Origin of the sequence: Limnospira fusiformis SAG 85.79, from assembly GCF_012516315.1 — a bacterium.
Classification (GTDB): Bacteria; Cyanobacteriota; Cyanobacteriia; order Cyanobacteriales; family Microcoleaceae; genus Limnospira; species Limnospira fusiformis.
Map to the genome: position 1 here is coordinate 5,474,201 of NZ_CP051185.1, position 57,671 is coordinate 5,531,871.

Annotated in this window: 27 protein-coding genes and 4 pseudogenes (3 of these 31 only partly in view); 7 read left to right on the top strand and 24 right to left on the bottom strand. The window is 45.9% G+C overall.

Annotated elements, in window-relative coordinates; all coding sequences use genetic code 11:
- On the top strand, positions 1-1,239 hold the 3' portion of the coding sequence (gene glmS, locus HFV01_RS25555; RefSeq protein WP_006622064.1) for a glutamine--fructose-6-phosphate transaminase (isomerizing). The gene continues 693 nt to the left of window position 1, outside the view; only the last 1,239 of its 1,932 coding nucleotides appear in the window; its start codon lies off the left edge, out of view; the stop codon is at positions 1,237-1,239.
- A 22-nt stretch (positions 1,240-1,261) separates the two neighbouring features.
- Here glmS and HFV01_RS25560 read toward each other — a convergent pair whose 3' ends face one another.
- The 11 genes and pseudogenes from HFV01_RS25560 to HFV01_RS31320 all read right to left on the bottom strand — a co-directional run bounded on the left by HFV01_RS25560 (position 1,262) and on the right by HFV01_RS31320 (position 36,845).
- Positions 1,262-1,984: a DUF433 domain-containing protein gene (locus HFV01_RS25560; protein WP_006622065.1), complete on the bottom strand. Its 723-nt coding sequence runs from the start codon at positions 1,982-1,984 to the stop codon at positions 1,262-1,264.
- 107 nt (positions 1,985-2,091) lie between these two features.
- On the bottom strand, positions 2,092-5,367 hold the full coding sequence (locus HFV01_RS25565; RefSeq protein ID WP_193520501.1) for an EAL domain-containing protein: 3,276 nt from the start codon (positions 5,365-5,367) through the stop codon (positions 2,092-2,094).
- A gap of 593 nt (positions 5,368-5,960) precedes the next feature.
- The gene (locus HFV01_RS25570; RefSeq protein WP_318285954.1) at positions 5,961-9,809 is read right to left on the bottom strand and encodes a pre-peptidase C-terminal domain-containing protein; all 3,849 of its coding nucleotides are present in this window, start codon (positions 9,807-9,809) and stop codon (positions 5,961-5,963) included.
- A 209-nt stretch (positions 9,810-10,018) separates the two neighbouring features.
- Positions 10,019-12,580 (bottom strand): PPC domain-containing protein, encoded by a 2,562-nt coding sequence (locus HFV01_RS25575; protein ID WP_193520502.1) that lies wholly within the window; start codon positions 12,578-12,580, stop codon positions 10,019-10,021.
- Positions 12,581-13,269: 689 nt separating this feature from the next.
- Positions 13,270-16,422, bottom strand: coding sequence for a Calx-beta domain-containing protein (locus HFV01_RS25580; protein WP_193520503.1), 3,153 nt, complete (start codon positions 16,420-16,422; stop codon positions 13,270-13,272).
- Positions 16,423-16,891: 469 nt separating this feature from the next.
- Positions 16,892-20,005 (bottom strand): pre-peptidase C-terminal domain-containing protein, encoded by a 3,114-nt coding sequence (locus HFV01_RS25585; protein WP_193520504.1) that lies wholly within the window; start codon positions 20,003-20,005, stop codon positions 16,892-16,894.
- Positions 20,006-20,320: 315 nt separating this feature from the next.
- On the bottom strand, positions 20,321-23,524 hold the full coding sequence (locus HFV01_RS25590) for a Calx-beta domain-containing protein (protein WP_193520505.1): 3,204 nt from the start codon (positions 23,522-23,524) through the stop codon (positions 20,321-20,323).
- A gap of 477 nt (positions 23,525-24,001) precedes the next feature.
- Positions 24,002-26,653 carry a Calx-beta domain-containing protein gene (locus HFV01_RS25595; protein ID WP_193520506.1) on the bottom strand — a complete coding sequence of 884 codons (2,652 nt, stop codon included), beginning with the start codon at positions 26,651-26,653 and terminating at the stop codon, positions 24,002-24,004.
- 454 nt (positions 26,654-27,107) lie between these two features.
- A complete protein-coding gene (locus HFV01_RS25600) occupies positions 27,108-30,677 on the bottom strand; it encodes a Calx-beta domain-containing protein (RefSeq protein ID WP_193520507.1) in 3,570 nt (1,189 codons plus the stop codon).
- A gap of 519 nt (positions 30,678-31,196) precedes the next feature.
- Positions 31,197-33,209: pseudogene (locus HFV01_RS25605) on the bottom strand (PPC domain-containing protein); the annotation flags it as partial.
- Positions 33,210-33,473: 264 nt separating this feature from the next.
- Positions 33,474-36,845, bottom strand: a complete 3,372-nt coding sequence (locus HFV01_RS31320) for a Calx-beta domain-containing protein (protein ID WP_318285956.1) — start codon at positions 36,843-36,845, stop codon at positions 33,474-33,476.
- 71 nt (positions 36,846-36,916) lie between these two features.
- Here HFV01_RS31320 and HFV01_RS31325 point away from each other — a divergent pair, with 71 nt between their 5' ends.
- Positions 36,917-37,042 (top strand): hypothetical protein, encoded by a 126-nt coding sequence (locus HFV01_RS31325; protein WP_318285957.1) that lies wholly within the window; start codon positions 36,917-36,919, stop codon positions 37,040-37,042.
- A 130-nt stretch (positions 37,043-37,172) separates the two neighbouring features.
- Here HFV01_RS31325 and HFV01_RS32225 read toward each other — a convergent pair whose 3' ends face one another.
- From HFV01_RS32225 to HFV01_RS25665, 10 genes and pseudogenes are all read right to left on the bottom strand, one after another.
- Positions 37,173-37,322, bottom strand: a complete 150-nt coding sequence (locus HFV01_RS32225) for a hypothetical protein (RefSeq protein WP_368663582.1) — start codon at positions 37,320-37,322, stop codon at positions 37,173-37,175.
- Positions 37,323-37,355: 33 nt separating this feature from the next.
- Positions 37,356-38,288, bottom strand: a pseudogene (locus HFV01_RS25625) (Calx-beta domain-containing protein); the annotation flags it as partial.
- Positions 38,275-40,797, bottom strand: a pseudogene (locus HFV01_RS31330) (Calx-beta domain-containing protein). The pseudogenes HFV01_RS31330 and HFV01_RS25625, both read right to left, overlap by 14 nt.
- A gap of 318 nt (positions 40,798-41,115) precedes the next feature.
- On the bottom strand, positions 41,116-41,322 hold the full coding sequence (locus HFV01_RS31335; protein ID WP_318285958.1) for a PPC domain-containing protein: 207 nt from the start codon (positions 41,320-41,322) through the stop codon (positions 41,116-41,118).
- 113 nt (positions 41,323-41,435) lie between these two features.
- Positions 41,436-42,593 carry a Calx-beta domain-containing protein gene (locus HFV01_RS25645; protein ID WP_318285959.1) on the bottom strand — a complete coding sequence of 386 codons (1,158 nt, stop codon included), beginning with the start codon at positions 42,591-42,593 and terminating at the stop codon, positions 41,436-41,438.
- Complete coding sequence (locus tag HFV01_RS25650) at positions 42,565-44,178, bottom strand: FG-GAP repeat domain-containing protein (RefSeq protein WP_193520508.1); 1,614 nt, start codon at positions 44,176-44,178, stop codon at positions 42,565-42,567. Before HFV01_RS25650 ends, HFV01_RS25645 begins: the two co-directional genes overlap by 29 nt.
- A 283-nt stretch (positions 44,179-44,461) precedes the next feature.
- Positions 44,462-44,863, bottom strand: a complete 402-nt coding sequence (locus tag HFV01_RS31340) for a bluetail domain-containing putative surface protein (protein WP_318285960.1) — start codon at positions 44,861-44,863, stop codon at positions 44,462-44,464.
- Positions 44,837-45,064: pseudogene (locus HFV01_RS31345) on the bottom strand (calcium-binding protein); the annotation flags it as partial. The gene HFV01_RS31340 and the pseudogene HFV01_RS31345, both read right to left, overlap by 27 nt.
- Positions 45,065-45,089: 25 nt before the next feature.
- Entirely contained in the window at positions 45,090-46,670 is a 1,581-nt protein-coding gene (locus HFV01_RS31350) for a calcium-binding protein (RefSeq protein ID WP_318285961.1), read from the bottom strand.
- Positions 46,658-47,161 (bottom strand): hypothetical protein, encoded by a 504-nt coding sequence (locus HFV01_RS25665; RefSeq protein WP_193520509.1) that lies wholly within the window; start codon positions 47,159-47,161, stop codon positions 46,658-46,660. Before HFV01_RS25665 ends, HFV01_RS31350 begins: the two co-directional genes overlap by 13 nt.
- Positions 47,162-47,388: 227 nt before the next feature.
- Between HFV01_RS25665 and HFV01_RS25670 the strand changes: the two genes are divergently transcribed.
- The gene (locus tag HFV01_RS25670) at positions 47,389-50,097 is read left to right on the top strand and encodes an O-linked N-acetylglucosamine transferase family protein (RefSeq protein WP_006622070.1); all 2,709 of its coding nucleotides are present in this window, start codon (positions 47,389-47,391) and stop codon (positions 50,095-50,097) included.
- Between the two features lie 53 nt (positions 50,098-50,150).
- Here the strand turns inward: HFV01_RS25670 and HFV01_RS25675 are convergent, their stop codons facing one another.
- Positions 50,151-50,369 (bottom strand): hypothetical protein, encoded by a 219-nt coding sequence (locus tag HFV01_RS25675; RefSeq protein ID WP_035758852.1) that lies wholly within the window; start codon positions 50,367-50,369, stop codon positions 50,151-50,153.
- 39 nt (positions 50,370-50,408) lie between these two features.
- Between HFV01_RS25675 and HFV01_RS25680 the strand changes: the two genes are divergently transcribed.
- Positions 50,409-51,734: an FAD-binding oxidoreductase gene (locus HFV01_RS25680; protein ID WP_193520510.1), complete on the top strand. Its 1,326-nt coding sequence runs from the start codon at positions 50,409-50,411 to the stop codon at positions 51,732-51,734.
- Between the two features lie 57 nt (positions 51,735-51,791).
- Entirely contained in the window at positions 51,792-53,198 is a 1,407-nt protein-coding gene (locus HFV01_RS25685; protein ID WP_006622073.1) for a (Fe-S)-binding protein, read from the top strand.
- Positions 53,199-53,632: 434 nt separating this feature from the next.
- Here the strand turns inward: HFV01_RS25685 and HFV01_RS25690 are convergent, their stop codons facing one another.
- Positions 53,633-56,533, bottom strand: coding sequence for a response regulator (locus tag HFV01_RS25690; protein ID WP_006668662.1), 2,901 nt, complete (start codon positions 56,531-56,533; stop codon positions 53,633-53,635).
- Between the two features lie 453 nt (positions 56,534-56,986).
- Between HFV01_RS25690 and HFV01_RS25695 the strand changes: the two genes are divergently transcribed.
- Entirely contained in the window at positions 56,987-57,403 is a 417-nt protein-coding gene (locus HFV01_RS25695; RefSeq protein WP_006622075.1) for a secondary thiamine-phosphate synthase enzyme YjbQ, read from the top strand.
- Between the two features lie 52 nt (positions 57,404-57,455).
- Positions 57,456-57,671, top strand: the 5' portion of a protein-coding gene (locus HFV01_RS25700) for a 2Fe-2S iron-sulfur cluster-binding protein (RefSeq protein ID WP_006622076.1). Its footprint extends 18 nt past the window's final position; 216 of the gene's 234 nt are visible here — the first part of the coding sequence; its start codon is at positions 57,456-57,458; its stop codon lies off the right edge, out of view.
- A protein-coding gene (locus HFV01_RS25705; protein WP_006622077.1) for a CPBP family intramembrane glutamic endopeptidase crosses the window boundary here: on the bottom strand, positions 57,661-57,671 show its 3' portion. It continues 853 nt past the right edge of the window; only the last 11 of its 864 coding nucleotides appear in the window; its start codon lies beyond the right edge, outside the window — the gene reads right to left on this strand; the stop codon is at positions 57,661-57,663. The genes HFV01_RS25700 and HFV01_RS25705 overlap by 29 nt on opposite strands.

The window sequence follows — 57,671 nt, forward strand, 5'->3', positions numbered from 1 at the left end:
TACAGTTTTGACGGGGAACGTCTTAATAAAAAGCCCCGTATTCTCAACTGGAGTCCGACTCTGGTAGAAAAGCAAGTCTTTAAGCATTTTATGCTCAAAGAAATTCACGAACAACCAGGGGTCGTGCGAGACTGTCTCAATGCCTATATTCATGATGATTGGCAGGTTCCAGAAACTAGCAAAACTTCCAAATCTGCGACTGTTAATAAGAGTTTATCTCCGATTAATTTGAACCTCCCTAATGCTTTATGTGAGGGTGTGGAACAGGTGCAAATATTGGCTTGTGGTACCAGTTGGCACGCCAGTTTGGTGGGGAAATATCTATTAGAACAGTTGGCGGATTTACCAACAACAGTTCAATATGCTTCGGAGGCTCGTTATTCCCCGATTCCACTGCGACCTAATACGATGACTATTGGGGTTACTCAGTCGGGAGAAACTGCTGATACTTTGGCGGCGTTGGCTATGGAACAGCAACGCAGAATTAATGCTGGGGCGGCGTTTGCTCCCCGTTTATTAGGGATTACTAATCGCCCGGAAAGTTCTTTGGGGCAAATGGTTCCACATTTGATTGATACTAGGGCGGGTATTGAAATTGGGGTGGCGGCTACTAAGACTTTTTTGGCTCAATTGATAGCCTTTTATTTGTTGGCTTTGGATTTGGCTTGGCGACGGCAGACTATATCGGTATCTCGCCTTGAGGAAATTATTAAGGGTTTGCGACAAATTCCTTCTCAAATTGAGTTGATTCTGAGCAGTCATGAACAGGATATTGGGGAACTTTCCCATGATTTTAGTGATACTCAGGATTTTATTTTCTTGGGTCGGGGAATTAATTTTCCCATCGCTTTGGAGGGTGCTTTAAAACTCAAGGAAATTAGCTACATTCACGCGGAAGGATATCCGGCGGGAGAGATGAAACACGGTCCGATCGCCCTGTTGGATGATAAGGTTCCGGTAGTGGCGATCGCAATGCCTGGTATGGTTTATGAAAAGGTGATTTCTAATGCTCAGGAAGCTAAAGCGAGGGATGCTAGATTAATTGGAGTGACACCCAAAACCAGCGGCGAGTCAGCCGAGATTTTTGATGATTTATTATCAGTCCCGGAAGTGGATGAGTTATTATCACCCATTCTCACAGTTATTCCCCTGCAATTGTTAGCTTACCACATAGCGGCACGACGGGGCTTAGATGTAGACCAACCTCGCAACCTCGCTAAGTCGGTGACAGTGGAATAATAGATAACGATTTATGGTAAAATTAACCGATAGCAGCCTGTGAGTTAGATTCAAATAAAATGGCTTGTTGAATTTGCCAGGGTTGGCAGTTATAATCATCAGCAATATCCTCGATAGAGTCCCCGGCATCAAACAGTTGAGTGACAATTTTGGTGGGAATGCCTGTTCCGGTGATGGTAGGTTTACCAAAGGAAATATTAGGATCTATGATTAAGACTTTATCCCGGAAGTTGTGGCTATGATCGTTGATGATAGGGAAGAGTCTGGAGGCGATGTCTTGTTCATCCCATTCTATGCGAGTTAACAGATTATTTAAGACCTGTTTCATGGCTAATTGTCCTGAACGGGAGGCATTAATTAGCCGTTCAAATTGTTCGATAAAAATGTCAACCCCATCGGTGCTAAATTGTTTTTGAACAAGGGGATGTTCTGTTTTAAATTGTTCGCTTATGTAGTCGAGGGCGAGTCTAACTTGACGAAGGGGGACGTTATGAACGGTGCGAATGACTCTGAGGACGTGAGCTTCAACTAGGTTGGTAAAGGAGAGTTGGGGAATATTCGGTTGAGGGCGTTGGATGAGGGGTAAGAAGTCTTGATCTCCTTTTTGGGTGGGGTAGCTGCGTCCATTTACCCATGTTTTGAGGGTAGGTAGGGGGATATGAAGATAGCGGGCAGTATCGGCTATCGTGTAAATAGGAACATGATAGAGATTTTGTTGAGTTAGCAGGGATGATGTTTTAACCATCGGTTGTGGGTATATTGCGGATTAGCAAAAATAGTAGGCTTGGTTAGAATCACGATATTTTGAGATTATAGCGAATAGGTGAGGTAGGGGAGTGTAACCGGTTGGGGTTAACTTTTCTGTTGCAGATAAGCCCTAAATTGGGCGGGTGGTAGAGGTTTACTAAATAGATATCCCTGACCGTAATCACATCCTTGATTACAGAGAAAGTCGAGTTGGGCGGTGGTTTCAATGCCTTCTGCTACCACGACTAAGCCTAACCCATGAGCCATAGTAATCATGGTTTTGACTAGAGCGATCGCATCTTGATCATCGGGAAGATCCGAAATAAATGATTTATCAATTTTCAAGACACTAAAAGGAAATCGCTTTAGATAACTAAGGGAGGAATAACCTGTGCCAAAATCATCGATCGCCAAACGGATTTTGAGGTGATTCAGTTGTTTAATTAAACTTTGCACTCCCGGAACTTCTTCCACCAGGGAACGTTCGGTTATTTCTAACTCTAAGCAATCACTACTCAGACCATTATTAGCGATCGCCTCTATAATCACATTAACCAGGTTAGGGGTCCGTAACTGACGGGGAGACATATTCACCGCCACCCATAACCCATTGTTTCCCTGTTGATGCCAATTAGCCACCTCTTGACAGGCTTGTGATAAAATCCACTCTCCCAAATCTACAATTAACCGACTTTCTTCAGCAATAGCAATAAACTGGTCAGGTCTAATATTTCCTAGTTCGGGATTATACCAACGCATCAAAGCCTCAGCCCCAACAATTTGAGAGGTATTCAGATGAATAAAAGGCTGATACACCACAGATAGTTCATTTCTGCTTATGGCATGACGAAGCTGATTTTCAATGATAATCCGACTTTGAGCCTCATCATTCATATTTTGAGTAAAAAATGCGAAAACATTACGGCCTTCCTGCTTCGCTGCATACATAGCCGTATCTGCATTTCTCACCAATGTACTGACATTCTTGCCATCTTGGGGATAACTAGCAATACCAATACTGGCTGATATAAATGCTTCTTCACCGCACAGATTAAAGGGTTCACCCAATACATCTAAGACCTGATTAGCAATATATTCAGCCTGTACTAAGTCATCTAACTTGGGGATAATCAATAAAAACTCATCACCACCAAGTCGCCCTACTGTATCAGTTTTGCGGATACATCCTCTTAATCTCATCCCGGCTTCTTTTAACAAAAAATCTCCTAATTCATGACCTAGGGTATCGTTAATATTTTTAAAGTGGTCTAGGTCAATAAACATCACCGCGACGTTACTATGATGAACTTGAGCCTCGGTAATTGCTTGTCGTAGTCTATCAAAAATTAAAGTTCGGTTCGGTAGGTCGGTCAGAGCGTCATAGTTGGCTTGATGGGCTAAAATTTCCTCGTTATGTTTCTGTTGAGTAATATCTTCTTTAACTGCGATAAAGTGGGTAATATAACCTTCTTCATCTCGCATCGGACATATAGAAGCGTGTTCCCAGAAGAGTTCTCCGTTTTTTTTCTTATTGTGAAACTCCCCAGACCACTGTTTCCCTGATGTAATCTGTCTCCATAACACATCATATTCCGGTTCTGTGGTGTAGCCAGATTTCAGGATGCGAGGATTTTGACCGATTACCTCTCCTGCTTTATATCCGGTGATTTCTTCAAATTTCGGGTTCACATACTGAATATCTCCCTCGGAGTCGGTAATCACAATAGAGACCGGACTTTGATCGCAAGCGCGGGAAAACATTTTCAGCTGATCTTCGGTTTTTTTGAAGTCGGTAATATCTGTTAAGGATGCTAGATAGGCTGTTTCCTGTTCCCAAGAAATTTCTACTACTCGCATACGGACGATTTTTAGCTGTCCATCCTGTCTCAAAATTTCTAATTCGGTTGATTCTTTGGTGACTAGGGGAATACCTATCAGTTCCCCTTCCAGTTGGCTGGCTGGGCGACCGAATAAAGCCTCGGCGGCGGGGTTAATGAATAGGGCGCGTCCTTCACGGTTGACTACTACTAAACCGTTGGTACTGGTGCTGATAATGGTTCTCAGACGTGCTTCGCTTTCCCTTAACGCGGCTTCGGCTGTGATGGAAGAGTTAATGATTTCCTGATTCTCGATCGCTTTTATGGTGCTGATTATATGGGTGACTTGACCATGGCGATCGCTTACTGGGGTCGATTCTTGGCTGACCCAGTGAACAGAACTATCCGGTTGTATAATTCGATAGTTCAGGCTGTAATTTTGTTTCATAAATAACGATGTCGTATAGTTTTGCACCCAACCATATAGATCCTCGACATGGATCTGATTCAACAATTGCTCAAAATTTATGGATGTCGGCTGGGGAGTTAATCCTAAAATATGATATAATTGCTCTGATACAATCATTTCTCCGGTGTTCATATTTAAACACCAACTCCCCGTTTTGGTCAGGGCTTGCACTTGGGCTAGGTGCTGCTGTAGCTGCTGGTGTTGCGATTTCAGCTTGGAATCGGTGATATCTTCACAGATGGCGATCGCTCTGAAATCCGACCCATCTTGACTATCAATTGGGTAGAGTCTCAGGCAAAACCATTCGGTTATATTATCTTTTGTAATCGGAATTTCTGCGACTATTTCTGAGATATTAGTGTCGGCAATTTGGGGCGATCGCTCTCTTAGCCAGGTTTCAAGTTCCGGGGGAATTTGAGAATTGACCACTAAGGTTTCATGGGCTTTCCTATTCGCGAAAATAATTTTATGTTCTTGATTAACTATGAATATGGGGAGATTAATGGCATTTAAAATCATCTCCATTGGGCTGGCTTTAATATGATTAATACTATCATCGATATGCTCATCAAGATATTGGTCAATAATCGTCTGATATTGACGCTGTTTTTCTTCCGCAAAAAATTGCCTCTCAATAGCCGTAAAGAAATCCCCGACTACTTGGGAGAATAGGTGTTCCTGTTCACTGCTAAATTCTCCTAACTTAATCAGATTTAAATAGCATTGTCTATATTGTTGGAGAGTTTCCACCATTTCCGCAGCGGAGATATCGGTCTGGGTTTCCGCCGAAATAGCGATCGCACTTATTCCCCCCAGCGTCTGTAAATGTTCCTCCATGTCAGAAACTAGATATCCTGGGGTGAGATCTGCAGTCATCTCAATTAATAGCAGGGAAATGCGGGAAGTTAAACCCTGCACTGACCGTAAGTGAGTTATAATGGAAGGTTGGGTAGTCTGACCGAAACACTGTAGTAACTGCATTACCATCCATTCTTGATGGTTAACAATCAGTTGGTGTAGGGGTTCTACTAAACTCACCCCCAATGGTAGTGAAGCGATCGCATAACGTCTAGGCTGCGGAATTGATATTTTCATAACTTCATAATTATAGCTAATTTTATGTCATCTTCAATCCTGCATAAAATCGACAATTTATCATTATGATATACCTCCCGATATCTACTTATTAACCCCTAGCAGTAATACTGATTTCCCTAAGTTTGGCTTGAATAATCGGTGATCCCTATCTACTCACAGAAAATACCTATCTGGTCGGATGGCCAGATATTGCCCCAAAATCAGTAGACCTGACATAGTATTCAGATCCATCTTATCCTATTTTGATAACAGTTATAATTTCCTGGAAATCGACTGTCTAAAGGCTAATTGATGCTTTGGCTACCGCAAAAATTTAATAAAAATTTAACGATGCTTAATATTTATTCATATATCCGGTAAAGGCGATCGCTCCCCCGTCGGTAGAGTCCGTAGAGTTGGTAGGGTCCGTGATAGCCTGGTCCTAGTCATGGTAAACCCGCGCCCAGCCAGCAGTGGGGGCGCAAAATTTTGCGCCCCCAGTATGATGAATTATTCATGGTTTGGTGAGGTTAGGGCGGGTTCCTGTTAATTACAGGGGAGAACATGAGTCAACCCGCCCCTTGATGAGAGGGCGAAGTAATCGTCCTATTCTACATCATAGAAACACTCAGGTTGTAAGGAGTTTGATTACCCTGACTAAATACCCGGGCTACATAAGTACCAGGTTCTAAGAATTCTCGAATCTCCTCATCTTGGCTGCCAGGATTTCTCGAACTACCAAGGAGCCTTGTACGGTCATTATTGAGTAACTCGAATAATTCCAGGTTAGCATTAGCCCGGAGACCGTCGAGACCCACAGTGACAAAACCAGGTGACTCTAAAGTGAAATTGTAATAGTCGTCAGTGTCAACCCTGCCACCTTCGGTATAGCCAATCAGACCGCGTTGGCTGATCGAACCGCCTTCGGTGAGTGGGTCCAGAGGTTGTCCCGGTGGCGTGTCGTCAAGTGAACCTGTAATCGGACTCGCAGCCATATTGATTTCGTAGGGAGTTCTTGCTGCCCCCCTGGGGAAGACCCGCACAAAATAGTTGCCCGGATCTAAGATTGTTTTGATGTTTTCATCGTTATTTCCCGGTCTGGCAGAACGTTGAAGGAGATCACGACCGTCGCTACCTATTAACTCCAGGTCGGCGTTAGCCCTCAAGCCCGTCAGGTTAATATCAACGCTACTGCGTTCATTAAGGGTGAACTGGCGATAGTCGTTAACATCCCGATAACCGTTTTCTGGGAAACCGATCCGGTCTGTGTCCCTGTAGTCCGTCAGCAAACCGATATTGTTAACGTTTCCGGGGGCTTGGCCATCAGGATCTACGGCTACCCCCAAATCGGCAATCTTCAGGGTGTAGGGACTACGGGCGCTACCTTGGGGCCGAACGGCTACATAATAAGTGCCGGGGTCTAACTCTTGTTCAATTTTTTCGTCCGCTGTTCCTGGGTTGCGAGATTCAAATATCAGGCTACCAGAATTATCTAGTAATTCCAGATTGATATTAGCGCTCAGGCCTTCTAGAGCGATCGCCAGGGATTTGGCTTCGTTGAGCCGGAAGCCATAGTAGTCTACCTGGTCGCGACTGCTACCTGTGCCGAAACCTACCCTATCACTATTACTGTAATCTCCTGTTAGCACTCCCAAATCATTGAAGAAAGAAGAACCTGGTACAGGACCACCATCTGGGTCTACCGAGTCGGTCATCGCCGTAATATCCAGGGTATAGTTGGTTCTGGCATTACCCACGGGAACCACATCCAGATAATAGGTTCCGGCTTTGAGTTCTTGGCTAATCTGTTCTGCTTCGTTGCCGGGACGGGTTGAGTCAAACAACAAACTACCGTTGGTCTCTTTTAGCTGAATGTCGGCATTTCCTCGCAGTCCGGTTAGGGAAATATCAACTTCAGCTTCACTCGCAAGAGTGAACTCATAGCGATCGGTGGTGTTACGAATACCGCTTTCAGCAAAACCAATGCGATCGCTGTTGGTGTAACCCCCTTCTAGGGAAAGCAGGTTCCCCACATCGAACTCCTGAAGCGCGTCGCTGCTACCAGTATTGATACTTAGTCGGTATTCGCTGCGAGCATTGCCATTGGGGAATACTTCCACATAGTAAACACCAGCATCTAAGAAATCGGTAATATTTTCGTTAGCACGACCCCTTTCCTCTGCTGTTTGCAGAATCGTTTTACCATCACCGTCGTACAAACGCATATTGATATCCTGACGCAAGTTAGTCAAGTTGATATCAACAGAACCATCTTTAGTTAGTTCAAAGCGTACCCAGTCTCGTTCGTCCCGACCAGAACGGCCCTGAGTGAAACCTACACTGTTCCGAATGGAAGGGATGTTATCGACCCCTGGTTCAACCTTACCGAAATTGAGAGCCTTTTCGGGAGTGGCATGGTCAGGAATGAAAACAGTAGCTGCCGTGATACCCAACCGGTAGTTACTCCGGACGTTGCCCACGGGGGTAACTTTTACATAGTAGGTTCCCGCTTCGAGTCCTTCCAGTTCAATTTTTTCAGCTTGGCGACCTGGGTTTGTACCCCGCGCTACTCGCTCGCCGCCTTCATCTAGAATCTCTACATCAAGGTTCGCTCTCAGTCGGTCTAGGGTCAAGTTAACATCGCTGTTTACTGGCAAGGTGAAATTGTACCAGTCCTGAGTGTCCCGTCGCCGACCTGTAACGAAACCAACATCTCCAGTCTGACTAACAGGGTTAGCTTCAGTAACTGGCCCCAAAGTGATACCAGGTTTGCTGTCGTCGTCTTCGATGGTGATAGGGTTAGCACTCATACCCAGGCGATAGTCCGTCCTGGCGTTACCTACCGGGAACACCCGCACATAATAATCACCAGGTTCTAAATCCGTGCTAATTTGTTCAGCTTGGCGACCTGGGTTAGTGGACTGATCGATAATAGTTTCGCCATCTGCGCCTAGGAGTTGGACGTTAGCATTAGCCCGAAGTCCGTCCAGAGTCAGCGATAATTCGCTATTTTCGGTGATACTAAACTTGAAGAAGTCTTGTGTGTCTCGGCTTATGCCCCGACCAAAGCCAATTCGGTCAACTGCGCTGACTTCTTCTGGTCCGATATTACCTAGGTTTTCCGCTGTGGCGATCCTGTCTTTGCCTTCTCCGATTATGTCTAAGGCTTCTGCACTTACCCACAAGCGATAGGAAGTGCGATCGCTCCTGCTATTGGGAAAAACTCGGATATAGTATTCCCCTGCACCTAAGTTTTCGGTAATCTCTTCCGGGCGACGACCGGGTTCAGTAGAGCGGAATATTACCGTGCTACCATCCCCGTCCAAAATCTCAACGTCAGCATTGGCTTGGAGTTGGTCAAGAGTCAGGTTAACCTCGCTATCGTTGCTGATGCTGAACTTATAAAAATCTTGCGAGTTCCACACACCATCTTCACGATCGCCGATTCTGTCGTTGTTGCTGTATGGCCTAGGTCGTCCGTTGAGGTCGCCAATATTAATTACATCAGGTCCTATTACGGAACCTAGGGTGACATTAACTGTGGTCTCGCCTAAACCCAACACTTCCAACGAAAGTGTATCGTCTTTGGCGTGGGGATTTTCAGTACCGAGTTCTACTGTGAAGGTGCGACTTTCCCCGTCTTTAACACCCTTATGTTGCACCGGGTTGATGCTTTGAACATAGCCATACTCATCACTCCTGGCTACCATTGTCAAGTCGCTTAATATGGTCTCTAAGCCACTGGTAACTACGTTGACTAGGTTGGAGCTATCGGACCTTAAAGTTTCTACCGTACCAAATCCCAATTGATCAACCAGTTCTCTATATACCGGTACAACATCCCTGGTGACCGCGAAAATAGGAATCACTCCCGTCTCTTCCAAAGCATTCCTGACTTGAGCAACGCTGGGATAGTCTTCTCCCGTACCTGCTGGTCTACCATCAAGAACTGTATCGCCATTATTGGCAGTGGTTATGCCTGCCGCTCCTCCCGCTCCTGCCTCATGATAGCGAGCATCTGTAGAAAGAACCACAATCCGCCGAGAATTATTGCGGTAGCCAACCTCTTCTTCCCGGAGAGCCACATGCATCAACCCCTCAAGTTGAGCTTCTGGAGCGTCCCCGCCAAAGCCAATTTCCAGGCGACCTAGTGCGTCCTGGAAATCAGGCAAAGAGTCCGTTAGCGGCAGGTGGGTTTCGTATACATAATCAGTGCTACCACCAAAAGGCCAAATGGGTTTGTCGATGAAGGAAGCCAAACCAAATTTAGTGTCTGGTTGGATGTCTTGCACCTCTTTAACTATTCGGGGAGCTAAACGCTGCATAACCGGCAGGTCATCCCAAAATGAACCCGAAAGATCCGTTAGGAAAACTAAATCTATTGCTGTGGTTTCGGCACTGTCACTGGGTACTGTTGCCGTAATGTCAAAACTGATGTTATCTCCAGGTACAATATTCACATCTACTACGCCTGGATTTAACGCTCCCTCGCCACGTACTGTATTGGTGATTGTGCTTTTCCCGCTCATGGTTTTCTGTCCTTAGCTAATAAGTTGTGAGCATACAAGGTTTTTCGCTGTTATCTGCCATCCTACCTCCTATAAAACCCACGGGAAAAACTGCGGTTTTTGGGGTTTTATGGAGGTTTGTATATGTCTGATTCACCGTCTCATCTGAACATAAATTCCAGATTATAAGGGGTTTGAGCCATGCCTACCGGATAAACCCGCAAGTAATAATCTCCCGCATCTAAATTTTGGGTGATTATGTCTGTGTTATTGCCACGTTGATTAGAACTATCAATCATCCCGCCACTACTATTCAATAGCTCTAAATCGGCATTTTGCCTCATGCCGTCCAGCATAATAGTAAGACTTTGGGGCTCGTTGAGGGTAAATCTGTAGTAGTCGTTAACGTCGCGAACTCCGTCTTCCATAAAGCCAATTCGGTCTCTGGGAGTTCGGAAATCACTATTCAAGCTACCCAAGTCTGTGGCAGTTTCCAGAGTGCCGTCGGGGTCTTCTCCGGTAATTGGATCGACGGTCGGTCTTTCTTCCGGTTTCGGCTCTGTAGGTACGGCATTCATTTTCAGGAAATAGTTGGTTTGCGCTGCACCTGCTGGGAAGACTTGCACTTTGTAGTCCCCAGCTTCCAATTCCCCGCTGAGAAATTCCGACTCACGGTCTGGGTTGAAACCAGTCATAACCGGCCTACCGCTGCTGTCAAACACAATAACATTAGCATTCATCCTCAGTTCGTCTAGGGTGAGGGTAAACCGACTATCAACATCTAAGCTAAAGTTGTATTCGTCGCTGTTGTTACGAACACCCCCGTCAGTAAAGCCGATGCTATCTGAGATTTTGAACTCCCCATTTCTCAGGCTATTTAAAGAACCGACTTCTGTGATTTCTACACCACCACCTACAACTTCAGAATTTATTGCCAGTCGATACCGAGTCTCGGCATTACCTACCGGTACCACTCGCAGGTGGTAATCACCAGACTCTAGGACTTCGGCGATGTTTTCTGGTGTACGTCCGCGCTCCTCAGAAACTGCAATGGGTCGGCCTCTTCTGGAGTCAGGGTCGAAAAAGCCTTGATATAGTTCTAGGTTGATGTTTTGATTGAATTGGTCTAGGGTGACGTTAATATCCCTGGACTCATTCAGGGTAAAGTTATAAACATCTAACTCGTTGCGAACTCCGCTCCCTGTCTGACCCACATTGTCAAAATTGCTGTAGGGCGCACCCAAAGCATTTATGTCTATGATATCCACCGGGGAAATAGTTTCCCCCGCGCTGAGACTCAGCCGATAGTCAGTATTACCACTACCAGTGGCAAATACTCTGACATAATAATCTCCCGGGTCGAAGATGTCGTTAATTTTTCTGGCGTTCCTACCATCCCTTTCTGACTGATGAATACGTTCACCGTTGCTGTCGTAAATCTCGACATTTGCCACATTAACTCGCAGTTCGTCAACGACCAAATCCACGTTTTTCTCAGCACTGAGGCTGAATTTGAACCAGTCCTCTTGGTCTCGGAAGCGATCGCCTATTAATAAGCCTACATTGTTTTTCTCATTAATCGGTCTGACTCCCAACTCCCCTAAGTCTTTGGCAGTTGCTAAAGTAGGATAGTCGCTTTGATTTGTCTGAGCATCTAGTTCCAATCGGTAGTCGGTTCTGTTAGTACCTTGAGCCCCTACCACTAAGGCATAATCTCCTACCTCTAGGAAATTGCTGATGGTTCTGGGTCGATTAGCCGGAGCTGTAACCCTTTCCAACAGAGAGCCTAGTTGTTTTGGTCTACTGGGATCATACTCGTGTAAAAGCAGATTGGCTCCCCGGTTGAGCTGATCCATTTGAGCATAAAATGAAGCATCCTCGCTCAGGTTAAAGGTGTAGAAGTCCCTTTGGTTGCGCTGACTTCCTGTGCCAAAACCGATACGATCAGCAGTGACAAACGGTTGAACTTTGCCGACTAAATCCCCAACTCGAGTACCTGGTAATTCTTCCGGTGGCAGCACTTCGTTGGCAGTCAACTCTAGCCGATACGGAGTTCTGGCAGCTCCACGAGGAAATACCCGCACCACATAATCGCCGGCTTTAAAAATACCATTAATGCTGTCTTCCTGTCGCCCAGGATTCATCGATTGAAAGAGAATCGTTTCCCTATCTTCATCTAAGATTTGAATGTCGGCATTCTGTCTCAGTTGGTCTAGGTTGATGCTGACATCGCTATCCTTATCTAAGCTAAAGCTGAAAAAATCTTCAACGTTCCGTACACGACCTTCAGTAAAACCAATGCGATCGTTTATTACTACTGGTTCTGACAGACTGTTAAGAACTCCCAGGTTTTGACCTGGATCTACTACGGTTCTCGGTTCTGCACTTAGGCTTAACGAATATTCCGTTTGGGCTGGCCCTACCGCCATAACTCGGACATAATAATCACCGGGCTCTAAGTTGGCGTTAATGTTTTCTGCTCGCCTACCCGGGTTGTTAGACTGGAACATCACCGAACCGTCGCTATCTAACAGTTGGACGTTAGCATTAGCATTTAAATCATCCAGGGTGAGGTTAAACTCGCTTTCCTCACGGATGGTAAATTTGTAGAAGTCGTTGAGTTCTCGCTGGCCATCCTGTCTAAAGCCAATGCGATCGCGAATCTCAATTTGTTCAGTTATGACACCTTTATTTAGGGCATCTTCTATCGTGTCGTAAGCCATAATATTTTCTGAATTCTCCCTAATGTTGACAATAAACCCCCCGTGGCTCCACTGCGCTTGGGGGCCAGACTGGGCGGCACAATATTGAATTTTGGGAACCACTAAAACCCACAGTCATGACCCCATAAGGCGGGGGAGCAACTGCGTCTTTATTTTCGTAGAGAATAGGGCTAATACTTCTATGTATTACAAAGGGAGTGCTAGGACATTCTCTCTCGATATCCTTATCGTAACACCACCATCAGAAATGTCAACTCTTTTTTATAAAGATTTTGTAAAGATTTTCTCACAAGCTAATTTTTAGCCCGCCATCATCACTAGCTTCACCATCTCTAAATGTGTAACCGGCTTTTTTAGAACTAATATTTCAATTTGTCTGATGGAAAATTTAGTGATATCACTACTCCCAATACCCCCAAACTACCACCGGTCAAGGGATGAGAGGGAATCATACATTAGTCGCTACTTGGTTGTTTACAAAAAGTTACAATAAATTAGCAGTACCAGATATTTCCCCACCGGGTTTGGGTATCTGTAGCATCACCACCAAAAATCTGATATTTCCCCTTGACAAATCTGCTGACTTGACTTACCATTAGAGAATGGGAATCCGTGCCGCCCTATATATAGGGGTTTTCACCCCCCACCCCATTTCTAGGGTGGTGGTGAGTAGGTGGGTGGAAAAGCAACTAAATTAAGTTAATACTTAATCTGTATTCAGTGCGAGCCGCGAGGTGGGGAAATACACGGACATAGTAGGTTCCCGGTTCAAGGTTTCGTTGGGTGATAATTTCCCGCTGAGTACCAGGATTTCTGGATTGATCAATCCTCTCCCCTGTACTACCCAAAAATTCCAGGTTAGCATTTTCAAATAGTTCATCTAAGATAATTCGGACAGTCCCTTCACGATTGAGGTTAAAGCGGTAATAGTCCTCGGTATTGCGATCGCCTGCTTCGGTAAAACCAATTTCGTCATTGATCACAATGGGTTCTCCGGTGAGTCTACCCAGGTTGACCGCAGGAGACGAGCCATCGTCATTGATAATAGTTCCGGTAGCTTGTCGCCGTCCTAATTGGGCATTTTGAGGTCTACTCAGGTTGACGGTAAAGGTTTCATCGGGTTCTATTTCGGTATCTCCAAACACGGGAACATCAATAAATTGGCGGGTTTGACCGGGGCGAAATATCAGCCTTCCTGTAGTGCGTCGATAGTCTTCCCCAGCGGTAGCCGTCCCGTCAGCCGTAGCATAATTAACCACTACCCTTTCAGGGCTAGGGCTATCTAAGGTTACCAAAAAACGAGCATTAGTCTGACCGCGATCGCCTTCTGTGATTTCCGTATCTCTGATAGAGATTTGGGGGAAATCATCATTGATAATAGTTCCGATAGCACGTCGCCTTCCTAATTCCGCATTTTGAGGGTTACTGAGGTTGACGGTAAAGGTTTCATCAGGTTCGACTTTAGTATCCCCAAACACGGGAACATCAATAAATTGGCGGGTTTGACCGGGGCGAAATACCAGCCTTCCGCTGGTGCGTCGATAGTCTCGGTCTCTGACAGTGGCTGTACCGTCAGCGGTAGCATAATTAACCACTACCCTCTCCGGGCTAGGATTATCTAATGTGACCACAAAACGAGCATTCGTCTGACCGCGATCGCCTTCTTTTACCTGAGTGTCTGCGATCGTAATTTGGGGGAAATCATCATTGATAATAGTTCCGGTAGCACGTCGCCTTGCTAATTCCGCATTTTGAGGTCTACTCAGGTTGACGGTAAAGGTTTCATCAGGTTCGACTTTAGTATCCCCAAACACGGGAACATTAATGACTTGGCGGGTTTGACCGGGTTGAAATACCAGCCTTCCGGTGGTGCGTTGATAGTCTCGGTCTCTGAGCGTAGCTGTACCGTCAGCGGTAGCATAGTTAACCACTACCCTCTGACTGCTAGGATTATCTAATGTGACGACAAAACGAGCATTAGTCTGACCGCGATCGCCTTCTTTTACCTGGGTGTCTGCGATCGTAATTTGGGGTAAATCCTCATCCTCATCAACAATTAACTTGCTGATAAAGGCATCCCATTCGCCGCCACTATTGGTTTGTCCGCCTAGGTTGCCCGAAGTCTCCCCCGCCACATAAATAGAGCCATCACTACCCGTCGTCAGGGCATAAGCCACATCATCCTCACTGCTTCCCAGTAGGCGCGTCCAGTCCCTAATGCCATCAGGCTGGTACTTGCTGATAAAGGCATCCCATTCGCCACCACTATTGGTTTGTCTATCTAGGTTGCCTGAAGTCCAGCCCCCCAAATAAATCGACCCATCCCTACCGGTAGTCAAACCAAAAACCCCTTCATTCTCAAGGGTTCCCAACAGGCGCGTCCAATCTTTACTGCCATCAGGCTGGTACTTGGTAATAAAGGCATCGAAGCCACCACTATTGGCGTGTGCATCTAAGTTGCCTTCAGTATAGCCAGCCACATAAATAGAGCCATCGCTACCGGTGGTCAGGGCACGAGCTACATCACTCCCACTGGTTCCCAACAGGCGAGTCCAGGCTTTAGTGCCATTAGGCTCGTACTTAGCGATAAAGGCATCCCTGCTACCACTATTGATTTGTCCATCTAAGTTGCCTTCAGTATAGCCAGCCACATAAATCGACCCATCACTACCGGTGGTCAGGGCATGAGCCTCGTCACTCCCACTGCTTCCCAGCAGGCGCGTCCAGACTTTAGTATCATCAGGGCGGTACTTAGCGATAAAGGCATCCCTGCTACCACTATGGGTTTGTCCATCTAAGTTGCCCTCAGTATAGCCAGCCACATAAATAGAGCCATCACTACCGGTAGTCAGGGCATGAGCTACATCATTCTCACTGCTTCCCAGCAGGCGCGTCCAATTTTTAGTGCCATTGGGCTGGTACTGAGTGACAAAGGCATCCCAGTTACCACCATTAGTTTGTCCATCTACGAACCTCCAAGTCGGGCCCGCCACATAAATCGACCCATCACTACCGGTGGTCAGGGCATGAGCCTCGTCCCAACTACTGGTTCCCAACAGGCGCGTCCAGTCTTTAGTACCATCAGGCTGATACTTGGTGATAAAGGCATCTCGCTGACCATTATTGGTTTGTCCATCTAGCTTGCCCTCAGTTATACCCGCCACATAAATGGACCCATCGCTACCGGTGGTCAGAGCCCACGCCCGGTCAGTCTCACTGGTTCCCAACAGGTCTGTCCAGGCGAACTCTGGCGGCGCGGACATCTGTACTGCTACCGGTTCTCCTTCTACCCAGATGAAACCCCAATCATTCTGATTTCTTAACCCGGTGATATCTGCTTCTGTCAAGGCTTCCCCATTCACCAGGCGCATAAATAACTCACCCTCATCTCCTGGGGAGTCGATTTCGTTTAACTGAGAATCCAGATAATGCCCAAATTCCTCGGTTATCACATCCACCAGTTTCTCACTGTGAATTATGGCATCCGATAAATACACCGTACCCGTCAGGGAATCAAAAGCGCCATCCGCACCATTCATGGCTCTGGCGGAAAGAACTTTCAGATGTGGTGTTTCTCCCTGAGTCAAAGCCTCAATAATAGTTGCCCCTAATTCCACATCCGTAGATGCACCGAAAGCGGTTTGTAAATCCCCCTGAAAATTCGCGGAGGCGACAAACTCTGTTAATTGTTGGTTAACCTGAGTTAATGCCGCCTCGATTTGGGCTGCTGCTGTCAGTGGTTCGACGGACACATCACCGCTGAATCCCAATGGGGGTAGGGGATTCGGATAATCCGATGGTTCGGGCATTATGGCCACTAATATTTCTCTGGTATTTTCCATAATATTTCACCTAGTAGATGGGCTGACATCGCCAACCTATCAAATAGTATCTTCCCTGACATTCCCCCCACCTGTACTATTCTATTCTCCCTCACAGATGATGTCAACCCCTACAGCTTGAAAGCGATCGCACCTCAAAAATCACGGTTTTCTCACAGCAAAAAAACCCACTTTTACCCCTTGACAAATTCCCCGACTTGACTTACCATTAGAAAATGGGAATCTGTGCCGCCCTATATATAAGGTTTTTCACCTCCCACCTCAAAGCGATCGCACCTCAAAAATCACGGTTTTTTCACAGCCAAAAAACCCACTTTTCCCCCTTGACAAATCCCCCGACTTGACTTACCATTAGAGAATGGGAATCTGTGCCGCCCTATATATAGGGGTTTTCACCCCCCACCGCCATTTCTGGGAAGGGGTTGTTGGTGAGGAGGTGAGGTTAAACACCGCACCCCACATCATTTAACTAAACCAAGTCAATACTCAATCTGTATTCAGTGCGTGCAGCCAGGTGGGGAAATACCCGCACATAATAAGTTCCGGGTTCAAGTCTTCTAGCGGTGATAGTTTCGGGGTTTTTACCTGGATTATTAGACTGGGATATCAACTCACCATCACTACCCAACAATTGCAGGTTAGCATCTTTAAATAGATCATCCAGGTCAATTCGGACAGTCCCTTCACGATTGAGGATAAAGCGGTAATAGTCGTCGGTATTGCGATCGCCTCCTACTACATAGCCAATGCGGTCATTCCTGACAATTTCTTCAGTGAGTCTACCCAGGTTTACTGCATTAGGGAAGATATCATTATCGGGTGGTTCAGGTCTGGGGTTATTATTCCCCCCTTGGAAATCATCATTCAGAATAGTTCCGATAGCACGTCGCCTTCCTAATTCGGCATTTTGAGGTCTAGTCAGGTTGACGGTAAAGGTTTCATCAGGTTCGACTTTAGTATCCCCAAACACCGGAACATTAATAAATTGGCGAGTTTGACCGGGTTGAAATACCAGCCTTCCGGTGGTGCGTTGATAGTCTCGGTCTCTGACCGTAGCTGTACCGTCAGCGGTAGCATAATTAACTGTGACCCTCTCCGGGCTAGGATTATCTAATGTGACCACAAAACGAGCATTAGTCTGACCGCGATCGCCTTCTTTTACCTGAGTGTCTGCGATCGTAATTTTGGGTAAATCCTCATTATTCATTGCATTTATTGCCAGTCGATACCGAGTCTCGGCATTACCTACCGGTACCACTCGCAGGTGGTAATTACCAGACTCTAGGACTTCGGCGATGTTTTCTGGTGTATGTCCGCGCTCCTCAGAAACTGCAATGGGTCGGCCTCTTCTGGAGTCAGGGTCGAAAAAGCCTTGATATAGTTCTAGGTTGATGTTTTGATTGAATTGGTCTAGGGTGACGTTAATACCCCTGGACTCATTCAGGGTAAAGTTATAAACATCTAACTCGTTGCGAACTCCGCTCTCTGTCTGACCTACATTGTCAAACTTGCTGTAGGACGCACCCAAAGCACCTATGTTTAGGATATCCACCGGGGAAATAGTTTCCCCCGCGCTGAGACTCAGCCGATAGTCAGTATTACCACTACCAGTGGCAAATACTCTGACATAATAATCTCCCGGGTCGAAGATGTCGCTAATTGTTCTGGCGTTCGTACCATCCCTTTTTGACTGATGAATACGTTGACCCTTGCTGTCGTAAATCTCGACATTAGCCACACTAACTCGCAGGTTGTCAACGACCAAATCCACGTTTTTCTCAGCACTGAGGCTGAATTTGAACCAGTCCTCTTGGTCTCGGAAGCGATCGCCTATTAATAACCCTACATTGTTTGTCTCATTAATCGGTCTGACTCCCAACTGCCCTAAGTCTTTGGCAGTTGCTAAAGTAGGATAGTCGCTTTGATTTGTCTGAGCATCTAGTTCCAATCGGTAGCCGGTTCTGTTAGCACCTTGAGCCCCTACCACTAACGCATAATCTCCTACCTCTAGGAAATTGCTGATGGTTCTGGGTCGATTACCCGGAGCTGTAACCCTTTCCAACAGAGAGCCTAGTTGTTTTGGTCTACTGGGATTATACTCGTGTAAAAACAGATTGGCTCCCCCGTTGAGCTGATCCATTTGAGCATAAAATGAAGCATCCTCGCTCAGGTTAAAGGTGTAGAAGTCCCTTTGGTTGCGCTGACTTCCTATGCCAAAACCGATACTATCAACAATGACAAACGGTTCTTCTTTGCCGATTAAATCCCCAACTCGAGCACCTGGTAATTCTTCCGGTCGGTGCGCTTCGTTGGCAGTCAACTCTAGCCGATAGTCAGTTCTGGCAGCGCCCTGAGGAAATACCCGCACCACATAATCGCCGGCTTTCAAAATACCATTAATGTTGTCTTCGACTCGCCCAGGATTCATCGATTGAAAGAGAATCGTTTCCCTATCTGCATCTAAGAGTTGAATGTTGGCATTCTGTCTCAGTTGGTCTAGGGTGATGCTGACATCGCTATCCTTATCTAAGCTAAAGCTGAAAAAATCTTCAACGTTCCGTACACTACCAGTAGCAAAACCAATGCGATCGTTTATTACTACTGGTTTGGACAGACTGTTAAGAACTCCCAGGTTTTGACCTAGATCTACGGTTCTCGGTTCTGCACTTAGGCTTAACGAATATTCCGTTTGGGCTGGCCCTACCGCCATAACTCGGACATAATAATCACCGGGATCTAAGTTGGCGTTAATGTTTTCTGCTCGCCTACCCGGGTTGTTAGACAGGAAAATCACCGAACCCCAGTTATCTAACAGTTGGACGTTAGCATTAGCATTTAAATCATCCAGGGTGAGGTTAAACTCGCTTTCCTCACGGATGGTAAATTTGTAGAAGTCGTTGAGTTCTCGCTGGCCATCCTGTCTAAAGCCAATGCGATCGCGAATCTCGATTTGTTCAGTTATGACACCTTTATTTAGGGCATCTTCTATCGTGTCGTAAGCCATCTGTACTGCTACCGGTTCTCCTTCTACCCAGATGAAACCCCAATCATTCTGATTTCTTAACCCGGTGATATCAGCTTCTGTCAACGCTTCCCCATTCACTAACCGCATAAATAACTCACCCTCATCTCCTGGGGAGTCGATTTCGTTTAATTGGGAGTCTATATAATGCCCAAATTCCTCCGTTATCACATCCACCAGTTTCTCACTGTGAATTATCGCATCCGATAAATACACCGTACCCGTCACCGAGTCAAAAGCGCCATCCGCACCATTCATCGATGTAGCGGAAAGCACCATCATCTCTGGTGTTTCTCCCTGACTCAAAGCCTCAATAATAGTTGCTCCTAATTCCACATCCGTATATGCACCGAAAGCGGTTTGTAAATCCCCCTGAAAATTCGCGGAGGCGACAAACTCAGTTAATTGTTGGTTAACCTGAGTTAATGCCGCCTCGATTTGGGCTGCTGCTGTCAGTGGTTCGACGGACACATCACCGCTGAATCCCAATGGGGGTAGGGGATTCGGATAATCCGATGGTTCCGGCGCGATCGCCACTAATATTTCCCTGGTATTTTCCATAATATTTCACCTGGTTTATTCTCATACATCGCAGAGCGCTGAGATGCGAGAGGCTGTAGGTAACGTAACATCTTCCCACCATGACCATTCTATTCTCCCTCACAGATGATGTCAACCCCCCACCCCTTCCAAGCGATCGCACCTCAAAAAGCACCGTTTTTTCACAGCAAAAAAACCCACTTTTACCCCTTGACAAATCCCCCGACTTGACTTACCATTAAAGAATGGTAATCCGTGCCGCCCTATATATAGGGGTTTTCACCCCTCACCCCCCTATTGCTAGGGTTGGTGGTGAGTAGGTGGGTGGAAAAGCGACTAAATTAAGTTAAGACTTAACCTGTATTCAGTGCGTGCCGCCAGGTGGGGAAATACCTTGACATAATAAGTTCCCGGTTCTAGTCTTCGTTCGGTGATAATTTCTGGCTCAATATCAGGGTTTCTGGATTGATTAATTATGTCCCCTGTACTACCCAACAATTGCAGGTTAGCATTGTCCATGAGTTCATCTAAGATAATTCGGACAGTCCCTTCACGATTGAGGAGAAAGCGGTAATAGTCCTCGGTATTGCGATCGCCTCCTGGTGCAAAACCAATGTGGTCATTCCTGACAATTTGTCCGGTGAGTCTACCCAGGTTTACTGCATTAGGGAAGATATTATTATCGGGTGGTTTAGGTTGTTGGTTATTATTCTCCACCTCGGAATCATCATTCAGAATAGTTCCGATAGCACGTCGCCTTCCTAATTCGGCATTTTGAGGGTTACTGAGGTTGACGGTAAAGGTTTCATCAGGTTCGACTTTAGTATCCCCAAACACGGGAACATCAATAAATTGGCGAGTTTGACCGGGTTGAAATACCAGCCTTCCCGTCGTGCGTCGATAGTCTCGGTCTCTGACCGTAGCTGTACCGTCAGCGGTAGCATAATTAACTGTTACTCTCTCCGGGCTAGGATTATCTAATGTGACCACAAAACGAGCATTAGTCTGACCGCGATCGCCTTCTGTGATTTCCGTATCTCTGATAGAGATTTGGGGGAAATCATCATTCAGAATAGTTCCGGTAGCACGTCGCCTTCCTAATTCGGCATTTTGAGGGTTACTGAGGTTGACGGTAAAGGTTTCATCAGGTTCGACTTTAGTATCCCCAAACACGGGAACATTAATAAATTGGCGAGTTTGACCGGGTTGAAATACCAGCCTTCCCGTGGTGCGTCGATAGTCTCGGTCTCTGACCGTCGCTGTACCGTCAGCGGTAGCATAATTAACTGTTACTCTCTCCGGGCTAGGATTATCTAATGTGACGACAAAACGAGCATTAGTCTGACCGCGATCGCCTTCTTTTACCTGAGTGTCTGCGATCGTAATTTGGGGCACTATAATATCATCATTCAGAATAGTTCCGGTAGCACGTCGCCTTCCTAATTCGGCATTTTGAGGGTTACTGAGGTTGACGGTAAAGGTTTCATCAGGTTCGACTTTAGTATCCCCAAACACGGGAACATTAATGACTTGGCGAGTTTGACCGGGTTGAAATATCAGCCTTCCCGTGGTGCGTCGATAGTCTCGGTCTCTGACCGTAGCTGTACCGTCAGCGGTAGCATAATTAACTGTTACTCTCTCCGGGCTAGGATTATCTAATGTGACGACAAAACGAGCATTAGTCTGACCGCGATCGCCTTCTTTTAGCTGGGTGTCTGCGATCGTAATTTGGGGGAAATCCTCATCCTCCTCATCAACAATTAACTTGGTGATAAAGGCATCCCTGCCACCACTATTGGTTTGTCCACCTAGGTTGCCCTCAGTCCCACCCGCCACATAAATAGACCCATCCCTACCGGTGGTCAGGGCTTCAGCCCAGTCATACCCACTGGTTCCCAACAGGCGCGTCCAGGTTTTAGTACCATCAGGCTGAAACCTGCTGATAAAGGCATCCTCGTTACCACTATTGGTTTGTCCATCTAGGTCGCCATAAATATAGCCCGCCACATAAATAGACCCATCACTACCGGTGGTCAGGGCACGAGCCTCGCCCCAACCCCTGGTTCCCAATAGGCGCGTCCAGTCTTTAGTGCCATTGGGCTGATACTTGGTAATAAAGGCATCACCGCCACCACTATTGGTTTGTCCATCTAGGTTGCCCTGAGTCCAGCCCGCCACATAAATCGACCCATCACTACCGGTGGTCAGGGTCTGACCCCCGTCCCTCACCGAGGTTCCCAACAGGCGCGTCCAGTCTTTAGTGCCATTGGGCTGAAACCTGGTGATAAAGGCATCACTGCTACCACTATTGGTTTGTCCATCTAGGTCGCCCTGAGTCCTACCCGCCACATAAATCGACCCATCCCTACCGGTGGTCAGGGCATTAGCCTCGTCCCAACCCCTGGTTCCCAAGAGGCGCGTCCAGGCTTTAGTGCCATTGGGCTGAAACCTGGTGATAAAGGCATCACTGCCACCACTATTTCTTTGTCCATCTAGGTTGCCCCAAGTAGAGCCCGCCACATAAATCGACCCATCACTACCGGTAGTCAGGGCATAAGCCTTGTCACTCCTACTGGTTCCCAACAGGCGCGTCCAGTCTTTAGTACCATCAGGGTGATACTTGGTGATAAAGGCATCCACCCAACCGCTATTTCTTTGTCCGTCTAGGTTGCCATTAGTATAGCCCGCCACATAAATCGACCCATCCCTACCGGTGGTCAGGGCATGAGCCTCGTCCCAACTACTGGTTCCCAACAGGCGCGTCCAGGCTTTAGTACCATCAGGCTGATACTTGGTGATAAAGGCATCACCGCTACCATTATTTCTTTGTCCATCTAGGTTGCCTGAAGTATAGCCCGCCACATAAATGGACCCATCCCTACCGGTAGTCAGGGCACGAGCCTCGTCCCTCTCACCACTGCCCAACAGGTCTGTCCAGGCGAACTCTGGCGGCGCGGACATCTGTACTGCTACCGGTTCTCCTTCTACCCAGATGAAACCCCAATCATCTTTATTCCTTAACCCGGTGATATCTGCTTCTGTCAAGGCTTCCCCATTCACCAGGCGCATAAATAACTCACCCTCATCTCCTGGGGAGTCGATTTCGTTTAACTGAGAATCCAGATAATGCCCAAATTCCTCCGTTATCACATCCACCAGTTTCTCACTGTGAATTATGGCATCCGATAAATACACCGTACCCGTCAGAGAGTCAAAAGCGCCATCCGCACCATTCATGGCTCTGGCGGAAAGAACTTTCAGATGTGGTGTTTCTCCCTGAGTCAAAGCCTCAATAATAGTTGCTCCTAATTCCACATCCGTAGATGCACCGAAAGCGGTTTGTAAATCCCCCTGAAAATTCGCCGAGGCGACAAACTCAGTTAATTGTTGGTTAACCTGAGTTAATGCCGCCTCGATTTGTGCTGCTGCTGTCAGTGGATTTACCGACCCATCACCGCTGAATCCCAATGGGGGTAGGGGATTCGGATAATCCGATGGTTCTGGCATTATAGCCGATAAGATTTCTCTGGTATTTTCCATAATATTTCACCTAGTTTATTCTCATACATCGCAGAGCGCTGAGATGCGAGAGGCTGTAGGTAACGTAACATCTTCCCACCATGACCATTCTATGGTCGCTCACAGATGATGTCAACCCCCCACCCCTTCCAAGCGATCGCACCTCAAAAAGCACGGTTTTTTCACAGCCAAAAAACCCACTTTTACCCCTTGACAAATCCCCCAACTTGACTTACCATTAAAGAATGGAAATCCGTGCCGCCCTATATATAGGGTTTTTCACCCCCCACCTCAAAGCGATCGCCAAAAATCACGGTTTTCTGACAGCAAAAAAACCCACTTTTACCCCTTGACAAATCCCCCAACTTGACTTACCATTAGAGAATGGAAATCCGTGCCGCCCTATATATAGGGGTTTTCACCCCTCACCCCCATTTCTGGGAAGGGGTGGTGGTGAGTAGGTGGGGTTAAAAAATCACCCCAACCCACATTATTTAACTAAATCAACTCAATACTCAATCTGTACTTCGTCCGAGCGCTAACATGGGGATGTACCCGCACATAGTAAATTCCCGGTTCAAGGTCTCGTTGGGTAATAATTTCTGCCTGAGTACCTGGATTATTAGATTGGTCTATCAACTCACCCCGGCTACCCAACAATTCCAGGTTAGCATTTGCCACTAGGTCATCAAGGTTGATTGTGACAGTACCGGTACGATTCAGTCTGAAGCTGTAATAATCATTGACATCACGCTTTCCTGATTCAATAAAGCCGATTCGGTTCGTCCTAACGATTTCACCAGTAAGGTTGCCAAGCACAAAGGGGATCACAGGAGGTTCAATAGGGTCATCGTCATCAAGAATAGTGCCGATCGCTTCACCCCGTTCCAACTCGGCATTTTGTGGGTTACTGAGAATTACCTTAAAGGTTTCATCTGGTTCGATTTTGGTATCTCCAATCACCGGAACTCTGATCACCCTTTCCGTTTGACCCCTCCGAAAAACTAGCTCTCCCCTAGTTCGCTCATAGTCACGGTCAGCCACGGTAGCCGTGCCATCAGCGGTAGTATAATTAACTCTCACGATTTGGTTACTCGGACGGTCGAGAGTTACCTTAAATTCGGCAAAACTGCGACCGCGATCGCCTTCTTTTAGCTGAGTGTCTGCAATGGAGATATTGGCACTAACGAGTCCATCATCATTAAGAATAGTACCCGTAGCTTTATCCCGACCCAACTCGGCATTTTGTGGGTCACTGAGGATTACCTTAAAGGTTTCATCCGGTTCGACTTTGGTATCTCCAATCACCGGAACTCTGATCACCCTTTCCGTTTGACCCCTCCGAAAAACTAGCTCTCCGCTAGTTGGCTCATAGTCACGGTCAGCCACCGTAGCCGTGCCATCAGCCGTAGCATAATTAACTCTCACGATTTGGTTACTCGGACTGTTGAGAGTTACCTTAAATTCCGCAAAACTGCGACCGCGATCGCCTTCCAGTATTTGGGTATCTGCTATAGAGATTTCTGGTACATCATCATTAAGAATAGTACCCGTAGCTTCACCCCGTTCCAACTCGGCATTTTGTGGTTCACTCAGAATTACCCTAAAGGTTTCATCCGGTTCGACTTTGGTATCTCCAAACACCGGAACTCTGATCACCCTTTCCGTTTCCCCTCGCGGAAAAACTAACCGTCCCGTAGTTCGCTGATAGTCACGGTCAGCCACCGTAGCCGTGCCATCAGCCGTATTATAATCCACCCTCACGATTTGGTCACTGGGACGGTCGAGAGTTACCTTAAATTCCGCCAAACTGCGACCGCGATCGCCTTCCAGTATTTCGGTATCTGCTATAGAGATTTCTGGTACATCATCATTAAGAATAGTACCCGTAGCCTGTCGATTAGCTAAAGTCACATTTTGTGGGTTACTCAGGATTACCCTAAAGGTTTCATCCGGTTCGACTTTAGTATCTCCAAACACCGGAACTCTGATCACCCTTTCCGTTTCCCCTCGCGGAAAAACTAACCGTCCCGTAGTTCGCTGATAGTCACGGTCAGCCACCGTAGCCGTGCCATCAGCCGTATTATAATCCACCCTCACGATTTGGTCACTGGGACGGTCGAGAGTTACCTTAAATTCCGCCAAACTGCGACCGCGATCGCCTTCCAGTATTTCGGTATCTGCTATAGAGATTTCTGGTACATCATCATTAAGAATAGTACCCGTAGCCTGTCGATTAGCTAAAGTCACATTTTGTGGGTTACTCAGGATTACCCTAAAGGTTTCATCCGGTTCGACTTTAGTATCTCCAATCACCGGAACTCTGATCACCCTTTCCGTTTGACCCCTCGGAAAAATTAACCGTCCGTTAGTTAGCTCATAATCTCCGTCAGCGACGGTAGCCGTGCCATCAGCGGTAGTATAATCCACCCTCACGATTTGGTCACTGGGACGGTCGAGAGTTACCTTAAATTCCGCAAAACTGCGACCGCGATCGCCTTCCAGTATTTGGGTATCTGCTATAGAGATTTCCGGTAAAAAGTTGGCATGATTATCAATGACAATATCTTGATTGGCTTCTACCTCAACCAACCCACCCAAAATCATTACTCGGTCATCTTTATTCCTCAAATAAGTTAGATCAACTTCACTCAATACCTCCCCATTCACCAGGCGCATAAATAACTCACCCTCATCTCCTGGGCAGTCGATTTCGTTTAATTGGGAGTCTATATAATGCCCAAATTCTTCGGTTATCACATCCACCAGTTTCTCACTGTGAATTATCGCATCCGATAAATATACCGTACCCGTCAGAGAGTCAAAACCGCCATTAACACCATTCATTAGGTCTGATGACACTACTATCATCTCTGGTGTGTCTCCCTGAGTCAAAGCCTCAATAATAGTTGCTCCTAATTCCACATCCGTATATGCACCGAAAGCGGTTTGTAAATCCCCCTGAAAATTCGCCGAAGCGACAAACTCTGTTAATTGTTGGTTAACCTGAGTTAATGCCGCCTCGATTTGTGCTGCTGCTGTCAGTGGTTCGACGGACACATCCCCAATGAATCCCAGTGCTGGTAGGGGATTCGGATAATCCGATGGTTCCGGCGCGATCGCCACTAATATTTCCCTGGTATTTTCCATAATATTTCACCTGGTTTATTCTCATACATCGCAGAGCGCTGAGATGCGAGAGGCTGTAGGTAACGTAACATCTTCCCACCATGACCATTCTATTCTCGCTCACAGATGATGTCAACCCCCCACCCCTTCCAAGCGATCGCACCTCAAAAAGCACGGTTTTTTCACAGCAAAAAAACCCACTTTTCCCCCTTGACAAATCCCCCAACTTGACTTACCATTAAAGAATGGAAATCCGTGCCGCCCTATATATAGGGTTTTTCACCCCCCACCTCAAAGCGATCGCCAAAAATCACGGTTTTCTGACAGCAAAAAAACCCACTTTTCCCCCTTGACAAATCCCCCGACTTGACTTACCATTAAAGAATGGAAATCCGTGCCGCCCTATATATAGGGGTTTTCACCCCTCACCCCCCTATTGCTAGGGTTGGTGGTGAGTAGGTGGGTGGAAAAGCGACTAAATTAAGTTAAGACTTAACCTGTATTTAGTGCGTGCCCCCAGGTGGGGAAATACCTTGACATAATAAGTTCCCGGTTCTAGTCTTCGTTCGGTGATAATTTCCCGCTGAGTATCAGGGTTTCTGGATTGATTAATTATCTCCCCTGTACTACCCAACAATTGCAGGTTAGCATCTTGAAATAGGTCATCCAAAACCACTTGAAAAGTACCTTCACGATTGAGGATAAAGCGGTAATAGTCCTCGGTATTGCGAGCGCCTGCTTCGTTAAAACCAATTTCGTCATTCTTGACAATTTCTCCAGTGAGTCTACCCAGGTTTACCACATTAGGGAAGATATCATTATCGGGTGGTTTAGGTTGTTGGTTATTATTCCCCCCTTGGAAATCATCATTCCGAATAGTTCCGATAGCACGTCGCCTTCCTAATTCGGCATTTTGAGGGTTACTGAGGTTGACGGTAAAGGTTTCATCAAGTTCGACTTTAGTATCCCCAAACACGGGAACATCAATAAATTGGCGAGTTTGACCGGGTTGAAATACCAGCCTTCCCGTCGTGCGTTGATAGTCTCGGTCTCTGACCGTAGCTGTACCGTCAGCGGTAGCATAATTAACTGTTACTCTCTCCGGGCTAGGATTATCTAATGTGACCACAAAACGAGCATTAGTCTGACCGCGATCGCCTTCTGTGATTTCCGTATCTCTGATAGAGATTTGGGGGAAATCATCATTCAGAATAGTTCCCGTAGCACGTCGCCTTCCTAATTCGGCATTTTGAGGGTTACTGAGGTTGACGGTAAAGGTTTCATCAGGTTCGACTTTAGTATCCCCAAACACGGGAACATCAATAAATTGGCGAGTTTGACCGGGTTGAAATACCAGCCTTCCCGTCGTGCGTCGATAGTCTCGGTCTCTGACCGTAGCTGTACCGTCAGCGGTAGCATAATTAACTGTTACCCTCTCCGGGCTAGGATTATCTAATGTGACGACAAAACGAGCATTAGTCTGACCGCGATCGCCTTCTTTTACCTTAGTGTCTCTGATAGATATTTGGGGGAAATCATCATTCAGAATAGTTCCCGTAGCACGTCGCCTTCCTAATTCGGCATTTTGAGGGTTACTCAGGTTGACGGTAAAGGTTTCATCAGGTTCGACTTTAGTATCCCCAAACACGGGAACATTAATGACTTGGCGGGTTTGACCGGGTTGAAATACCAGCCTTCCGGTGGTGCGTCGATAGTCTCGGTCTCTGACCGTAGCTGTACCGTCAGCGGTAGCATAATTAACTGTTACCCTCTCCGGGCTAGGATTATCTAATGTGACGACAAAACGAGCATTAGTCTGACCGCGATCGCCTTCTTTTACCTGAGTGTCTGCGATCGTAATTTGGGGCACTATAATATCATCATTCAGAATAGTTCCCGTAGCACGTCGCCTTCCTAATTCGGCATTTTGAGGGTTACTGAGGTTGACGGTAAAGGTTTCATCAGGTTCGACTTTGGTATCCCCAAACACCGGAACATTAATAAATTGGCGAGTTTGACCGGGTTGAAATACCAGCCTTCCCGTGGTGCGTTGATAGTCTCGGTCTCTGAGGGTAGCTGTACCGTCAGCGGTAGCATAATTAACTGTTACCCTCTGACTGCTAGGATTATCTAATGTGACGACAAAACGAGCATTAGTCTGACCGCGATCGCCTTCTTCTACCTGAGTGTCTGCGATAGATATTTGGGGGAAATCCTCATCCTCCTCATCAACAATTAACTTAGCGATAAAGGCATCGCCATTCCTGCCACTATTGGTTTGTCCACCTAGGTTGCCCGCAGTATTGCCAGCCACATAAATCGACCCATCATTACCGGTGGTCAGGGCACGAGCCAAATCCCAACTACGGGTTCCCAGCAGGCGCGTCCAGTCTTTAGTACCATCAGGCTGAAACCTGCTGATAAAGGCATCACTGTTACCACTATTGGTTTGTCCATCTAGGTTGCCCCAAGTCCGACCCGCCACATAAATCGACCCATCACTACCGGTGGTCAGGGCCTCAGCCACGTCCCAACTACGGGTTCCCAGCAGGCGCGTCCAGTCTTTAGTACCATCAGGCTGAAACCTGCTGATAAAGGCATCACTGTTACCACTATTGGTTTGTCCATCTAGGTTGCCCCAAGTCCGACCCGCCACATAAATCGACCCATCACTACCGGTGGTCAGGGCATTAGCCCAGTCCTCTTCACCGCTTCCCAACAGGCGCGTCCAGTCTTTAGTGCCATTGGGCTGAAACCTGGTGATAAAGGCATCACCGCTACCACTATTTCTTTGTCCATCTAGGTTGCCTGAAGTATAGCCCGCCACATAAATAGACCCATCACTACCAGTGGTCAGGGCATTAGCCCAGTCCTCTTCACCGCTTCCCAACAGGCGCGTCCAGTCTTTAGTACCATCAGGCTGATACTTGGTGATAAAGGCATCACCGTTACCACTATTGGTTTGTCCACCTAGGCTGCCCTCAGTCCAGCCCGCCACATAAATAGACCCATCACTACCGGTGGTCAGGGCACTAGCTGAGTCCGAACTACTGGTTCCCAGCAGGCGCGTCCAGGCTTTAGTGCCATTGGGCTGATACTTGGTGATAAAGGCATCTGCGCTACCACTATGGGTTTGTCCATCTAGGTCGCCCTCAGTATAGCCGGCTACATAAATCGACCCATCCCTACCGGTGGTCAGGGCACTAGCTAAGTCCCAACTCCGGCTTCCCAGCAGGCGCGTCCAGGCTTTAGTGCCATCAGGCTGGTACTTGATGATAAAGGCATCACTGCGACCACTATTGGTTTGTCCATCTAGGTCGCCCATAGTCGCACCCGCCACATAAATCGACCCATCACTACCGGTGGTCAGGGCACGAGCCCCGTCCTGCCCCAAGGTTCCCCGCGCACCGGCTACCAAATGGGTTCCCAACAGGTCTGTCCAGGCGAACTCTGGCGGCGCGGACATCTGTACTGCTACCGGTTCTCCTTCTACCCAGATGAAACCCCAATCATTCTGATTTCTTAACCCGGTGATATCTGCTTCTGTCAACGCTTCCCCATTCACTAACCGCATAAATAACTCACCCTCATCTCCTGGGGAGTCGATTTCGTTTAATTGGGAGTCTATATAATGCCCAAATTCCTCCGTTATCACATCCACGAGTTTCTCACTGTGAATTATGGCATCCGATAAATACACCGTACCCGTCAGGGAATCAAAAGCACCATCCGCACCATTCATGGCTCTGGCGGAAAGAACTTTCAGATGTGGTGTTTCTCCCTGACTCAAAGCCTCAATAATAGTTGCCCCTAATTCCACATCCGTAGATGCACCGAAAGCGGTTTGTAAATCCCCCTGAAAATTCGCGGAGGCGACAAACTCTGTTAATTGTTGGTTAACCTGAGTTAATGCCGCCTCGATTTGTGCTGCTGCTGTCAGTGGATTTACCGACCCATCACCGCTGAATCCCAATGGGGGTAGGGGATTCGGATAATCCGATGGTTCCGGCATTATAGCCGATAAGATTTCTCTGGTATTTTCCATAATATTTCACCTAGTAGATGAGCGGACATCGCCAACCTATCAAATATAGTATCTGGACTCACATTTCCCCACCATGACCATTCTATGGTCGCTCACAGATGATGTCAACCCCCACCACCCTCTCAAGGCGATCGCACCTCAAAAATCACCGTTTTTTCACAGCAAAAAAACCCACTTTTACCCCTTGACAAATACCCCAACTTGACTTACCATTAGAGAATGGGAATCCGTGCCGCCATATATGGGCATTTTCCGAGCCACCAACTGCCATCAGTGGCGCGATCGCACCTCAAAAATCACCGTTTTTTCACATCCCCAAAAAACCCACTTTTACCCCTTGACAAATCCCCCGACTTGACTTACCATTAAAGAATGGGAATCCGTGCCGACATATATGGGCATTTTCCGAGCCCCCACCCCTCACCGACAGGCTAAGGTTTTGGGCTCGGGGAGTGCGTCAGAGGCGAGCCATAGCAATAATCACCGGATAATTAGCAACTGACGCACCTCTTCCTAATTGATCGCCATAATATTCAGGTTATAGATAGTTTTGGCAGTACCCGCCGGAATCACATTGAGAGAATAGGTTCCTCTGGGGAGAAATTGGCTAATCTGTTCTGACTGTATACCCAAGTTGGTGGACGCAAACATCAGGCTACCGTTAGCCTCTCGTAGCTCAATGTTGGCATTTTCCCGCAGTCCGGTTAGGCTAATATCTACTTCGCTGTCCCGGCTGATATTGAACTCATAGCGATCGACCCTGTTGCGAATACCGCTGCTAGTATAACCAATGCGATCGCTGTTGGTGTACATATTGTCTGTTAGGGAAAACAGGTCGCCGACTAAGAACTCTTTAATGGGTGGGTTGATATCACTATTAACACTGAGTCGGTATTCGCTCCTAGCAGTACCATTGGGGAATATTTCCACATAGTAAACACCAGCTTTTAAATCGGTGCTAATATTCTCGTTAACACGACCCTTTTCATTGGCTGTTTCCAGAAGGCTTTTAGCATCACCGTCGTACAAACGCATATTGATATCCTGACTCAAGTCAGTCAGGTTGATATCAACAAAACCATCTTCAGCTAGTTGAAAGCGCACCCAGTCTCGTTGGTCGCGACCGGAACGACCCTCGGTGAAACCTACACGGTCGTTAAAGGTTTTGGCTTCCTCGTCAGGAAGGATCCTGCCTAAATTGAAGGCATCTTCTGGGGTATCATATTCACCAATGTAAGCAGTAGCTGCAGTGATACCCAACCGGTAGTTACTCCGGGCATTACCCACCGGGGTAACTTTTACATAGTAGGTTCCGGCTTCGAGTCCTTCCAGTTCAATTTTTTCAGCTTGGCGACCTCGGTTTGTACCCTGCGCCACTGACGAGCCACGTTCATCGTAAATCTCTACATCAAGATTTGCTCTCAGTCGGTCTAGGGTCAAGTTAACATCGCTGTCTACTGGCAGGGTAAAATTGTACCAGTCCTGAATGTCCCGTCGCCGACCTGTGCCGAAACCAACATCCCCAGTTTGATTAATAGGAGTCGCTTCCGTAAGCCTCCCCAAAGATATACCAGGTTTGCTGTCGTCCTCTTTGATGGTGATAGGGTCAGCATTCATAGCCAGGCGATATGGGGTTCTGGCGTTACCTACCGGGAACACCCGCACAAAATAATCACCCGGAGCTAAATCGGTGCTAATTTTTTCCGGTCGGCGACCTGGGTTGTTAGACCGAAATAGTACCGAACCCCTGCTATTTAAGATTTGGACGTTAGCATTAGCCCTGAGTCCGTCCAGGGTCAGGTTAAACTCGCTGTCCTCACTGATGGTAAATCTGTAGTAGTCGTTGCGATCTCGTCTGCGTCCTTGTCCAAAACCAATGCGATCGCTAATCACCTTCTCTCCAGATTCGATGACACCGACATTTAACGCATCTCTCATGGTGTCATAAGCCATCTGTACTGCTACCGGTTCTCCCTCGACCCAGATTAACCCCCAATCATCCTTATTCCTTAACCCGGTGATATCAGCTTCTGTCAAGGCTTCCCCATTCACCAGGCGCATAAATAACTCACCCTCATCTCCTGGGGAGTCGATTTCGTTTAATTGGGAGTCTAGATAATGCCCAAATTCCTCCGTTATCACATCCACCAGTTTCTCACTGTGAATTATGGCATCCGATAAATACACCGTACCCGTCAGGGAATCAAAAGCGCCATCCGCACCATTCATGGCTCTGGCGGAAAGAACTTTCAGATGTGGTGTTTCTCCCTGAGTCAAAGCCTCAATAATAGTTGATCCTAATTCCACATCCGTATATTCACCGAAAGCGGTTTGTAAATCCCCCTGAAAATTCGCGGAGGCGACAAACTCAGTTAATTGTTGGTTAACCTGAGTTAATGCCGCCTCAATTTGTGCTGCTGCTGTTAGTGGATTGACGGACACATCACCGCTGAATCCCAGTGGGGGTAGGGGATTCGGATAATCCGATGGTTCCGGCGCGATCGCCACTAACATTTCCCTAGTATTTTCCATAATATTTCACCTGGTAGATGGGCCTACATATCAGACATGAGATGCTCGATGCTGTGGGTTAGATTATCCCACAATAACCATTGTAATTTTACTTATATATAACGTCAATAGTTTAATTTTTTTTTTAACCGATTTCCCCCTTGACAAATCTGCTGACTTGACTTACCATTAAAGAATGGAAATCCGTGCCGCCCTATATATAGGGGTTTTCACCCCCCACCCCAATTGCTAGGGTTGGCGGTGAGTAGGTGGGTGGAAAGGCGACTAAACCAAGTCAATGCTTAACCTGTATGGAGTGCGTGCAGCCAGGTGAGGAAATACCCGCACATAATAAGTTCCGGGTTCAAGTCTTCGTTGGGTGATCATTTCTGGATCAATATCAGGGTTTCTGGATTGATTAATTATCTCCCCTGTACTACCCAACAATTCCAGGTTAGCATTTTGAAATAGGTCATCCAAAACCACTTGAACAGTCCCTTCACGATTGAGGTGAAAGCGGTAATAGTCCTCGGTATTGCGATCGCCTGCTGATGCAAAACCAATGCGGTCATTCCTGACAATTTCTCCGGTGAGTCTACCCAGGTTTACCGCATTAGGAAAGCGATCGTCGGGTGGTTCAGGTCTGGGGTTATTATTCCCCCCCTGGAAATCATCATTCAGAATAGTTCCGGTAGCACGTCGCCTTGCTAATTCGGCATTTTGAGGGTTACTGAGGTTGACGGTAAAGGTTTCATCAGGTTCGATTTTAGTATCCCCAAACACGGGAACATTAATGACTTGGCGAGTTTGACCGGGTTGAAATACCAGCCTTCCCGTGGTGCGTCGATAGTCTCGGTCTCTGACCGTAGCTGTACCGTCAGCGGTAGCATAATTAACTGTTACCCTCTCCGGGCTAGGATTATCTAATGTGACCACAAAACGAGCATTAGTCTGACCGCGATCGCCTTCTTTTAGCTGGGTGTCTGCGATCGTAATTTGGGGCACTATAATATCATCATTCAGAATAGTTCCCGTAGCACGTCGCCTTCCTAATTCGGCATTTTGAGGGTTACTGAGGTTGACGGTAAAGGTTTCATCAGGTTCGACTTTGGTATCCCCAAACACGGGAACATTAATGACTTGGCGAGTTTGACCGGGTTGAAATACCAGCCTTCCGGTCGTGCGTCGATAGTCTCGGTCTCTGACCGTAGCTGTACCGTCAGCGGTAGCATAATTAACTGTTACCCTCTCCGGGCTAGGATTATCTAATGTGACCACAAAACGAGCATTAGTCTGACCGCGATCGCCTTCTTTTACCTTAGTGTCTCTGATAGAGATTTGGGGGAAATCATCATTCAGAATAGTTCCCGTAGCACGTCGCCTTCCTAATTCGGCATTTTGAGGGTTACTGAGGTTGACGGTAAAGGTTTCATCAGGTTCGACTTTGGTATCCCCAAACACGGGAACATTAATGACTTGGCGAGTTTGACCGGGTTGAAATACCAGCCTTCCGGTCGTGCGTCGATAGTCTCGGTCTCTGACCGTAGCTGTACCGTCAGCGGTAGCATAATTAACTGTGACCCTCTCCGGGCTAGGATTATCTAATGTGACGACAAAACGAGCATTAGTCTGACCGCGATCGCCTTCTTTTACCTGAGTGTCTGCAATAGAGATTACCGTGTCACTACCCAGAACCGGAACTTGGTTAATTATCTGTTGTCCCGGTAAGTCATTTACGGTTTCAATAAAACCTGTCCCCGCACCAGTACCAGCAGCGTTGAAAAAGTCTACCACTACTAAATCATCTTCAGGGGAAAATTCACCATCTCGATTGAGGTCTAGTAGCAGATTTTGGCCTTGTCGCGCTACCCCCACTACTCCTGCTAAAAATCCATTTAAATTTAGGTCAATGGGAATTCCTGGGCTCAAATAATTTGCTATGGTTAGGGTATCTTGTCCGCCACTGTCTTCGATACGACTACCAGCTTGAGGTCTTCCAAAACCACCATAGCTAATCATGTAGCTATCATCTCCGTCACCACCGCGCAATACATTCCCGGTGAAACTATATGCGAAGCTCCTGAGAGTATCATTACCCGAACCACCTTCAAGAGTTACATTTGATGAAGATGCAGCAATCAGAACATTGTTACCAGAGTCTCCTAAGACCAGATCATTTTGATAACCCACAATTGAGTCATTCCCAGCACCTCCACTAAGGGTATTTTGACCCAGAAAACTACCAACCAGGGTATCATTACCATCATCGCCGAAAAGCCTATTGTTTCCCGCACCAGCCACTAAACTATCATTTCCCGGACCGCCGCGCAGGAAATCATCCCCCAAGCCACCAACGAGAGTATCATTTCCCGGACCACCGAGGAGGGTATCATTACCTTTACCTGTACTAACAAGGCGATCGTTCCCCCCCAGACCGAGGATGCTATCATTATTGTTGGTTCCGAACAGGGTATCATCACCATCTGTACCAGTGATAATATTAGGGCTATCAGTTACCGTGTCACTACCCAGAACCGGAACTTGGTTAATTATCTGTTGTCCCGGTAAGTCATTTACGGTTTCAATAAAACCTGTCCCCGCACCAGTACCAGCAGCGTTGAAAAAGTCTACCACTACTAAATCATCTTCAGGGGAAAATTCACCATCTCGATTGAGGTCTAGTAGCAGATTTTGGCCTTGTCGCGCTACCCCCACTACTCTTGGTAAAAATCCATTTAAATTTAGGTCAATGGGAATTCCTGGTCTAAAACTACTTTCGATGCTGAGGGTATCTTGTCCGCCACTGTCTTCGATGCGACTACCAGCTTGAGGTATTCCAAAACCACCATAGCGAATCATGTATCTATCATCTCCGTCACCACCGCGAAATACATTCCCGGTGAAACTATATGCGGAGATGCTGAAACTGTTGTTCCCTGCTAAAGCCTCTAGGGTATCCCCAGACCTAGCAACCAGGGTATCATTGCCATCAGTACCTCGTATTAGCCTACCCATGATGCTATCATTATTGTTGGTTCCCAACAGGCGCGTCCAGTCTACCTCTGGCGACCCTGACATCTGTACTGCTACGGGTTCTCCTTCTACCCAGATGAAACCCCAATCATTCTGATTTCTTAACCCGGTGATATCTGCTTCTGTCAAGGCTTCCCCATTCACTAACCGCATAAATAACTCACCCTCATCTCCTGGGGAGTCGATTTCGTTTAATTGGGAGTCTATATAATGCCCAAATTCCTCGGTTATCACATCCACCAGTTTCTCACTGTGAATTATGGCATCCGATAAATACACCGTACCCGTCACCGAGTCAAAAGCGCCATCCGCACCATTCATCGATGTAGCGGAAAGAACTTTCAGATTTGGTGTCTCTCCCTGACTCAAAGCCTCAATAATAGTTGCTCCTAATTCCACATCCGTAGATGCACCGAACGCCGTTTGTAAATCCTTCTGAAAATTCGCGGAGGCGACAAACTCTGTTAATTGTTGGTTAACCTGAGTTAATGCCGCCTCGATTTGTGCTGCTGCTGTCAGTGGATTTACGGACCCATCACCGCTGAATCCCACCGGGGGTAGGGGATTCGGATAATCCGATGGTTCGGGCATTATAGCCGATAAGATTTCTCTGGTATTTTCCATAATATTTCACCTGGTTTTTTTGCATAACTCGCCAACCCATCAAATAGTATCTGGCCTGACATTCCCCCACCATGACCATTCTATGGTCGCTCACAGATGATGTCAACCCCTACAGCTTGAAAGCGATCGCCAAAAATCACGGTTTTTTCACAGCCCAAAAAACCCACTTTTACCCCTTGACAAATCCCCCGACTTGACTTACCATTAAAGAATGGAAATCCGTGCCGCCCTATATATAGGGGTTTTCACCCCCCACCCCTATTGCTAGGCGGTGAGGAGGTGGGGTTAAACATCCCCACCCCAGAAAATTCACAGCCCTTTCAGTAATCATGCAATACCGTTTGACTGGTCGCTCTCCCCCCCTGCACTGCTAGGATTATCTAATGTCACCACCAAACCAGCATTAGTGCGATCGCCTTTTCTGATTTCCGTGTCTACAATTGTTATAGGCAGGAAATCACGATACATAATCATCATCAGGAATAATATAACTTGCTGACAAAGCCACTATAAATCGGGTAAATCATCATTCAGAATAATTCCGGTAGCTTGTGCCCTGGCTAATTCCGCATTTTGAGGGTTACTGAGGCTGACGGTAAAGGTTTCATCAGGTTCGACTTCCGTATCTCCAATCACCGGAACATTAATGACTTGGCGGGTTTGACCGGGGCGAAATATCAGCCTTCCCGTCGTGCGTTCATAGTCTCGGTCTCTGACCGTAGCTGTACCGTCAGCAGTAGCATAATTAACTGTTACCCTCTGGCTGCTAGGATTATCTAATGTCACCACAAAACGAGCATTAGTCTGACCGCGATCGCCTTCTTTTAGCTGGGTGTCTGCAATGGTGATTTGGGGTAAATCCTCATCCTCATCAACAATTAACTTGCTGATAAAGGCATCATAGTCGCCACTATTTCTTTGTCCACCTAGGTTGCCCGTAGTCTCCCCCGCCACATAAATAGAGCCATCACTACCCGTGGTCAGGGCACGAGCCACATCATCCTCACTGCTTCCCAGCAGGCGCGTCCAGTCCCTAATGCCATCAGGCTGGTACTTGCTGATAAAGGCATCCCATTCGCCACCACTATTGGTTTGTCCATCTAGGTTGCCTGAAGTCCAGCCCCCCAAATAAATCGACCCATCCCTACCGGTAGTCAAACCAAAAACCCCTTCATTCTCAAGGGTTCCCAACAGGCGCGTCCAATCTTTACTGCCATCAGGCTGGTACTTGGTAATAAAGGCATCGAAGCCACCACTATTGGCGTGTGCATCTAAGTTGCCTTCAGTATAGCCAGCCACATAAATAGAGCCATCGCTACCGGTGGTCAGGGCAAAAGCCTCGTCACTCCCACTGGTTCCCAACAGGCGCGTCCAGTCTTTACTTCCATCAGGTTGGTACTTAGCGATAAAGGCATCCCTAGAACCACCACTATTGGTTTGTCCACCACCTAGGTCGCCAGTAATCATCATCATTGATAATAGTTCCGATAGCTTGTGCCCTGGCTAATTGGGCATTTTGAGGTCTACGGAGGTTCACCATAAAGGTTTCATCCGGTTCGACTTTCGTATCTCCAAACACGGGAACAGTAATGACTTGGCGGGTTTGACCGGGGCGAAATATCAGCCTTCCCGTCGTGCGTTCATAGTCTTCCCCAGCGGTAGCCGTACCATCAGCGGTGGCATAATTAACCACTACTCTCTCAGGCTGCTAGGATTATCTAATGTCACCACAAAACGAGCATTGGTGTGACCACTATCTCCTTCTATAATTTCCGTGTCTGCAATGGTGATTTGCGGGAAATCATCATTGATAATAGTTCCGGTAGCTTGTGCCCTGGCTAATTCCGCATTTTGAGGTCTACGGAGGTTGACGGTAAAGGTTTCATCCGGTTCTATGTTAGTATCTCCAAACACGGGAACATTGATAAATTGGCGGGTTTCACCGGGTTGAAATATCAGCCTTCCTGTGGTTTGTCGATAGTCTTCTCCAGCGGTAGCTGTACCGTTAGCGGTAGCATAACGAACTGTCACTATCTCACTGCTAGGGCTATCTAATCTCACCACAAAACGAGCATTGGTGCGACCACTATCTCCCTCTTTTACCTGGGTGTCTCTGATAGAGATTTGCGGTAAATCCTCATCCTCATCATCAGCAATAATTAACTTGCTGATAAAGCCATCACCGCGACCACTATTTCTTTGTCCACCTAGGTTGCCCGTAGTCCCACCCGCCACATAAATCGAGCCATCACTACCGGTGGTCAGGGCATGAGCCTTGTCCCAACCCCTGGTTTCCAACAGGCGCGTCCAGTCTTTACTTCCATCAGGCTGAAACTTGGTGATAAAGGCATCAGGATGCCAGCCACCACTATTGGTTTGTCCATCTAGGTTGCCATCAGTCGAGCCCGCCACATAAATCGAGCCATCACTACCGGTGGTCAGGGCACTAGCCTTCGGTCAGTCCTCACTGCTTCCCAACAGGCGCGTCCAGTCTTTAGTGCCATCAGGCTGATACTTGGTGATAAAGCCATCACCGCGACCACTATTTCTTTGTCCACCTAGGTTGCCCCAAGTCCTACCCGCCACATAAATCGAGCCATCACTACCGGTGGTCAGGGCTGATGCCTCGTCAAAATTCCGGCTTCCCAGCAGGCGCGTCCAGTCTTTAGTGCCATCAGGCTGATACTTAGTGATAAAGGCATCAACACGACCACTATTGGTTTGTCCATCTAGGTCGCTCTCAGTCCTACCCGCCACATAAATCGAGCCATCACTACCGGTGGTCAGGGCTGATGCCTTGCTCCCTCTACGGCTTCCCAACAGGCGCGTCCAGTCCTTAGTGCCATCAGGTTGGTACTTGGTAATAAAGGCATCCCAGTCACCACTAAGGGTTTGTCCATCTAGGTCGCCCCCAGTCCAGCCCGCCACATAAATCGAGCCATCACTACCGGTGGTCAGGGCTGATGCCTCGTCCCAACTACTGGTTCCCAACAGGCGCGTCCAGTCTTTAGTACCATCAGGTTGGTACTTGGTGATAAAGGCATCACTGCCACGACCACTATGGGTTTGTCCATCTAGGTTGCCCCAAGTCAAGCCCGCCACATAAATAGACCCATCACTACCGGTGGTCAGGGCATGAGCCTCGTCCCTCCCACTAGGTTCCCAACAGGCGCGTCCAGTCTTTAGTGCCATCAGGCTGATACTTGGTGATAAAGACATCACTGCTACCACTATTGGTTTGTCCATCTAGGTCGCCCCAAGTCGAGCCCGCCACATAAATAGACCCATCACTACCGGTGGTCAGGGCACGAGCCTCGTCCCACTCACCACTGCCCAACAGGCGCGTCCAGGCGAACTCTGGCGACCCTGACATCTGTACTGCTACGGGTTCTCCTTCTACCCAGATGAAACCCCAATCATTCTGACTCCTTAACCCAGTGATATCTGCTTCTGTCAACGCTTCCCCATTCACCAGGCGCATAAATAACTCACCCTCATCTCCTGGGGAGTCGATTTCGTTCAATTGGGAGTCTATATAATGCCCAAATTCTTCGGTTATCACATCCACCAGTTTCTCACTGTGAATTATCGCATCCGATAAATACACCGTACCCGTCAGGGAGTCAAAAGCACCATCCGCACCATTCATGGCTCTGGCTGAAAGCACCATCATCTCTGGTGTCTCTCCCTGAGTCAAAGCCTTAATAATAGTTGCCCCTAATTCCACATCGGTAGATGCACCGAAAGCGGTTTGTAAATCTCCCTGAAAATTGGCGGAGGCGACAAACTCTGTTAATTGTTGGTTAACCTGAGTTAATGCCGCCTCGATTTGGGCTGCTGCTGTCAGTGGATTTACCGACCCATCACCGCTGAATCCCACCGGGGGTAGGGGATTCGGATAATCCGATGGTTCTGGCATTATAGCCGATAAGATTTCTCTGGTATTTTCCATAATATTTCACCTGGTTTTTGTGCATAGATAGCCAAGCCAATCTATCAAATAGTATCTGTCCTCACATTCCCCCACCATGACCATTCTATTCTCTCTAACATATAATGTCAACCCCCACAGCTTGAAAGCGATCGCCAAAAATCACGGTTTTTTCACAGCCCAAAAAACCCACTTTTACCCCTTGACAAATCCGCTGACTTGACTTACCATTAAAGAATGGGAATCCGTGCCGCCCTATATATAGGGGTTTTCACCCCCCACCCCTATTGCTAGGTGGTGAGGAGGTGGGGTTAAACATCCCCACCCCACATCATTTAACTAAACCAAGTCAATACTCAATCTGTATTCAGTCCGTGCCGCCAGGTGGGGAAATACCCGCACATAATAAGTTCCGGGTTCAAGTCTTCTAGCGGTGATAGTTTCGGGGTTTTTACCTAGATTATTAGACTGGGATATCAACTCACCATCACTACCCAACAATTGCAGGTTAGCATTGGCAAATAGGTCATCAAGGTTGATTCTCACAGTACCTTCACGATTGAGGTCAAAGCGGTAATAGTCATCGGTATTGCGCTCGCCTCCTACTACATAGCCAATGCGGTCATTCCTGACAATTTCTCCGGTGAGTGTACGCAGGTTTACCGCATTAGAAAAGCGATCGTCCGGTGGTTCAGGTTGTTGGTTATTATCCCCCGGAAATCATCATTCAGAATAGTTCCAGTAGCACGTCGCCGTCCTAAGATCGCATTTTGAGGGTTACTTAGGTTCACCCTAAAGGTTTCATCAGGTTCGACTTTGGTATCCCCAAACACCGGAACATTAATGACTTGGCGGGTTTGACCGGGGCGAAATACCAGCCTTCCTGTGGTTTCTCGATAGTCTCGGTCACTCACGGTAGCCGTACCATCAGCGGTAGCAAAATTAACCACTACCCTTTCACTGCTAGGGCTATCCAATGTCACCACAAAACGAGCATTAGTCTGACCACTATTTCCTTCTGTGATTTCCGTGTCTGCAATGGTGATTGTCGGCAAATCATTATAATCATCATTCAGAATAGTTCCGGTAGCACGTCGCCTTGCTAATGCCGCATTTCGAGGGTTACTCAGGTTGACGGTAAAGGTTTCATCGGGTTCGACTTTGGTATCTCCAAACACGGGAACATTAATGACTTGGCGGGTTTGACCGGGCCTAAATATTAGTTGTCCGGTGGTTTCTTGATAGTCTCGGTCCCTGACAGTGGCTGTACCGTCAGCGGTAGCATAATTAACCACTACCCTTTCACTGCTAGGATTATCTAATGTGACCACAAAACGAGCATTAGTCTGACCACTATTTCCTTCTATAATTTCCGTGTCTGCAATGGTGATTTGCGGTAAATCATCATCATCGTCATTCAGAATAGTTCCGGTAGCACGTCGCCTTGCTAATTCCGCATTTTCAGGGTTACTCAGGTTGACGGTAAAGGTTTCATCGGGTTCGACTTTGGTATCTCCAAACACGGGAACATTAATGACTTGGCGGGTTTGACCGGGTTGAAATATCAGCCTTCCGGTGGTGTGTCGATAGTCTCGGTCACTCACGGTAGCCGTACCATCAGCGGTAGCATAATTAACTGTTACTCTCTCACTGCTAGGATTATCTAATGTGACCACAAAACGAGCATTCGTCTGACCACTATCGCCTTCTTTGACATTGGTATCTCTGATGGTAATATTGGGTTTAATAGGGCTACCAGATAATGTGGTATTGAGGAGGATAGATACGTTATGACCAGGACCACGACGACCCATCATTGACTACCGCCAAATCATCGAGTCCGTTACCGTTAAAGTCACCGACGGCAATATCCCAAGGATAACTACCGACAGCAAAACTAACAGGACTCATAAAAGTACCATTACCTCTGCCTAATAATACTGATACTTGATTATCCGAGGAAGGGTTGACCACTGCCAGATCTAAATTCCCGTCAAGGTTGAAGTCTCCCACCGCCATGGCTTGAGGAGAACTTCCAGCCGGAAAACCAATAGCGTTCCTAAAAGTACCATCTCCCCTTCCTAATAAAATCCATGCTTGACTGCTGTGGTCGGTCACTACCAAATCTAAATTACCATCATTGTTGAAGTCTCCCACTGCAATGTCATAAGCAGGACCTCCAGTATCAACCATGGTAGCCTCACCAAAGCCACCATTTCCGTCTCCTAATAGGACTGATGCGCCACTGCTACCACTTGCTACTGCTAAATCTAACTTCCGGTTTCCATTAAAGTCTCCCACTGCGATCGCATAAGGATAGTCACCAGAATTAAAGTTGGTGGCATTGCTAAAGGTACCATTACCAATTCCTAATAGCACTGATATCTGGTCAGAATAACCCTGATTCATCACGATGAGGTCTAAATTGCGATCGCCATCTAAGTCTACCAGTAAAAAGTCACTCGCACCCGACTCGCTTCCGGTGTTAAAGTTGTCCCCAATGAAGCTGGCAGAACCAATGCCTTCTAACACTGTTAAGTTATTAGAACTCGTGCTTTGATTCATAACTACTAAGTCTAAATTGCGATTGGCATTCAAATCTCCCGCCGCAATCAGCGTAGGATTATTCACCACAGTCAAATTAGTATCACTCAAATCAAAAGTGCCATCTCCCTTTCCTAATAATAGTGAGACGTTACTACCAGAGTAGTTGGCTACAGCTAAATCTAGCTTTCTGTTTCGGTTCAAGTCCCCTACAGTAATAGCATAAGGGTAACTGCCAACATCGAAGTTAGTAGCCTCACTAAAAGAAACATCCTGACTCGCCTCTACTTGCACCAAACCACCCAGAATATTTACAACATCATCTTGATTTTTTAACAGGGTGATATCAGCTTCACTCAACACTTCCCCATTCACCAGGCGCATAAATAACTCTCCCTCATCTCCTGGGGAGTCGATTTCGTTCAATTGGGAGTCGAGATAATGTCCGAATTCTTCGGTAACAACATCCACCAGTTTCTCACTGTTAATTACGGCATCAGATAAATACACCGTACCCGTGAGGGAGTCAAAACCGCCATTAACACCATTCATCAACTCCGCTGAAACTACTATCATCTCTGGGAGTTGGCTACCGTCTCCCAAAGCCTCTATAATAGTTTTACCCAATTCCACATCCGTATATGCACCGAAAGCGGTTTGTAAATCGGCTGCAAAACTAGCCGAGGCGACAAACTCTGTTAATTGTTGGTTAACCTTAGTTAATGCCGTCTGTATTTCTGCTGCTGCTGTCAGTGGTTCGACCGATACATCCCCAATGAATCCCAGTGCTGGTAGGGGATTCAGAGATTCCAGGGAGTCCAGCCACCAAATATCTAATACTTCTTGGGTGTTGTCCATGATATTTTACCTGGTAGTTATATATATTTCATCCAGATGAGATGGTAAAGGCGATCGCCTTTTCCCATAACAGCCATTATAATTTTTTTTAGAGATAACGTCAACGCTTGAATTATTAAAAAAAAATGATATTTTTTCTTGACAAATCCCTGAACTTGACTGATAATTATATAATCGGTATCTTTGCCAAAACATCTAAGCAGCAGGGCGGAACCGAAATTCCACCCCACCTGGATATAACGAGGAACTTGAGGGGATAGAAATTATCCCCCAAGCGGAACAATTAAATCACAAAGAAATCCTCAAGCGGAATCTCGCCGAACCCCGGTAAATCTCCAGTATATCCAGTGATATTAATCACCAAATCATTCTGAGGCTGAAAACCAGGAACATTATCATTAATGACCAAATAAGTACCGCGAATATCGGGATTAGTTGCTCTGACGAATACGGCGCTATTAGGTGCTAATTCTTGTTGTCCGGGTTGTCCGCCATCAGCATTACGAAATACCTGATTAACAAGCCTACGCAAGGTAGGAGCATTGTTATTTGGAGCGCGGGTAAAATTATCTGGGGCACCGATATCGCCTCCGCGTCGGTTCAGCAGGTCAATTTTATCAGTACCGATTTCAAAATCGGTAATCCGGTCAGGAGCAGCTACCCTCGATTCTCCAAACTGGAACACAAAGACATCAGCACCAGGACCACCAGTGAGAATATCCCGACCCGGACCGCCGTTGAGGGTGTCGTTACCGGGACCACCATTCAGGCGGTCATTTCCCGGACCTCCATCTAAAAAGTCGTTACCTTTACCACCGATTAAAGTATCGCGACCTGCGCCACCGATTAAAGTATCATGACCGACACCACCGACGAGGCGATCGTTTCCCGGACCTCCATCTAAGAAATTGTTACCGCGTCTGACAGATCAAGGTATCATTGCCAAGACCACCGAGGAGGGTATCATTACCTTTACCGGAACTAAAAATGTCATCATTCCCCCCCAGACCGAGGATGCTATCATTATTGTTGGTTCCGAACAGGGTATCATCATCATCTGTACCAATGATAATATTAGGACCATCAGTTACGGTGTCACTACCGAGAACCGGAACTTGGTTAATTATCTGTTGTCCCGGTAAGTCATTTACGGTTTCAATAAAACCTGTCCCCGCACCAGTACCAGCAGCGTTGAAAAAGTCTACCACTACTAAATCATCTTCAGGGGAAAATTCACCATCTTCATTGAGGTCTAGTAGCAGATTTTGGTCTTGTCGCGCTACCCCCACTACTCCTGCTAAAAATCCATCTAAATTTAGCTCAATGGGAGTTCCTGGTCTCAAACTACTTCCGATGGTTAGGGTATCTTGTCCACCACTGTCTTCGATACGACTACCAAATTGAGCTATTCCCAAACCACCATAGCTAATCATGTAGCTATCATCTCCGTCACCACCGCGAAATACATTCCCGGTGAAACTATATGCGAAGATTCTGAGAGTATCATTACCCGAACCACCTTCAAGAGTTACATTTGAAGATGCAGCAATCAGAACATTGTTACCAGAGTCTCCTAAGACCAGATCATTTTCATAACCCACAATTGAGTCATTCCCAGCACCTCCACTAAGGGTATTTTCACCCAGAAAACTACCAACCAGGGTATCATTACCACCATCGCCGAAAAGCCTATTGTTTCCCGCACCAGCCACTAAACTATCATTTCCCGGACCGCCGCGCAGGAAATCATCCCCCAAGCCACCAACGAGAGTATCATTTCCCGGACCACCGAGGAGGGTATCATTACCTTTACCTGTACTAACAAGGCGATCGTTCCCCCCCAGACCGAGGATGCTATCATTATTGTTGGTTCCCAACAGGGTATCATCATCATCTGTACCAGTGATAATATTAGGGCCATCAGTTACCGTGTCACTACCGAGAACCGGAACTTGGTTAATTATCTGTTGTCCCCGTAAGTCATTTACGGTTTCAATAAAACCTGTCCCCGCACCAGTACCAGCAGCGTTGAAAAAGTCTACCACTACTAAATCATCTTCAGGGGAAAATTCACCATCTCGATTGAGGTCTAGTAGCAGATTTTGGTCTTGTCGCGCTACCCCCACTACTCCTGCTAAAAATCCATCTAAATTTAGGTCAATGGGAGTTCCTGGGCTCCAACTACTTCCGATGGTTAGGGTATCTTGTCCGCCACTGTCTTCGATCCGACTACCAGCTTGACCATAGAATGCTAATGGGATGATGTAAGTATTATCTCCGTCACCGCCGCGCAATACATTCCCGGTGAAACTATATGTGGAGATTCTGAAACCCCGAAAGATGCAGCACGTGTTACCAGCTGCTAACGCCCACAAGATCATCCCAGCACCTCCACTAAGGGTATTTTCACCCAGACAACTAGCAACCAGGGTATCATTCGCCGCACCAGCCACAGTACCTCCCGCCACCAACGAGGGTATTAGCCTACCCATAACCAGATGCTATCATTATTGTTGGTTCCGAACAGGGTATCATCACCATCTGTACCAGTGATAATATTAGGGCCATCAGTTACCGTGTCACTACCCAGAACCGGAACTTGGTTAATTATCTGTTGTCCCGGTAAGTCATTTACGGTTTCAATAAAACCTGTCCCCGCACCAGTACCAGCAGCGTTGAAAAAGTCTACCACTACTAAATCATCTTCAGGGGAAAATTCACCATCTTCATTGAGGTCTAGTAGCAGATTTTGGTCTTGTCGCGCTACCCCCACTACTCCTGCTAAAAATCCATTTAAATTTAGCTCAATGGGAGTTCCTGGTCTAAAATTACTTTCGATGGTTAGGGTATCTTGTCCACCACTGTCTTCGATACGACTACCAAATTGAGCTATTCCAAAACCACCATAGCTAATCATGTAGCTATCATCTCCGTCACCACCGCGAAATACATTCCCGGTGAAACCATATAACCAGGGTATCATTGCCATCAGTACCTCGTATTAGCCTACCCATAATCTATCCTTGTAAAACAAGTCAGTACAATTACAGTCTAACAATCACTTTTGAAACTGTGCCTTTTGGTGGAAAAATTAATGTTTATTTATAAAACTTTATTATTGTTAACAAATATTCTAATATTCAGGGATGTGATCTAGCAAAAATCGTGGTTATAATAAATTATATGTACCTGTAAAATTATCATAAGTTCATGTCACTTACAAATATTTCAGCATTAATTATTACCGGAATGCACCGTTCTGGAACTTCCCTAACCGCATCATTTTTAGCGGCGATGGGTGTAGACTTAGGTTCTCATCTTCTGAAAGGAGATTATGCTAATCCTAAAGGATATTTTGAAGATGTGGAAATTTTGACTTTTCAGCGTCAACTTTTAGCTAGTTGTTGTCGAGGTGATGAAACCGGATTTCCTGATTGGGGATGGACTGATAGTGAATGGCTAAATCAATATAAAATCACCAGTTACCTGACTATGGCTGAACAATTAATTGCATCTCGAAAAACTCCCGGTAAAATTTGGGGCTGGAAAGATCCACGCACTACCTTGCTCTTGGATTTTTGGCATCAGATTATTCCGGAATCTTATTATATTTTGGTCTATCGATATCCTTGGGATGTTCTGGATTCTATTTTGCGTCTCAATATTCCTTTTTTTCAACTCCATCCTGAATCATGTTTAAAAATTTGGCGATATTATAATTTGCATCTCCTGGATTTTTATAAAAGGCATGATCACCAATGTATTTTAGTTCATATAAATAGCTTGATTAAACATCCAGATATTTTGGTAAATTTATTAAATTCTAAATTAGGACTTGCGGATATTCCCGCAGGCGGAAAGGTGCTAAAATCAATTTATAATCCCCAAATACTCAAGAGTTTACCTGAAGATCATCCTTTGGTAAAATTGCTGTTTCAGGTTTCGTCAAATAACTATTTTGAACTTTTAGAAAATCTGGATGCTGTAGCCGACTTACCGAGTCAATTTTCCCGAGAACTATTGTTACAAAAAGCTACATCATTAGAGAAAATGATTGTTCAACTATATCAAAAATCCATTGAACAGCAACTACATCCAAATTCGCAGAAGTTTTTGGGTTTGGTTAGTCAAACAGTACAAGACTATCAAAACCATATTTATTGGGAGTTTCCTTTAACTAAACTGCGAGAATATCGTCAAAAAATAGCGGAGTTTTGGTTGACAGCAGAATCTCTCAAAGACTGTTACCATAGCCACTTAGGGAAAAGCCATAAAATTTTGGTTAATAGTGGCATTAAATATGAGCCATTAACTGACCATGAGCAAGATTTTTGTCGGGGAATATTATCACAGTTTAATCAAGAACAATTCCACCCATCAAATGCTCTCAGATATCTATTGGTTTTGATGCTATACAAGCCAGCCTATCAGTTCATGATTAATTATGATGCTATGGCTCTACCTAGATGGTTTATTAATGACTTCTTAGAGTTTATGTTAGAATTACCTGAAGTTTTTCAAAACACCGAAGATATCGAAATTTATACCAATTATATTTCTCACATAGTTAAGATAATTGAGCAAAAAATTGCCGCCGAAAGCGTTGCCAAACTTTGGCTTGATATTGCTAAATATCTAGGGGATTTATTTAATTTCATGCCTTTATATTTTGCCGAAATCAATCTCAAAAATTTAGCGGTTAAAAGGGCAAAAATATTGTCGATTTTGCTGGAAAAGGCTGGTCATCAATTAGATATTAATTTGCCGCCCAGACCGGCTAATCGCTCCCGGATTAGGATCGGAATTTTAAAATCCAATTTTGATGGAACTTCGGAAACATTTACGACGATTCCTGTATTTGAATTTCTGAATAGAGAGAAATTTGAGGTAATTGTTTATGTTCTTAATGAGACACAAACACCTATGGAAGAATATTGTAAAAATCTTGTTGATAAATGGGTGGAACTTCCCCAGGGAATCCGAGAACAAGTTGCGGTAATACTTGATGATAATTTAGATATTCTTTTGGTGGGCTCAATTTTAACGACAGCAGCACAACCGATAATTTTACTAGCCTTACATAGATTAGCCAGAATACAAGCTACTTATTTTGCTTCTCCTATGACCACAGGAATCAAAAATATGGATTATTATATTTCTGGAACTTTGACAGAACCCCCTGATGCTGCGAGCCACTATCAAGAAAAATTAGTCTTAATTCCCGGGACTGGTTTTGCTTTTAATTATAGTTGGGAACCTATGGAGACTAACCGAGAAATTACTCGCCAAAAACTAGGGATTCCTGAAGAATCAATTATCTTTGTTTCCGGGGCTAACTTTTTTAAAATTATTCCGAATTTGAGGGATACTTGGGCAAAAATTTTAGCGTCTGTACCTAATTCGGTGTTGCTATTATATCCCTTTGGCTCGAGTTGGTCAAAGATATACGCGACTATACCTTTTATCCATAATCTACATAGACGATTCCAGGTCTATAATGTGGCAGCATCTCGATTGATTTTGTTGAATAATTTGCCGAACCGTGCGGAAGTGAAAGCTGTGTTAAAACTAGCAGATGTTTATTTGGACTCTTACCCTTTTGCGGGTGCTAATTCCCTCGTTGAACCCCTGGAAGTGGCTTTGCCTACAGTAACTTGGGAAGGTAATTATTTGCGCTCTCGACAAGGTGCTGCTTTGATGAAAGAGTTGGAATTGTGGGATTTTATTGCTGATGATGAATTGACTTATATTAAGTTGAGTGTATCCCTGGGTAATAGTGCCGAATTTCGTCAGCAAACTCGCCAAAAAATTCAACAAAAAATGCCTCCTTATTCGTTGCCTAATTTCTTGAATAGCCGCACTTACTCAGCACAAATGGAAATAGCATTTGCCCAACTCTGGCAAGATTATCAGTCTTAATTAAGGGGAATATGTGGGGACATATATATGGCTGCTGGATGGGGTGTAGTAACCTAACCTACAACTCCCACCCGGGAAATCAGCTTGGGGAAAATTAAGGATAATTGCTGATGGAAATTATTGCCCAAATATATATTATACTCAAATAGTATATAGCTGGTGGGAAGGAAAACGGCGCGAAAGTCTATATTAATCAACCTATGGGCGCTTTCATACACAGCGAGACTAGAATGATCGGGAATTGAGTTAGCCAGTTGTGCAGATTTTCGCAAAACTGCTATAGTGAAGTGTAAAATAACTCAATCTGTGCGATGTCTATAGCTAGTCAGGAATTATCCCAGACATCAAAACCTCTGAACTTAGAGGAAATAGCCACCGTCGCCGCCAACAGTAACCTATGTACTTGGGACGACCTGGATCAATCTGTCCGTGCTAACCTGGAAGCAGCGATCGCCCCCGGTTCAGCTATCCAATGCGTTCTGTATCCCCCCACTCAGGAGGAACTAGCTGCAATAACCACCTATGCGGCACGGCACCAGTTAGGAATTTTACCGTTTGGGAAAGGTAGCAAAATTACCTGGGGAAACCCGGTGAAAAACCCCTCTATTGCTATTAGTACCCAGAAAATCAACCGCTTAGTTGAACACGCGGTGGGAGACCTGACTGTAACGGTAGAAGCTGGTATGAAATATCGGGAACTTCAGCAAATTTTGGCTAAACAAGGACAGTTCCTAGGCTTTGACCCCTGCTATCAGGATGATGCTACTATTGGCGGAATTATTGCTACTGGAGATAGTGGTTCTCTGCGTCATCGATATCGAGGTATCCGCGATATGCTGCTGGGAATTTCTTTTGTCCGGTCTGATGGTAAAATTGCTAAAGCTGGGGGTCGGGTAGTTAAAAATGTCGCGGGTTATGACTTGATGAAGTTGCTAACGGGTTCCTACGGAACTTTGGGCATTATTACTCAAGTTACCCTGCGTTTATATCCCTGTTTAGAAGCATCCCATACGGTCCTGTTAACAGGAGATTCAGATGCGATCGCTACCTGTTTTGCAACTATCTTAGCCTCGGCTTTGACTCCGGTGGCTATGGATTTGATTTCCCCGGAATTAGTGGCTCGCCTCTCTGGGGAAAAATCCATGGGTTTGGCTGTCAGATTTCAAAGTATCCGGGAAAGTGTGGAACTACAAGGCGATCGCCTGGTAGAAGTCGGTAATCAACTCAATTTAAACTCAACTATAATTCGGGAAAATGACGGGGATTTTTGGCAGCAATTAAAACAGCAAATTTGGCAAGGTTCCCAAGGCGATCGCATTATTTGTAAAGTCGGTATCACTCCCACGGACGCAGCCACCACTTTGGCGAAATGTCAAACTCCCGCCGTCATTCATGGTAGCAGTGGTTTGGGATTAATGCGATTTGATGAGACTCAACCAGAGCCGTTGCAAAATCTGCGGCAGTTGTGTAATAATCAAGGTGGTTTCCTGTCGGTTTTAGAAGCACCATTAACCATTAAACAACAAATAGAAGTTTGGGGATACCGGGGAAACGCCTTAGACCTCATGGCTAAGATTAAGCAGCAATTTGACCCCCAAAATCTTCTGAATCATCAGCGATTTCTTGCTGGGATTTAAATAATGGATTGTTTCGGCTAATTCACTCCGTAGTTTAATCATTCATACCATTTTAAGATGCAAACTTTTGATAAGTCTTCTGAGGCTAATTTAAATCAAATTCCCGCGAAAGAAAGCAACTTTTTAGACCAAAACCCCCACCTAGAACCCTCGGCAAATTTTCCCGGATTTGACAAGAATAATCCGCCGCCGCCAGACTTAATTAATACCTGTGTTCATTGTGGGTTTTGTTTAGCCACCTGTCCTAGTTATCGGGTAATAGGTAAAGAAATGGACTCCCCCAGGGGTAGAATTTACCTGATGGATGCTATTAATAAGGGAGAAGCACCCCTTGCTAAAGCCACCAGCGAACATTTTGATAGTTGCTTAGGTTGTTTAGCCTGCGTCACCACCTGTCCTTCTGGGGTTCAATATGACCGTCTCATCGCCGCCACCCGTCCCCAGGTGGAAAGAAATGTTCCCCGAAATTTAGGCGATCGCTTAATTCGCACATTGATTTTCAGCTTATTTCCCTATCCCGACCGTCTGCGTCCCCTGTTAGTTCCCCTGTATTTATATCAAAAATTGGGGATTAAAAACCTAGTGCGGTCTACCGGATTATTGCCCAAAATCTCCCCCAGACTGGCGGCGATGGAATCAATTTTGCCGGAAATTAACTCTAGTGCTTTTCAGGACAATTTACCCACAGTAATTCCCGCACAAGGGGAAAAACGCTATCGAGTCGGGATGATTTTAGGTTGTGTACAAAGGCTATTTTTCTCTCCGGTAAATGAAGCCACCGCTAGGGTATTAACGGCTAATGGTTGCGAGGTGATTATCCCTAAATCTCAAGGCTGTTGTGCCGCACTTCCTGAACACCAAGGACAAACGGAACAATCCCATGTTTTGATTAAACAAATGATTGATAGTTTTGCCGACACTGGGGTTGATGCTATTATTATTAATGCCGCCGGTTGTGGTCATACTTTAAAAGAATATGGTCACATTATGAGGGATGATCCCGAATATCGAGACAAGGCGAAAGAATTTGCAGGTAAAGTCCGCGATGTACAGGAGTTTTTAGCGGAAGTGGGGTTAACGGCGCACTTATCTCCTTTGGTGGAAGGGGAGGATTTAACTATTGTATATCAGGATGCTTGTCACCTGTTACACGGACAAAAAATTAGCAGTCAACCGAGGGAGTTATTAACCAAAATTCCTGGGGTGAAATTGCGAGAACCTGTCGATGCGGCTTTGTGTTGTGGTAGCGCCGGGGTTTATAATATGTTACAGCCAGAAGTGGCGGATGAGTTGGGACAGCAAAAGGTACAAAATCTGCTCAATACTGGGGCGACTGTAATTGCTTCGGCTAACCCAGGGTGTTCTTTGCAAATTAAGAAGCATCTGGAATTACAAGGAAAGCGGGTTACTCTCAAGCATCCTATGGAGTTATTAGATGATTCTATTCGGGGGGTGAAAATTTAATTCTCCCTGAGATTAGCAAAAGCTAATTAACACAGGTGCGTCAGTCCCTCCCTACAATTAATAATTAATAATTAATAATTAATAATTAATAATTAATAATTAATGACCGGGTGGGGCGGGTTTATTCAGAGCCGGGTGGGGAATTGAATTGACAGCAGAACCCGCCCCTACAATTAATAATTAATAATTAATAATTAATAATTAATGACCGGGTGGGGCGGGTTTATTTAGATCCGGGTGGGGAATTGAATTGACAGCAGAACCCGCCCCTACAATTAATAATTAATAATTAATAATTAATAATTAATAATTAATAATTAATAATTAATGACCGGGTGGGGCGGGTTTATTTAGAGCCGGGTGGGGAATTGAATTGACAGCAGAACCCGCCCCTACAATTGTTAATTATCAGGTGGGACGCAGAAGACGATCGCTTATGGATTTTTCATCATTTCCACAAAGTCTTTCACCAAGTCCAGGTGATGCTGAAGCTGTTTGACTAGGGGTGGGATAGCTTCCAGGTTTTGTTGGGTGGCGAGGTTTTCTAACTCCTGAGAGATGGCGGGAATGTGGAAGATACCAGCATTGGCGCTAGACCCTTTCAAGGCGTGTGCTTGCTGTTTGATTTCGGCAAAATTCGAGGTATTAATCGCTTTATTGAGAGTCTCAATTCGTTGTTGTGCTTGATGGATAAAGGTGGTTAACAGACGATACTTATACTCGGTTTTTCCCTTAAATAACTTATTGAGGCGATCGCTATCAACCGGACAATCAACCGGACTATCTAAAGGTGGCTGATGATTGGCTGTGGTGGGTGTTGGATTTTGGGTTTCCAGACAAACCGGAACCCAACGATTAATCACGTTGACTAAAGCCTGTAAATCAATAGGTTTAGTGATGTAGTCATCCATTCCCACTTGTAGACAGCGATCGCGATCGGAAGGCATTACACTAGCAGTTAAAGCGATAATGATAGGAGGTCGTTGGGAGTTTTGGCTACCGCGAATTCTGGCTGTAGTTTCATAACCATCTAAAATAGGCATCTGACAATCCATTAAGATTAAATCATAATGCTGTGTTTCTAAATGTTGTAAAACCGCTTCTCCGTCCGACACAGCATCAGCGACATAACCCAATTGTTGCAGTTGAGTTAAAACCACTTCCTGATTAACTAAGTCATCCTCAGCTAGGAGAATTTTTAGAGGTATAGAAGCCCTGAGTTTATCGTTAGTTTGGGAGAGATGACAACATGGTGGTTTGGGAGTTTCGGGAAAGGACGATCCCATCAATACATCATCCCAAGACTTATCAAGGTGATGGTCTAAATTAGGGATATCAAGTTCCAGGGCTTTGGCAAAACTTCGCAGTAATCGCAGGGGGGCGATCGGCTTGACTAAATATACAAAATCCCCTAAATTTAACACCTGTTCGGCGCGATTTCGCTGACTAATACTACTCATTAAAATTAGCTGAGTTGGCGAATCACTAGAGGTTTTATAAAGCTGTCCTAGTAATTTAGCACCATGGCGGTCTAGTAACTCTAAATCCATGAGAATCAGATTATACGGGGAACCTTTAGCCTGTTGATGATGCCATTTATCTAAGGCAATTTTAGAGGTATCTGCTGTCTCTACTTGTATTCCCCATGGCTGAGTTATGCAGCTAACTGAATGCCTGACTAAACTACTATTTTCAACTACCAATAAACTCATATTTTTCAATTCTTTGGGGGCAGAAGTTTCCGATAATTCCGATGGTAAAAAAGTGGCGTTAAACCAGAAAATAGAGCCTTCTTCTTCTTGGCTCTTAACCCCAATTTCACCCCCCATTAAATTCACTAAGTGCTGACAGATTGATAAACCTAATCCCGTGCCACCATATTGACGATTAGTGGCGGAACTAGCAGGGGAAAAAGGCTGAAATAATTGGGGTTGAAGTTCATCAGAAATCCCCATTCCTGTATCTTCTATGGCAAAGTAAATATTAATGTGATCTTGACTAATTACTCTGGGAGTCACTCTGATAATAATATGACCGGATTTGGTAAATTTAATAGCATTATTGACTAAGTTAATTAGAACCTGCTGTAAACGCATCCCATCACCCTTTAAATATCGGGGAAGATTCGGTTCTAACAAAATAATTAGTTCTAGTTGTTTATCCTCAGCTTTAACCGCCAACAGATCCACTACGGTTTCTAGGCAATCTTGTAAATCAAAGTCATGGGATTCTAGGTGAGTTTCTCCGGCTTCTAGTTTGGATAAATCCAGAATTTCGTTAATTACAGTTAATAGATGTTTAGCGCTGCGATAAATGGTTTGGGTGTAATCTTTTTGTTGGGGTGTGAGATGAGTTTGCATTAACAATTCAACCATCCCCAAAACTCCACTCATGGGGGTGCGAATTTCATGACTCATTTGCGCTAAAAATCGAGACTTGAATTGAACGGCATCTAAAGCAGCGTTGCGAGTTTCGACTAGATTATTTAAGGGAATAATGACTAGAATTACTCCCCCAACTTCTCCAGAATTACGATACCAAGGTCCCACAGTCCAACCATGATAAATCAGAGAACCATCCTCACGAATCCAGGAATCCTCTAAAGCCGACACTTTTTCGCCGCGCAAGGCTTTTTTATGGGCTAACTTCCAGTCATTTTTTACGTTAGGAAATACATCATAATGATTTAAACCGATTAATGAGTATATCTGCGGCTTTAAATGCTGAATCCATCCCTCTGAATAAGCCAGGTATCGCATTTCTGTATCAAACATGGCGATGGGTAGGGGAAGGTAGGATATCAGTTGTTGTAGTCGTTCACATTCTAATTCTTGTTCACATGAACCGTCGGGACTACAAGCTACGGGTTCCCCGGTGACGATCGCACCTAGAATTTCTCCGCAATAATTACGCCAAGGAACTATTTGGAAATTAACTTGCTGTTGTCGTCCGTCACTACCCAATAGGATATGATGTACATGAACTTGCTGTTGAGTGGCGATCGCTTGCAGATAACGGAATTTCACCCCATCACGGACTGATTCTGGTAGACATAGCATCCAATAATTGCGATCTATCACTTCCTCCCGTCGATAGCCGGAAATTTCCTCGGCGGCATGATTCCACTCGACAATCTTGCCTTCTAAAGATAGTACAATCACAATACAACCCATCTGCTGTAGGAAAGACTGCGATCGCTTGATAGTGTCTATTATTTCCGCGCTGGCGGGTTTTCGCCATCTAACTAAGGTCAAACTGGCGACCATACTAATCATGGCGCTAATACCAAGGGTAAGGACTAACGGATCGGAGTTGGGTGGAGTTGGGAGAAACATTGACTGACGCACTCTTTAGCGGTTAGGGTTGATCCATAATAGGTGGCTCTTTAGGGTGGCTCAGAGGCGGTAAATGCCGATAATAACCCGATAATTCCCTTCTGACCCACCTTTTAGGCTGATTGATAGTGATGCCACAATATAATCTAGGTATAGGCTGTAACATAAGTTCAAGATTAACATAATCGGGGGTAAAGTGGGACACACTAGATCGTCTCCCCAGCCTCCCGGCGGAAATTAACGCGGAAATTCCAGTTTTCCACCGGGGGACCTTTAGCTAAACTTGCTTTCGTGCTGCGGCTTCGGAGGTGGAAAGCTCGATTTGTCCGTCCCTGAATTGTACGGGAGGGGTTCACCAATAACCTGCTGGAAATAGTCGCGCGTATAAACCCGCCCCTATTAGGAATCGCCGCGCCTTTAAACCGGAGATGATGTCAATATGGAGATGGTTGTATGAATCAGTATCAACACTTTCTGAAAATTAAGACCCAGGGGAAATCTTTGGCTAAAATTACCCGTTATATTCAGGAAGCTGTAGAAACATCTCAGATCCAAACGGGTATTTGTACGGTATTTATCCGCCATACTTCTGCTAGTCTCATTATCCAAGAAAATGCTGATCCTGATGTGTTAGAAGACCTGGAAAATTTCCTGTCTAAATTAGTGCCAGAAGGAGATTACTACATCCACAGCGCGGAAGGACCGGACGATATGCCTGCCCATATTCGTAGTGTTTTAACTAATACATCTGAGCAAATTCCCATCTCCCAAGGACGGCTAGTATTGGGAACTTGGCAAGGACTATATCTCTGGGAACATCGCCGCCGTGGCTCCTATCGAGAACTGGTAATTCATATTATGGGGAATTAGTCCAAATTTGATTGATTAACAACTTGCAAATTCTCATGGAGACTAACTAACTATGAAAATCGAATTTTTGCCGGATAATGTGACTGTGGAAGCTGAACCAGGAGAACCTATATTAGAAGTGGCTAACCGCGCGGGAGTTTCGATTCCGACGGGCTGTTTAATGGGTTCCTGTCACGCCTGCGAGGTGGAATTAGATGATGGAGAAATTATCTGCTCTTGTATTAGTTCTGTACCAGCCGGAAGGGAAAAAATGACTATTAATCTGTAT

Excerpts from the sequence above, each read along its gene's own strand:
- HFV01_RS25595 (WP_193520506.1), bottom strand. The coding sequence starts at position 26,653 with ATGGAAAATACCAGGGAAATATTAGTGGCGATCGCGCCGGAACCATCG.
- HFV01_RS25600 (WP_193520507.1), bottom strand. The coding sequence starts at position 30,677 with ATGGAAAATACCAGAGAAATCTTATCGGCTATAATGCCGGAACCATCG.
- HFV01_RS25690 (WP_006668662.1), bottom strand. The coding sequence starts at position 56,533 with ATGTTTCTCCCAACTCCACCCAACTCCGATCCGTTAGTCCTTACCCTT.
- HFV01_RS25680 (WP_193520510.1), top strand. The coding sequence starts at position 50,409 with ATGTCTATAGCTAGTCAGGAATTATCCCAGACATCAAAACCTCTGAAC.
- HFV01_RS25575 (WP_193520502.1), bottom strand. The coding sequence starts at position 12,580 with ATGGCTTACGACACGATAGAAGATGCCCTAAATAAAGGTGTCATAACT.
- HFV01_RS25585 (WP_193520504.1), bottom strand. The coding sequence starts at position 20,005 with ATGGAAAATACCAGGGAAATATTAGTGGCGATCGCGCCGGAACCATCG.
- HFV01_RS25565 (WP_193520501.1), bottom strand. The coding sequence starts at position 5,367 with ATGAAAATATCAATTCCGCAGCCTAGACGTTATGCGATCGCTTCACTA.
- HFV01_RS31350 (WP_318285961.1), bottom strand. The coding sequence starts at position 46,670 with ATGGGTAGGCTAATACCCTCGTTGGTGGCGGGAGGTACTGTGGCTGGT.
- HFV01_RS25560 (WP_006622065.1), bottom strand. The coding sequence starts at position 1,984 with ATGGTTAAAACATCATCCCTGCTAACTCAACAAAATCTCTATCATGTT.
- HFV01_RS25650 (WP_193520508.1), bottom strand. The coding sequence starts at position 44,178 with ATGGACAACACCCAAGAAGTATTAGATATTTGGTGGCTGGACTCCCTG.
- HFV01_RS25580 (WP_193520503.1), bottom strand. The coding sequence starts at position 16,422 with ATGGAAAATACCAGAGAAATATTAGTGGCCATAATGCCCGAACCATCG.
- HFV01_RS25645 (WP_318285959.1), bottom strand. The coding sequence starts at position 42,593 with ATGATGGGTCGTCGTGGTCCTGGTCATAACGTATCTATCCTCCTCAAT.
- HFV01_RS31320 (WP_318285956.1), bottom strand. The coding sequence starts at position 36,845 with ATGGAAAATACCAGAGAAATCTTATCGGCTATAATGCCCGAACCATCG.
- HFV01_RS25685 (WP_006622073.1), top strand. The coding sequence starts at position 51,792 with ATGCAAACTTTTGATAAGTCTTCTGAGGCTAATTTAAATCAAATTCCC.
- HFV01_RS31325 (WP_318285957.1), top strand. The coding sequence starts at position 36,917 with ATGACCATTCTATGGTCGCTCACAGATGATGTCAACCCCTACAGCTTG.
- HFV01_RS25670 (WP_006622070.1), top strand. The coding sequence starts at position 47,389 with ATGTCACTTACAAATATTTCAGCATTAATTATTACCGGAATGCACCGT.
- HFV01_RS25695 (WP_006622075.1), top strand. The coding sequence starts at position 56,987 with ATGAATCAGTATCAACACTTTCTGAAAATTAAGACCCAGGGGAAATCT.
- HFV01_RS25590 (WP_193520505.1), bottom strand. The coding sequence starts at position 23,524 with ATGGAAAATACCAGAGAAATCTTATCGGCTATAATGCCAGAACCATCG.
- HFV01_RS25665 (WP_193520509.1), bottom strand. The coding sequence starts at position 47,161 with ATGATACCCTGGTTATATGGTTTCACCGGGAATGTATTTCGCGGTGGT.
- HFV01_RS32225 (WP_368663582.1), bottom strand. The coding sequence starts at position 37,322 with ATGATGATTATGTATCGTGATTTCCTGCCTATAACAATTGTAGACACG.